Consider the following 41,849-nt stretch of genomic DNA (forward strand, 5'->3'; position numbering starts at 1 on the left):
GTGGTTAAACCCTGCCACTTTCAAGTAAGTTTTTGGTGGATTATCCACCAAAAATTGCAGGGGCTAGGCTGCTTTTGCGATCCCAAAAGATGAATTTATCAAATAGCTGGGGTTGTTCGCACCTTCCCTAACAAAAATGACTCTCGATAAAAAGCCCGCTCAACACGGGCTTTTTTTAATAGATCACCCCTAAAATAAAACCGATCCCAAACACCATAAAAAAACGACCTGTCAGTGGCGGCAAGCGGACCATCTGATGATCTCCTGCGCTATGCCAGAGCAGGCTCAGGGGTTGCCAGACAAATGCCAGTGAAATCAACAGATAGAGAAGATTATTGACATACCCCAGCCAGTACAAATAAAAACTGATGGGAAAAACCATCAGCATGATCAGCCCATAGAGAAACTTACCCTTCTCAAGGCCAATACGTACCGTTAATGTCCGAATATTATGATTAAGGTCATCCAGGAAATCCCGAACTTCATTAGCAAGCAGCAAAGCAGAAGCCAACATACTGACCGGGATAGAAATCCACACTACCTTATTACACCAGACACCTGATACCGCATAGTAAGAGCCGCTTACCATCAAGACGCCCGTAAACAGGAAAACGGCTGCCACGCCCCAGCCTCTCTGCTTGTAATTAACGGGCTCTCCGGTATAGAAATAACCGCCAATGACGCCGAAAACGCCTAGCAAAAGCAGGGGCCAGCCAACCTCAATCACCAGCCAGATGCCCATCAGGCAGGCAATCAGGGCACAAAAGCCCCCCAGCTTGAAATTAGACTGAATCTGCTGGATAACCTGCCTGGATAACTCACAAGGTTGCTTTCGCCAAAGCTCAACATCTGCATGATCATTGGCAAGGTTACAGGCCCCCTGGAGCAGAACGCCGGCAAGAATGACCAGTAAAGACCTCAGCCAGTCCCCCTGCCCCTGGTGATAGGCCAGGGCAACCCCCAACCCACAGGTAATCAGTGCCACAGAGTATGAAAAGGGCCTCAGAGCCTTCACCAACCGGTATTTTTCAGGATTCAAATGTGAGGTATCCACCAGCGGACTCCCTGAGTCGGACATCTATTTCAAAATCAAGCAAAGCCGCAAATCCTATTTTAAAGCCCGTCGATGATGCTATAGCGGTAAACCGATACAGGATAAAAACGAAACACCCCCAGTACAGTAAAACCATACCAGGGGTGAAAGAGTGTTAAAATGCTGGTGTTACCAGCCAGTGGCTTCCTTCAAGGCTTCTCCGATGTCCGCAAGGCTGCGAACAGTTTTCACACCCGCCGCCTCCAGGGCTGCAAACTTTTCATCAGCCGTGCCTTTTCCACCCGCAATGATTGCCCCTGCATGCCCCATCCTCTTTCCAGGAGGTGCGGTCACGCCAGCAATGTAGGAAACAACAGGCTTCGTAACATGGTCCTTGATATAGGCAGCCGCTTCCTCTTCCGCAGATCCGCCAATTTCACCGATCATTACGATGGCTTCTGTCTTGTCATCCTTCTGGAACAGTTCAAGGATATCGATAAAGCTGGATCCCGGTATCGGATCACCACCAATGCCTACACAGGTGGACTGACCAAAGCCATAATCGGTGGTTTGTTTCACGGCTTCATAGGTCAAAGTCCCTGAACGAGACACAATCCCCACCTTTCCAGGCAGATGAATATGCCCAGGCATGATGCCGATTTTACACTCACCCGGTGTAATCACTCCCGGACAGTTGGGGCCTATCAGACGAACACCCAACTCATCACACTTGACCTTGCACTCAAGCATATCCAGGGTGGGAATACCTTCCGTAATGCAGACAATCAACTGGATCCCGGCATGGGCAGCTTCCAGAATAGAGTCCTTGCAGAAAGGCGCAGGCACATAGATCACGGAAGCCTCAGCACCCGTTGCCTGAACCGCTTCAGAAACCGTATTGAAAACCGGTAGGCCCAGATGAGTCTGACCACCCTTTCCTGGTGTCACTCCTCCTACCATCCGGGTACCATAGGCAATGGCCTGCTCCGAATGAAAAGTCCCCTGAGCTCCGGTAAATCCCTGACAGATGACTTTGGTCTCTTTATTGATCAGTACGCTCATGAGTGGCTCTCCGCTGCTTTAACAACCTGCTGGGCAGCCTCGGTCAGGCTGCTGGCGGCAATAATATCCAGGCCACTGTTGGCCAGAGTCTGCGCGCCCAGCTCAGCATTGTTTCCTTCCAGTCGAACCACCACAGGTACTTCAACCCCCACCTCTTTCACGGCGCCAATAATCCCCTCTGCAATCAAATCACAGCGCACAATGCCACCAAAGATATTGACCAGAACAGCCTTAACGTTGTCGTCTGACAGAATAATCTTGAACGCTTCCGTCACCCGCTCTTTGGTTGCCCCTCCCCCAACATCAAGGAAGTTGGCAGGAGCACCGCCATGGAGCTTGACAATATCCATGGTACCCATGGCCAGGCCGGCACCATTGACCATACAGCCAATATTGCCATCCAGCGCCACGTAATTCAGTTCCCATTGTGCAGCATGAGCTTCACGGGCATCTTCCTGGGACGGATCATGCATCGCTTTCAGTTTTGGCTGGCGATAAAGCGCATTACTGTCAATATTGATTTTCGCGTCGAGACAATGAAGATCCCCTTCTTTGGTGATGACAAGAGGATTAATTTCCAACAGGGCAAGATCACACTCCTGGAACAACTTCGCCAGCCCGAGGAAAATCTGGGTAAACTGTTTGACCTGCTTGTCTTTCAAACCCAATTGAAAGGCCAAGTCCCGCCCTTGATAAGGTTGAGCCCCCGTTAATGGGTCAATGGTCGCCTTCAGTATTTTTTCGGGAGTCTCTTCCGCGACCTTTTCAATCTCCACGCCCCCTTCAGTAGAGGCCATAAAAACAATTTTTCGGGATGAACGATCCACCACCGCACCAAGATACAGCTCTTGATCAATATCCGTGCAGCTTTCCACAAGAATTTTACTGACCGGCTGACCGTTTTCGTCAGTCTGATAAGTGACCAGGTTTTTACCCAGCCATTGCCTGGCAAATGCTTTAATTTCGTCCTTGCTGGTCACCAGCTTGACTCCGCCGGCTTTCCCACGCCCACCAGCATGAACCTGGGCTTTAACCACCCAGCGATCACCACCAATTTCATCAGCAGCCGCTGCTGCCTGTTCTGGAGTATCTGCTGCCACACCTGTAGAAACGGGCAGACCATACTCAGCAAACAGTTGTTTACCCTGGTACTCGTGAAGATTCATTCTGACGCGGCCCTCTATTTTTATTGAGCGTTGTTTTTAAGATTGTCGTCAATCCACATCCATGGAAGCGGTCATTAAAAGGAGCTGGCCAGCCTTGGCCCGCTCCTTATATTTCATTAATCAGCGACGCTTTCGATTGGCAATGTGAATCGCATGTCCATCAACAGCAAGCACGGCTTCATGCAGTGCTTCACTTAAGGTCGGGTGAGAGAAAATGGTAAGCGCCAGGTCCTCACTGCTGGCCGCAAACTCCATGGCAATCACACCCTGTTGAACCAGTTCCGCAGCACTTGGTCCCACCACGTGAACACCCAGAATACGGTCTGTGGCTTTGTCGGCAATGACCTTGACCATGCCGTGGTTTTCATTGGCGGCAAGGGCTCGTCCACTGGCCGCAAAGGGGAAAGTGCCCACTTTGTACTCTTCACCTCCCGCCTTGACCTCTTCCTCGGTTTTACCGACCCAGGCCACTTCCGGGTGAGTGTAAATAACCGAAGGAATCAAGTCATAGTTCATCTGGGCTTTCTGTCCGGCAATGATCTCGGCAACCATAATGCCCTCTTCGCTGCCCTTATGCGCCAGCATCGGGCCACGAACCACATCACCGATGGCATAAACACCTGGAACATCGGTATTACAGTAGTCATCGACAAAGATAAAACCGCGCTCATCCAGATTAACGCCACAGTCAGTGGCCAGCAGGCTTTCCGTGTAGGGACGGCGGCCCACTGCAACAATCAGCTTGTCAAAGGTCAGCTTTTGCTCAGCGCCACTGGCATCCTGATAGGTGACTTCGACTTCTTTGCCTTTCACCTCGGAGCCTGTAACACGGGCACCCAGGCGAATATCCAGCCCCTGTTTTTTGAAGATTTTCTGGGACTCTTTGGCAATCTGCTGATCCGCCAGAGCCAGGAAGCTGTCCTGGGCTTCCAGAACCACTACCTCAGAGCCAAGGCGCCCCCAGACACTTCCCAGTTCAAGACCAATAACACCCGCACCAATAACACCAAGGCGTTTCGGAACTTCCTGGAACTCCAGGGCACCAGTGGAGTCAACAATCAAGCCATCAGTAAGGGGAGTGGGAGGAATTTCCACAGGGCGTGAGCCAGTGGCAATAACCACATTTTCACACTGAACCACTTCAACCGAACCATCCGCTTTCGTCAGCTCAACCTGCTTGCCCGCCAGCAGTTTTCCAGTACCTTCCAGCAGAGTAACGCCATTGGCCTTAAACAGCCCGGTCACACCGGTGGTCAGCTGGTTAACGATTTTGTCCTTGCGCGCAATCATCGCCGGCACATCCATCTCAACACCGCTGTGCTTGATGCCATGCTTGGCAAAGTCTTCCTGCGCTTCAATGTATTTATGGGAACTGTCCAGCAGAGCCTTGGAAGGAATACAACCTACATTCAGGCAAGTACCGCCCAGTTTGGCTTTGCCCTTATCATCGGACCATTTCTCGATACAGGCAGTTTTCAGGCCCAGCTGGGCTGCGCGAATTGCGCAGACATAGCCCGCAGGACCCGCACCGATCACTACCACGTCGAACTGATTTGCCATAAGTTCTCTTCCAAAACAAACAATAATGGGCAGCTCAATGGCTGCCTCTCACGGAACAGGGGTTACACTTCCAGGAGAATTCTGGCCGGATCTTCCAGAAGCTCCTTGATGGTCACCAGGAAGGTAACCGCTTCTTTACCATCCAGCAGGCGGTGATCATAAGAGAGTGCCAGATACATCATGGGCAGAATTTCAACCTTGCCATTGACTGCCATTGGCCTTTCCTGAATCTTGTGCATCCCCAGTATGGCTGACTGGGGCGGATTCAGAATCGGGGTAGACAGCAATGAACCGAAAACACCACCATTAGACAGGGTAAAGGTCCCCCCCGTCATCTCATCGATGCCGAGCTTACCATCCATTGCTTTTTTTCCAAACTCGCGAATGCGGGCTTCAATATCAGCAAGGCTCATATGCTCAGCATTACGAAGCACCGGAACCACCAGGCCCCGGTCGCTGGACACCGCCACCCCCACATCCTGATAGCCGTGATAAACAATATCATTACCATCTATGGACGCATTCACCACCGGGTGACGACGCAAAGCCTCAATACAAGCTTTCACAAAGAATGACATAAAGCCAAGCCGGACACCATGACGCTTTTCGAAATCGTCCTTGTATCGGGCACGCAGATCCATCACCGGCTTCATGTTGATTTCATTGAACGTGGTCAGCATCGCGGCTGACTGCTGGGCTTCCACCAGCCTCTCGGCAACCCTGGCCCTGAGGCGGGTCATGGGAACCCTCTTCTCCACACGATCCCCATCAAAGACCGGCGCTGTTACCTCAACCTGAGGAGCAGGGGAAGACGGAGCAGCAGGCGCCGCTGAAGGAGCAGGTGCCGTTTCCACATGCCGCACTACATCTTCCTTAGTAACCCTTCCCCCTTTACCGGTTCCGGCAATGGCCGCCGGGTCAATGCCTTTCTCATCCGCCATGCGTCGTGCGGCAGGGCTCAGGATGGGTTCCTGAGTCGGAGTTGCCACTGCCTCTTCCTGGGGGGCCGACTCAGCGGCCGCCGGGGCTGTGGCTACCGCGCCCGCTTCAAACAGGGCGATGGCCTCATTACTGAGAACAACATCCCCTTCCCCCTTGATCACTTCTTTAAGAACACCATCTGCAGGAGCAACTACCTCAAGGACAACCTTGTCGGTCTCAATATCCACCAGCAATTCATCCCGGTGACAGCTGTCGCCGGGTTGTTTGTGCCAGGTGGCAACCGTGCCATCTGCTACGGACTCAGGAAATGTGGGTGCTTTAATTTCAGTGGCCATTATGGATCCTTTGCGTCTTCGCCCCTGTGAGCGTGTCCCGCTCTGGATGAACGCCTGTACAGACAGTTCGTTCAACCGATATGGGTTGCGGCTCCGCTTTCATCCTTATGTTGCCATGAAAGCAGGGCCAATTTACTTGCTAGATGCTGAATGCATCATTAACCAGCGCCTGCTGTTCCTGGGCATGGGTCGACATATAACCACACGCTGGTGCAGCCGAGGCTTCCCGTCCCGCATAATTCAGGCTTAAGGCCTTGTTCGGGTGCCCTCCAACAGACCGCCTCATATGATGCTGACTGCAGTACCAGGCACCCTGGTTCATTGGTTCTTCCTGACACCAGACCACCGTTTCCAGGTTGGGATACTGGGCAATCAGCTCATCAAGGTCTTCCTGAGGGAAGGGATACAGTTGCTCAATACGAACAACAATGCTGTCCTTGATCTCTTCTGAGCATTTCTTGTCCAGAAGGTCATAATAGACCTTACCGGAACACATGATCATACGGGTGATCGCCGCGGGATCATGCTCGTCCACATCCGGGATAATGGTCTGGAAGCTCCCCTCTGCCAACTCCTCAAGAGAGGAGGTCGCCAGTTTATGACGCAACAGGCTTTTTGGTGTGAAAGCCACCAGTGGTTTCCTCAGAGGACGAAGCACCTGACGCCTCAGCATATGAAAGACCTGGGCCGGGGTCGTTGGTACACACACCTGGATATTGTGTTCCGCACATAATTGCAGGAAACGTTCCAGGCGTGCCGAAGAGTGTTCAGGACCCTGGCCTTCATAACCGTGGGGCAGCAACATGGTCAAGCCACACAGCCTCCCCCATTTGTGCTCGCCACTGGTGATAAACTGGTCAATCACTACCTGGGCACCATTGGCGAAGTCACCAAACTGGGCTTCCCAGATCACCAGCGCATTGGGCGTGGTTGCCGAATACCCGTATTCGAAGGCCAGAACCGCTTCTTCAGACAGCAGGGAATCCCAGATCTGAAAACGCGGCTGGTCTTCTGAAAGACGCGCCAGGGGCACCAGGGCTGACCCGTCTTTCTGGTTATGAAACACCGCGTGACGGTGAGAAAAGGTACCGCGCCCCACGTCCTGCCCCGTGATTCGCACCTCACTGCCTTCCATCAGCAGCGTGGCATAGGCCAGCAGCTCTGCACAGCCCCAGTTGATGGGCAGGGCACCGGCCGCCATTTTACGACGGTCCTCAACTATCTTGCTGACCTGGCGCTGAAGGACAAAGCCCTCAGGCACTTCACACAGCTTCTGCCCAAGTGCCTGCAACGTTGCTGTCGCCACACGGGTATCGTGCCTGGCGGTCCATTCGTGTCCAAGATAGGGTGACCAGTCTACAAACAACTGGGTGTTCGGCTCCTTGACCAGGGCCTTGACCACATGCTCCCCGTTATCCAGGGCCGACCGGTAACTCTCTACCAGTTGTTTGTCCTCTTCATTGCTGAGAACGGACTCCTTCAGCAGTGCTTGAGCATAAAGATCCCGCGTGGTTGTGTGGCTCTTTATTTTGCTGTACATCATCGGCTGGGTGCCGGAGGGTTCATCCGCTTCATTGTGGCCACGGCGACGGTAACAGACCATATCGACAACAACGTCCTTCCGGAACTCCATGCGATAATCCAGGGCCAGTTTGGTGGCAAACTGAACGGCTTCAGGATCATCTCCATTGACATGAAGAATGGGGGCCCCCACCATTTTGGCAACATCGGTACAGTATTCTGTAGAACGGGCATCCTCACGGAAACTGGTGGTAAACCCAACCTGGTTGTTGACGATGATGTGGATGGTTCCGCCGGTTTTATAAGCCCGGGTCTGGGACATCTGCAGGGTTTCCATGACGACGCCCTGCCCGGCAAAAGCCGCATCCCCATGAATGGCGATTGGCACAACCTGCCCACCTACGGGGTCCAGTCGCCGATCCTGTCGAGCCCTCACAGAGCCTTCCACCACCGGCGAGACAATCTCAAGGTGTGAAGGGTTGAACATGAGGGCCAGATGAACCTCTCCTCCCGGGGTCATGACATTGGAAGAGAAGCCCTGATGGTATTTCACATCACCGGATCCACGCTCAACCAGCTTCTTTCCTTCAAACTCATCAAACAGGTCGCCGGGATTTTTACCAAGAATATTGACCAGAACGTTCAAACGCCCCCGGTGAGCCATGCCGATCACCAGTTCCTTGGTGCCATAGGATCCGGAGCGCTGAATGATCTCATCCAGCATGGGTATCAGAGACTCACCGCCTTCAAGGCCGAAACGCTTGGTTCCCGGATATTTGGTTCCCAGGTATTTTTCCAGCCCTTCGGCAGCGGTCAAACGCTCCAGAAGATGCAACCGGGCTTCCACACCCACCTCAGGGCGACCACGAACACTTTCCATCCTGCTCTGGAACCAGCGTCGCTCCTCCGTGTTGACAATGTGCATGTATTCAACACCGATAGCGCCACAGTATGTGGCTCTCAGGGCATCATAAATCTCTTTCAGGGTGGCGTGTTCTTTACCAATAAATAAGGTTGAGGTTTGAAACTCCGTATCCAGATCCGCTTCACTCAACCCATGGTATTCAAGGGAAAGGTCCGGAAACTCCTCCCGCTTCATAACCCCCAGTGGGTCAATCACCGCACTCTGGTGTCCCCGGATACGGAATGCACTGATCAGGCGGAGCACCTGAACCTGCTTTCGCTCATGATCGGAAGAAACGGTGGAGGCCTGGATGGGGCGGGTAGTCTGGCGCTGGCGCGCCATCAGAATAAAGTTTTCCTGGATGGTGGAATGGGGAACATCAACACCGCCACCATTGACCGGGGGAAGCTTTTCAAAATAATCACGCCATTGCGTCTCTACGCTGTTTGGGTCGCGTAGATAGCGCTCATAAAGTTCTTCGACGTATGCAGCATTTCCCCCTGCTATGTGGGATGAACTCCACATCCGCTGCATGACACCTTCTTGCATGGTTGATACCCCGTGTGTCTGGGGCTCTATCCCGGGAAACCTGTCAAACCCACCAGTCTGGCCAGACGTCAACCGTCATTGGCACTCTCAGACTGCCAGTGAACAAGCCCCCGCAGATAAGATCGGATGTTTTCCGACCGCCCCTGCTGGTTCAAGCTCTGGCGCCCCCAACGTTCCTGCTGGCAGCAGCACAACTGTGTGTTCAGCAGGCTGGTTATCCACCAGGAACCGCCTGCCAGAATTCCTGATCCACATGAACGAATGGCTTACTTTCCCTTTAACCGGGCTGGTCAAGCCCACAGAAAATCATTCACCCCTGCTCAAGTCGCACTTTTAAACAACATCTGCCTGATATGACCGATGGCCCGGGTTGGGTTCAACCCCTTGGGGCACACATTGACACAATTCATGATGCCCCTGCAACGGAAAACACTGAAAGGATCATCCAGATCCGCCAACCGCTCCTGGGTCGCCGTATCACGGCTGTCTGCCAGAAAGCGGTAAGCCTGCAGCAAACCCGAAGGACCCACAAATTTGTCCGGATTCCACCAGAAGGAAGGACAGGCGGTAGAGCAGCAGGCACAAAGAATGCACTCATAAAGCCCATCCAGCTTTTCACGGTCCTCCGGAGACTGCAGCCTTTCAATAGCAGGGGCGGGTTCATCATTAATCAGATAAGGCTTGATCTTTTCATACTGTTTGTAGAAAAGGCTCATATCCACCACCAGATCCCGGATCACCGGAAGACCCGGCAGTGGCCTGAGCACCAGCTTATTTCCTTTGACGACCTCGGACAGGGGCGTGATGCACGCCAGACCATTGGTTCCTCCGATGCTCAAACCATCGGAGCCGCAGACCCCTTCCCGGCAGGAACGACGATAAGCCAGCGAGGGATCCTGCTCCTTGATCAGGTTCAGGACATCCAGCACCATCAGGTCCCGGCCCTCAGGGATGTCCACCTCAAAGTCCTTCATATAGGGCTTTTTGTCGGTTTCCGGATTGTAACGATAGACGCTAACCTTCATTATCCTGCCCCTCAGTAAGTCCTTGCCTTGGGAGGGAATGCCTCCATGGTTGCCGGTGAGAAATTCACCGCACGCTTGCTCACTGATTGATCAATAGGAGAGTAAAGAGAATGAGCGAGCCAGTTCTCATCATCCCTTTCCTGGAAATCATTACGGGCATGGGCACCACGGGACTCCTTGCGCACCTCCGCAGAAACCGCCGTGGCATAGGCCACTTCGTAAAGATTTTCCAGCTCAAGCGCTTCAACCCGGGCGGTGTTAAAGGCCTTGCTCTTGTCTTCCAGATGCAGGTTTGCCAGCCTCTCGCCCAGCTCATCCAGCAGTTTCAGGCCTTTCTGCATGCTTTCCCCTTCACGGAAAACACCAAAGTACAGTTGCATGGTGTTTTGCAGATCGGCACGTACTTTGGCCACACTTTCACCGGATGTTGAATGGTTCAGGCGATCAAGCCTGGACAGGGCAGCCTCCACATCACTGTCAGAGGCATCCACCGAATCAAACCCTTCTTTCAGGTTCTTTTCAATCTGAAGGCCCGCAGCCCGACCAAACACCACCAGATCCAACAACGAGTTACCCCCAAGGCGGTTCGCCCCGTGAACGGAGACACAGGCAGCCTCACCACAGGCGTAGAGCCCTTCAATAACCTCATCGTCACCACTGGCGTCCTGACGCAACGCCTGGCCGCCAACATTGGTGGGAATCCCGCCCATCATATAGTGGCAGGTGGGCACCACCGGAACAGGTACCTTGACTGGATCCGCGTGGGCAAATGTTTTCGACAGCTCACAGATACCGGGCAGACGGAGATTCAGCGTCTCCTCACCCAGGTGATCCAGCTTCAGCAACACATGATCCTTATTGGGACCACAGCCACGTCCTTCAAGAATTTCAATAACCATGGAACGAGCCACCACGTCCCGACCAGCCAGGTCCTTGGCGTTAGGAGCGTAACGCTCCATAAAACGTTCGCCCTCACTGTTGATCAGGTAGCCCCCTTCACCGCGACAACCTTCCGTCACCAGTACACCAGCCCCGTGAATACCGGTTGGGTGGAACTGCCACATTTCCATGTCCTGCATGGGGTAGCCTGCCCTCAGGGCCATACCGATACCATCCCCGGTATTGATCAGAGCATTGGTGGTGGAAGCATAAATCCTTCCGGAGCCTCCGGTTGCCATGACCGTGGCCTTGGCTTTTATATAAACGGTTTCGCCACTTTCTATATCAATGGCAATAACACCGGCGACCTGACCTTTCTGATTTTTCACCAAGTCAACCGCATACCACTCATTTAAAAAGGTGGTTCCGCCTTTCAGGTTTGCCTGGTAAAGCGTATGCAGCAAAGCATGACCGGTGCGGTCAGCGGCTGCACAGGTACGGGCCGCCTGACCGCCTTTGCCAAAGTCCTTGGACTGGCCACCAAAAGGACGCTGGTAAATACGCCCTTCTTCGGTCCGGGAAAAAGGCAGTCCCATATGTTCAAGTTCAAAAACCGCCTGAGGGCCAACGGAGCACATGTATTCGATGGCATCCTGGTCACCGATGTAGTCAGAGCCCTTCACCGTATCAAACATGTGCCAGCGCCAGTCATCCTTGGGATCTGCACTGGCTATGGCACAGGTTATCCCACCCTGGGCAGAAACCGTATGAGAGCGGGTGGGAAACACTTTAGTGACACAGGCCGTTTTGATGCCCGACTGGGTTAACTGCAGGGCTGCCCGCATACCGGCACCGCCGCCGCCAATCACAATCGCATCATAAGTCAGGGTACGAAGTGCTGACATCTATCAAAGCCCCCAGAGAATTTGTACGCCCCAGATCACATAGCTGAACAGGGCTATAAAACAGACCAGCTGTACCGGAAACCGAATCAGTACGGACTTACCACCAAACGCACGGTCATTAAAATAATCAGTGGTAATCGTCCACATGCCGACCCAGGCATGGGCAAGAACAGAGATCAGGGTAAGCAGGCTGAAGATCCGCACCCAGGTCTGGTCAAACAAGGTTGCCCACTGCTCATACTCCAGACCCGGACTGGTCACAATATATCCCAGAAGAAAAACCGTATAGGCCCCCAGAATAATCGCCGTCAGCCGCTGCAGCATCCAGTCATACAGCCCGCTGCGGGACAAATTGGTGATATTGGTTACCATACCCAGACCCCCGCCAGAATAATCAGTACCCCTGAAAGCACAAGCGTCAACACAGCCCCCAGCCGACCAGACTCCTTGCCATCACCAATATCCACATCCATCAGCAGATGCTTGACACCTGCAACAAAGTGATAAATAAGGGCAGACAGCATCCCCCAGACAATGAACTTTGCCAGAGGAGAGACCAGCAGCTCCCTGAGCGCTTCAAAAGACTCTTCAGAAGCCAGCGACAGATCCAGTCCGTATAAAAGAAACCCCAGGCCTACAAACAGAACAACACCGGAGATTCGATGCAGTATGGATGTGTAGGCAGGCAAGGGTAATTTGATTGTTGTAATATCGAGATTGACAGGTCTTTTGCTATTCACTCTTTTGCCCCAACGTGCGACCACGTACACAGCAGAATCAGCAAGAACATCCAGGTTCTCTGGACCCCATGACAAGCAGGCCGGAACCGTCAGAACCAACCCGTGACAGCTCCCCCGTTAAAAGCCGTCAACACCTGAAAAACAAGGCTCTGGCGGCTTCGGGATCGGAGTATATACACTCTAACATCTAATTACAATTGCTCACGTTATTAAGCACTTACCCTTAACCCATACTGACACACAACGCATCCTGCTTTCGGCTTATGTAACAAATCAGCGCGTTTGACAAAAAGATATATCGCTCTATAGTGGTCGAACCGTAAAAAGGGGCCAATAACACCAATAGCCTATTTTTCAATCAGGCCCGGCTTAGTAAAAAAGTAACTATAACGAGATCAAACGGCGTGACAGGAGGCCATAAATGGCTGACAAGAAAGCTCAACTCTCCATTGACACGGACCAGGCACTGGAGCTACCCATTTACTCGGGGACCCTGGGTCCGGATGTCATTGATGTTCGAGCCCTGACTTCAAAGGGTTTGTTTACATACGACCCCGGGTTTGTATCTACGGCATCCTGTGAATCCAAAATCACTTTTATTGACGGGGACAAGGGGATTCTTCTGCACCGGGGATACCCCATCGAACAGCTGGCGGAGCAGTCCGACTACCTGGAAACCTGCTATTTGCTGCTTTACGGAGATCTGCCCTCCAAGCAGGAAAAAGAGAAGTTCGAAAACACCATCATGGGCCACACCATGATCCATGAACAGATGAGCGACCTGTTCTCTGGCTTTCGCCGTGATGCCCACCCCATGGCCATTATGTGCGGTGTAGTAGGCGCCCTCTCTGCGTTCTACCATGACTCTCTGGACATCACTAATGAGACACATCGGGAAATCTGCGCCTACCGCCTGATTTCCAAAATGCCCACACTGGCAGCCATGGCTTACAAATACTCCATCGGCCAGCCCTTCATGTACCCTCGCAATGACCTCAGCTACGGCGGCAATTTCCTGCACATGATGTTTGCCACCCCCTGCGAGGATTATGAGGTCAAGCCGGTTCTGGCGAAGGCCATGGACCGAGTCTTCCTGCTCCATGCCGACCATGAACAGAATGCTTCCACCTCTACGGTTCGTCTTGCTGGCTCCTCCGGAGCCAACCCGTTTGCGTGTATAGCTGCGGGCATTGCCGCACTGTGGGGACCCGCTCACGGTGGTGCCAATGAAGCCGTTCTCAACATGCTCAATGAAATTGGTGATGAGCAGCACATTGAAGAGTTCATTGCCAGAGCAAAAGACAAGAACGACCCCTTCCGCCTGATGGGCTTTGGTCACCGGGTGTACAAGAACTTTGACCCCCGCGCCAAGGTCATGAAGCAGAGCTGTGATGAAGTCCTCAGAGAGCTTGGCCTGGAAGATGACCCACTGTTCAAGATTGCCAAGCGCCTCGAAAAAATCGCCCTGGAAGATGAGTACTTCATTGAGAAGAAGCTCTACCCGAATGTGGATTTCTACTCCGGAATCATCCTCAAGGCCCTGGGCATTCCCACCGAGATGTTCACCGTGATATTTGCCACAGGCCGGACTCCAGGCTGGATTGCCCACTGGCACGAAATGATCAGTGGTGAATACAGAATTGGCCGACCACGCCAGCTCTATACCGGTGAAGCTCAGAGAGACTACATTCCTGTTTCAGAACGAAGCTGAGCAGCATTAACCCTTTAGCATTAGAAACGGCCTCTCCCACACCGGGCTAAAAGCCCAGTGTGGGGGTTCCTTCTCCCCCCCTTCCTGAACAGCCCTCCACCCTCCAAACCACATACTCCAATGCTTTCACTCCAGTGTTGGCTATGCTTGCCCTATAAACACCTGAACGCCAAACGCCTGAAAAGAGACTGCAATGGAACCGCTATTCACCCCTGAGGCCATCATCGCCCTGCTGACCCTGACCTCACTGGAAATCGTCCTTGGCATTGATAACATCATTTTCCTGAGCATTCTGGTTGATCGTTTACCCGCACATCAGCGTCCCAGAGCACGAACCCTGGGACTCACCCTGGCCATGGTGACCCGAATAGGGCTCTTGTTGTCCCTGACCTGGGTAATGGGACTGACAGCCCCTCTCTTTACCCTGGTTGGAGAAACCCTGTCAGGGCGGGATCTTATTTTGCTGGGTGGCGGTCTTTTTCTGATTGCCAAATCCACCCATGAGATTCATCAGGCCCTGGATATCACCCATCCTGCCGACGAAACCACCACCCACCAAAAGCCAGTAGTCACCCACGCCTTTCTTTTTGTCTTGGTTCAAATCGCCCTGATTGATATTGTTTTTTCCCTGGACAGTGTGATCACCGCGGTGGGTATGGTTGACCAGGTCTGGGTGATGATCTGTGCAATAGTGCTTGCGGTACTGGTCATGATGGTGGCCGCCCGGCCGATTGGAGAGTTCGTCAGCCAGCACCCCACCCTGAAAGTGCTGGCCCTGAGCTTTCTGATTCTGATTGGTGTCTCCCTGATTGCAGAGAGCCTGGACTTTCATATCCCCAAAGGGTACATCTATTTTGCCATGGCGTTTTCCCTGATGGTGGAAATGCTGAATACCCGCCTGAGGAAAAGAGTGAAATGACCGGTGTCGTTCTGATTTTTGATATGGATGGCGTCATTGCCGATTCCTGGGACTCGTTCTATCCCTTTTGCTGCGGATTCCTCAAGGATATCCATCAGCCCCAGCTCTGTAACCCGACCCGTATTCTCAAACTGTTTGAAGGCAACTTCATGGCCTCCCTTCATAAGGCCATTTCCCCATCCACTCTGGATTCCGGACAGCTGCAACAGCTTGCCATTGGCCTGAGCCGCCTGATGAGTGAGGCACCCTGCTTTCCTGAAGCCATTAAAACCCTGAAAGCACTGGATGAAACCCATCCACTGTACCTGGTCACGTCCAACTTCACCAAAGCCGCCCAACTCTTTCTGGACAAACATCAACTGCACTGTTTCCGCAGTATCTACGGCGTTGACCACAATCCCAGCAAGGTTCAGAAAATCCAGGCCATTGCCTCGAAACACCCAGATCAAACCCTTTTTTACATCGGTGACACCCTGGGCGATCTCCTTGAAGCAAAACAGGCTGGAGTGAAAGCGATTGCTGCCGGCTGGGGCTGGCACAATGCCTCCACACTTGCCCGTGGTCAACCCGATCACTATCTGGAACACCCGGAAGACCTGTTATCTGTGATAAGGGCTGTCATGCAGACAGAGTCCGGGTAAACCCGTTTCACTAAAAAGCCTATCCAGGTCGATAACTCTGTCTATGATCAAACCCTGAAGACTCTTCATAACACAATCTCTACGACATAAAGGAGTTACAATAAATGACCAACCGCATCTCCAGCAGCCTGGTACCCGTTACAGAAGAGGCATTCAATGTCAGCCTTTCACTGGCCTATGCCACCGAAGACAACTTTACCGGACACCCTCTCTATGCCTCACCGGCCTGCTATCTTCATGAAACAGCCGCTGAAGGCTTGCATCGTGCGGTTGAACTGCTCGCCCCCCTCCATCTAAAACTGAAAATCTGGGATGGATTTCGCCCTCTTTCCATACAACAGGCGCTTTACAACCACCTGCCGGACCCCAACTATGTATCCCCTCCAGATTCAGGTGTATGCCCCCACTGCCGGGGGATTGCTCTCGACCTGACCATTATTGACCGATTTGGCCATGAACTGGACATGGGTACCGGCTTTGATGATTTCCGCCCTCTGGCTCATCACGGAAATGACCAGGTGTCAGAAGAAGCTCAACGGAACCGGCTACTGCTGGCAGGTGTAATGAGTGTTGCCGGATTCGAGCCCTTAGATACGGAATGGTGGCATTATCAGTTACCTGAAGCGACAAACTATCCAATAATTCAATCCGGCGATATTCCCAGAGGTTTGACAGAGCCATGAACAGAAATCCATGAAAAAGATAAAAACAAAGCCTTTATAAACGGTCACCGTAGTGGTTGTAATGTTAATAAGGTCGCTAAAATCTTATTTTTACCCGAAAGCACTCTGTTCATTTTGGCGGAAACGTCAGGGTTCTGACGCATCAGGTATAACTTTTAGCCAGTAACACTTCACCACCTATACTTCGAATATCAAAAGCATTGGCCTCATCAGGGAGTGATGAATGGGCGCAGAATTTCATCAGGTTTACTTGCCTTTGGAGCATTTCAAAGAATTGCACCCTGTTGCTGCCAGGGAATATGAAGAAAACCATAAAAAACTGCGCCATGCAGACCAGCCGCCAGGACGGAAAAACAACCGGAAAGTCGAAGCTGCACCTCAGAAATCTCCAAAAGCCCAAAAGCGGGTTGATTCCGAAACTTACTGCATTTTACCGGAAGCCAAAGCAATCAAGGGCCGGCAGATAAAAAAAGAAGGGGAAGCAGCAATAAAACCTGCCCGAAACTTTATTCAGGAAAATATAAAGGCAGTTAAAGCCCCCCGCAGAGCCAGAAAGCGCCCTCACAATTACGTAGAACGCCCACCGGCTAAACCCATTACCCCACCTCCAGAAGCAAAACAACGAAAGCTATTCAACGTTGACTTACAAGAACTGCCCAAAATGGGCAGAAGCAGGCTGGAGAAAATCAAGGTTCTTGGACAAGGCGCTTTTGGCAAAGTCTGGGTCGTAACGGATGTTCACACTCAACAACAATATGCAATGAAGGTCATAGGCTCTGACAAAGACTTAAGGCATGAATGCGCCGTTATGCTACGTTTGGCCCGGGTTATTGGCCCACACAAAAACCTGATCAATATAAAAGCCATGACGCCAGGGCGCAGTGAGGGAAAATATATGATCATGGAGCTGGGTAAAGGCAGCCTCAGCCGCTTGCTTAAACGGGACAACATCCGGGGCGACCAGCTTCGTGATGACATCCATGAAATCATCAATGGAGCTGCTGCCATTGAACAGGCCGGACTGCAACATCACGACCTCAAGCCAGACAACATCCTTTTGGGAAAGGATGGCCATCTGAAAATATGCGATTTTGGTATCGCTGATCGAAAAGACAAGATGGTTTATGCTGGCACTCCCTATTACTTACCCCCTGAAAAACTGGGCACAATATCCAGCACCACCCCTGATAAAGCGGACAGCTGGGCCCTTGGATTAATTTTGGCTGAAATGAGGCTGGGTCGGGCCGTGATGGAAACCGTTTTAAAACCTTCTCGCAATGACAGAGGGTTCTCAACACCAAGCCGCCGGGAACTTGAGCGTGCCCTTGACCGAGCCCACCGGGATCTAAAAGCAAAAGAAGGCGATGAGGCTGCAGACCTGTTTTTACAGCTAACCGCAATAAACCCTGATCACCGAATCAGCCCCAGCGAGGCACTGCACCACCCCTATTTTCAGGACTGAAAATCGGTGACCCCCACTTCTTTGTAGTAGTACAGGGTAGAATCAAACCCTCCCTCTGAGTTACGGGCAAACCCTGGTACCTCACCGGCCAGCTGATAGCCCTCAGATTCATAGAGCCTTGAGGCCAAATCGCCCTTACGGGTATCAAGAACCAGTAGCGTTCGGTTTAAAGCAACCGCCTTATTCTCAAGCTCATTCATGAGTACCCTGCCAATGCCCTTACCTCTTGAGCAGGGGTGCACCATCAGTTTTTCAACTTCGGCTCGATGCAATCCATCTCAAGAGGTCACAGTATCCTCCAGGCTAAGGGCAATGAGTTTCCTGATCTCCGGCACACAGGACCCGCAGTTGGTGCCTGCCTTCAGATGAAGGCCTACCTCAGCTGCATCCGTATAACCCTGATCCGCCACCGCCCGGCAGATGGTTTTCTCCCCCACACCGAAACAGGCACACACCTGCCTTCCTGAATCTTCTCCCTGGGGAGGCATGCCCGCCAGAACCCGCCAGCGGTCCGTCAATGCTATTTCTTCCCGAAACAGCCCCTGAAGCCAGAGCCGGTCACTGCTTGAGAAAAGCCCCCCTGATATCCATAAGGCTTTTATATGGGGACCTTGAAACCAGGCGATCCGCTTTTCTCCCGAAGCCGAATCCTGATACTCAACCCGTTCAATAGGGGGATGATCCATTTCTACCAGGGCTCCCACAGAGGCATCATCCAGTTTACGGCTTGCCAGCTCATACCGAAAACAGCCCTGCCCCCTGACCTCTGTCCCATAATCAAAGGTGGAAAAATCAATCCGCTGGCCACAGAGCAGCACCCCATAATGGCCCGGTTGAAACGCTTCCACTCTCACAGGCGTAAACTTCAGATCAGGCTGTTTGGAAACCGGATCCAGCACTGGATTAACCAGTGTTCCCGAAAAACCGGAACGGCTGTTTTGCCGCGTCCAGTGCATGGGCATAAACACCTGCCCCCGGTTAATGATTCGGGACACCTTGGCCCTGACAACCACCTCACCAAACTCAGACTCAACACGACACAATGAAGCATCGGTTATGGACAGCCCCTGGGCATCGTCCGGGTGAATTTCAAGAAACGGCTCATCCACATGCTGATTCAGACGGGCTGATAACCCGGAGCGGGTCATAGTGTGCCAGTGATCTCGAACCCGGCCGGTATTAAGCAACAACGGATACTTTTCTCCCACGGTATTTGGCTGGACTGAGACAGCGGTTGCCACAAACCTTGCCTTGCGGTCCGGGGTATAAAAGCCTCCTTTACCAAATAACCTTTTCAGTGAAAAACATTTTGCTTCCTTGCTTTTCAGGTCTGAGGCTATCGCAAAATCTTTTTCTGTCGCTATGGGCATCAGCTGTCCAGACAGCTGACGCCAGTCAGCGCCTTGATGCTCAGAAGGTTCATCCGTCACCAGAGGCCATTGAAAAGGTTCCATCCGGTCATATTGTTCATGGGTCAAGCGGCTGAGTGGTCCAATATTAAAATCCCTGATCTTTCCCCCTGGCGAGTTCTCAAATCCGGACAGAGCCGCATGTTCTTTGAAAATATCGCCACTGCAGCCATAATCAAATGCCTCAGAAAACCCCAGCTTCCCCGCCACCTGGCTGAGAATCCACCAGTCCGGACGGGCTTCACCGGATAATGGAAACAGCGCTCGCTGCCTGGAAACCCTTCGCTCGGAATTGGTCACCGTGCCGTCTTTCTCACTCCAGGGTGCTGCCGGCAGGAGAATATCTGCCAGGTCTGCGGTATCCGTGTGCTCAATGCAGTCAGAAACAACCACGGTCGGACACTTTTCCAGGGCCTTAATCACCCGGTGGCTGTCGGGCAGGCTGACCACCGGATTCGTTCCCATTATCCAGACAAAGCGGATTTCCCCCCGGTCCATGGCCCGGAACAGATCCACCGCTGTTTTTCCCGGAGCCCTGGCCATATTGGGCGCATTCCAGAATCGCTGAACCCGGTCAATATCCTCCGGCGTAAAGTCCATATGGGCTGCCAGCTGGTTAGCCAGCCCACCCACTTCCCGCCCTCCCATGGCATTGGGCTGGCCTGTTAACGACAGCGGACCTCTACCTGGCTGACCAATACGACCGGTGGCCAGATGACAATTAATAATGGCATTGACTTTGTCCGTCCCCGACAGGGACTGATTCACTCCCTGTGACCAGGCTGTTACCGTTTTCGGTGTACGGAGAAACCAGTGATAAAACCGCAGGATTTTTTCAATGTCCTCCCCACAGCGCTCTGCCAGGTCAGTCAGGCTGTCAAAACTGTTTTCAGCGGTCCCCAGAGCCTCATCAAAACCGGAACACCACTGCTCAATGAAAGACTGATCCAGTGCATCATGATCCGCAAGGTACGACAGCAGTCCATTAAACAGCAGCACATCGCTGCCCGGCTGGATCGCCAGATGCAGATCGGCAATATCGCAGGTATCGGTTCGCCTGGGATCAATGACCACCACCTTCATTTCCGGGCGCTGTTCTTTGATGGCCCGGATTCTCTGGAACAATACCGGATGGCACCAGGCGGTATTGGATCCGGAAAGGATCAGCAGATCCGCCAGCTCCAGATCCTGGTAATTATTAGGCACAGTATCAGAGCCAAACGCCCTTTTCTGGCCCGCCACCGTCGAAGCCATACAGAGTCGGGAATTGGTGTCCATATTGGCACTGCCAATAAACCCCTTCATCAGTTTATTGGCAACGTAATAATCTTCCGTCAATAACTGACCTGAGCCATACAGAGCAATGGACTCAGGGCCATAACGCTTCAAGGTATCCGTTAGTCGCGAAGCCAACTCATCAAGGGCCTTTGACCAGACAACGGCTTTCCCCCCGATTTTCGGGCTCAGCAACCGCCCCTCCAGAGAAACCGTCTCTCCCAGGGCACTGCCCTTGGAGCAGAGCCTGCCGTAGTTGGCGGGATGATCCTCCCGGCCACTGATTTCCACCAGGTGCAGATCCGGATCGGTCACCGTTGCCGTGATGCCGCAGCCCACTCCACAATAAGCACATGTCGTCTGTATAACGGTTTTATCCAAACTTCCTACACCATGAGATACCCCGGAAACGGACATGATGACTTCCCTTTTCAAGCATTGATTAGATCTAGTTGTTATACCGCTGTGATCAGCCGGCCGTGAGATAGCGCTGGCCAAAAATCAATTGCTGACCCATGGCTGAAATATCCTGACCGTCTTCCATGAGCGCCTGATACCAGAGCCCATCAGTCACATCACCGTAAAGCAGGACTCCTTTTATTCGGTCATCCCGCAGCACCAGCTTGCGATAGACTCCCGAATCCGGTGCATGGATTTGCTGCACTTCGTCGCCTTCGTTCGGGTTAAAGTCCCCACTGGAAAACAGGTCGATGCCGTCCACCTTGAGACTGGTTGGAGTGGGGGCTGGCACAAACCCTGGGGAAGGGTTCCCCAGCAATGTATTGGCGGCAATTTCAGCATGCTGATAAACCGGAGCCACCAGCCCGAAAAAAAGAGACTCGCCCTCCAGCTGCATCTGAACACATTCACCAATGGCCAGAATACTGGGGTCCGATGTCTCCAGCCGGTTGTTCACCAGAATGCCCCGGTCACACTTGAGCCCGTTTTTTTGCAACAGCTCAATGTTCGGTCTGACGCCAGCGGTCACCACCACCAGGGACGTGGGCAAAAACTCCCCTTCAAGCTGAACGCCGGTGACCCGCCCCTCTTTTCCTGAATACGACTGCAGGCTGGCACTGGAGCGAAAGGCAATCCCCCTACTCTCCAGCTCGCTGCGCAACATATTGCCAGCACAGTGATCCAGCTGCCGCGCCATGGGAATGGGCATGTTATCGACAATGGTCACGGACAGTCCTCGCTTTGCCAGGCCACTGCCACACTCCAGCCCCAGCAAACCACCCCCAATCACTACCGCCTCTTTTTGGCCGACTTCCAGCATCTGGTGAACATCATCAAGGGTTCGAAAAGCCAGAACGCCCTCGAGGTCAGCCCCTGGCACCGGAATCTGGTTGGGAAGTGATCCCGTGGCCAGAACCAGACGATCATAGTCCAGTGTTTTGCCATCCACCGTGGTCACCTGTTTCAGGGTACGGTCAATATCAACCACCCGGTTACCGGCCCCCATCAGCAGAGTAATCCCCCGCTCCTGATACCAGGACTCACTCTGCAAGTGAATACCTTCAATATCAATGCTGCCAGCGAGCAGCCTGGACAATTGAATCCGGTTGTAGCCCGGACTGCTCTCTTCTGAAAGGACAGTCACCTGAAAAGGACAATTCTTCCCATCAGCCTCCCCATCAGAAGAGACGGCAAACAGCTGCTCAAGAAAGCGAACCGATCCCATTCCATTACCGATCACCAGCAGCCTGGGTTTATCACTCATCATCAGGCCACCTGCCGGGCAAAAGGGCTTGCCATCACCTGGATGCAGCCCTCACTTTCCCTGACGGGATAGACGTTGAGACAAACATCACTGTCTTCCAGACACTGTCCGGTCTCCAGGTCAAAATGCTGCTTATAAACCGGAGAGGCGACCACCCTCCGCCCCCGAAGATCCCCGACAATGCCCCTGGCGATCACATTGGCCTTGCTGAAAGGGTCAAAATTATCCAGGGCAAAATAGTTCTGGTCCACCCGAAACACCGCCACCTGCTGGCCATCAATCAGCGCACAGACCCCAAGGTTTGAGGCCAGTTCTTCAACGGTGCAGATGCTCGTCCACTGTTCCATGATAAATCTCCTTTCCGGGATCAAGACTGTTTTTAACGTTCAAGACTGTTTTATTTACCGTTCAAGACTGTCTTAACTCAATTTTCTCGAGCTCTGTCGCGGGCCTTTTCTGGCTGCGCTCACCCACAAACACGACATTGCTGTCCAACTGGTCACTGTTAACAAAGTGACTGAACCGCTTCAGTTTCTCCGGGCTTTCCAGCGTCGTTTTCCACTCACACTGATAGGTGCCCACCAGGTGCGTCATTTCATCTTCCAGCTCCCGGTTAATCCCCAGACTGTCTTCAATAATGACTGCCTTCAGATAATCCAGCCCCCCTTCCAGGTTATCCAGCCAGACGGAGGTTCTTTGCAGGCGGTCTGCGGTTCGTATATAGAACATCAGGAAACGATCAATGTATTTCACCAGGGTTTCGTCATCGAGGCCGGTGGCAAACAGGTCGGCATGACGGGGTTTCATACCACCATTGCCACCTACATAAAGATTCCAGCCCGTTTCCGTGGCAATCACACCCACATCTTTACTCTGGGCCTCGGCGCACTCACGGGTACAACCGGATACCGCCATTTTGATCTTGTGAGGAGAACGGACGCCCCGATAGCGGTTTTCGATGGCGATGGCCATACTGGTACTGTCCAGGACGCCATAGCGGCACCAGGTACTGCCCACACAGGATTTCACGGTCCGAAGTGATTTCCCATAGGCATGGCCCGTTTCAAAACCGGCATCCACCAGGCGCTTCCAGATTCCGGGTAGTTCATTGACCTGGGCACCAAACAGGTCAATCCTCTGGCCACCGGTGATTTTGGTATAAAGGTTAAATTCTTTCGCCACTTCACCAATAACAATGAGTTTATCTGGCGTGATTTCGCCCCCCGGCACCCTGGGCACAATTGAGTAAGTGCCGTCTTTTTGCAGATTGCCAAGGAAGTAGTCGTTGGTATCCTGCAAGGGGGCGTGTTCTGACTTGAGGATGTAATCATTCCAGCAGGACGCCAGAATCGAGCCAATGGTGGGTTTACAGATATCACACCCCATGCCCCGACCGTGCTTCTCCACCACCTCATCAAAAGAGCGCAACTTCCCAACCCGAACCAGGTGATAGAGTTCCTGACGGGAGTGTGGGAAGTGTTCACAGATGTCTTTTTTGACTTCCACCCCCAACTGGGTGAGCTCATGATCGAGCACTTGCTTCACCAGCTGGGCACACCCCCCGCAGCCTGTTCCGGCACTGGTTTCAGCCTTCAGTGAGGCAATGTCCTGGCACCCACCGGCCACAGCCCCCACCAGGTCGCCTTTGCTGACATTAAAACAGGAACAGATCTGTGCAGTGTCCGGCAGCGCCGCCACCCCTAGCCCTGAAGAGGATGAGCCTTCGGTTAAAGGCAAAATCAATTCAGAGGGGTTGTCTGGCGGAGCGATGCCATTGAGCATCATCTGCAGCAGTGTGCCATAGTCTTCTGCCTCCCCTACCAGGACTGCACCCAACACCTTCTTTTTGGTTTTGGACACCACCAGTTTTTTATACACCTGATGCTCTTCATCGATAAACTGATAGCTGAGTGATCCCCCGGTATGACCATGGGCATCCCCGATGCTCGCCACATCGACTCCCATCAGTTTCAGCTTGGTACTCATATCCGCGCCGGTAAACTCAGTGTCAACGACACCGGTTAAATGGTCCACAGCCACCTGAGCCATTTGATAACCCGGAGCCACCAGGCCAAATATCCGGTTTTGCCACAAAGCACACTCTCCAATGGCATAAATAGCGGCATCCGACGTCTGGCAATAATTGTTGATCTCTATGCCGCCACGCTCCCCAACCGACAGTCCGGATTGTCTGGCCAGTTCATCTCTGGGTCGGATACCGGCGGAAAACAGAATAATATCGGTATTGAGCACCTCACCGTCAGCAAACTGCATCTGATGAACCGCTTCTTCGCCATCGGTAATTAACCGGGTATTTTTCCCGGTATGAATCTGCACGCCCAGGGCTTCTATTTTTTTCCGGAGCATGGCCCCACCGCCATCATCCACCTGAACGGCCATCAGCCGGGGGGCGAATTCAACCACATGGGTTTCAAGCCCCAGATCTTTTAATGCCTTGGCAGCTTCCAGACCGAGCAGACCTCCACCGACAACGGCCCCTGCTTTACTGTTTTGGGCCGCAGCGGTAATCGCCTCCAGGTCTTCAATGGTGCGATAGACAAAACAATTCTCTCTTTCATGTCCCGGAACGGGTGGCACAAAAGGATAGGAGCCCGTGGCCAGCACCAGTCGCTGATAATCAACCGTTCTTTTTTTATCCGTGGTTAATTGCTGATTTTCCCGGTCAATGGCCACGACCTTCTCATTGAGAATCAGGTCAATTCCCTGCTGCTGATAAAAGCCGTCGGGTACCATGGAAAGCTCATCCGCCGTACGGCCACTGAAATACTCGGAAAGATGAACCCGGTCATAAGCAGGCCGGCACTCCTCACCAAAAACAACCACCTGGTATTGCTCCAGTCCACCTGCAGCCACCAGCTTCTCCATAAAGCTGTGGCCTACCATACCGTTACCGACGACTACCAGGGTTGGTTTCCTGCTCATTCCGGCCCATCCTTCTTTCTGGAAGATCAATGCATTAAGTTGAGTACCCACTCTTATGCCGTACTCTTGGCAGGTGTTGTTAGCAGGTGTTATGCCAACCCAATACGTATAACCGTTAAAGGTAAAAAGGATGAATAAGGCCGTTAATTGACAGATGCCAGCCCGAAGAGCGCACCAAAAAAAGACAGTCGCATTTTAGCCCGTGTTATTTTGGTGCAATTTATTTTCTTTTAAACGGCAACGCTACCGTTTTCCACCTGGCCTGATCTTTGCTATCCCTCTTTTGAAAAGCGCTTAAACTCTCGTTCACTAATAAAAAGCGACTCATAGGCCGTTATGAATAACCCCGACCGTTTCAACCTGCTCTCATTTAATGGGAAAACCAAAATTCTGCACCTTTCCTGGATTGCGTTTTTTATCAGCTTTGTGGTCTGGTTCAACCATGCCCCACTGGCTCTGGCTATTGCCGACTCCCTGGGGCTGACCCGGGAGCAATTAAAGACATTGCTGATTCTGAATGTGGCGTTAACCATTCCTGCCCGGGTATTGATTGGCATGCTCACAGACCGGTTTGGCCCCCGCAGAACCTACTCAGCCCTTCTGGCCCTCTGCAGCATTCCCTGCTTTATGTATGCCCTGGCCGATAACTTCACCCAGGCGGCCATCGCCCGTTTTCTGCTGGGAACCATTGGTGCCGGTTTTGTGATCGGCATCCGCATGGTGTCCGAGTGGTTCCCCGCCCGCCAGCTGGGAACCGCTGAAGGCATCTACGGTGGCTGGGGCAACTTCGGTTCTGCCGCCGCGGCCATGAGCCTGCCCGGTCTGGCGCTGCTCTTTGGCGGAGAAGATGGCTGGCGCTACGCCGTAGGCGTAACAGGCCTTCTTTCACTGGGTTATAGCGTTATCTACTTCTTCAATGTCACCGACACCCCTAAAGGCTCTACTTACTTCCGCCCAAAAAATATCGGAGCCATGGAAGTCACGTCAAAAAACGACTTCTTTCTGTTATTGCTGATGAAAATTCCCATGTATGCGGCCCTGGCCCTGCTGGCCTGGAAGCTGTCCCCCAATGGCGTCAGCATGTTGTCTGGCGGTGTCGTCAACGCAATCTACTTGAGCCTGGTATTACTGTATGCCTTTGACTGCTGGAAAGTGTGGCAGGTCAACAAAGAAATCTTCTCAACCCCGGTTCCGGCGATTCATCAGTATAAGTTCAAACAGGTTGCGGTTTTGAATGTGCTGTACTTTGCCACTTTTGGCTCAGAGCTCGCCGTGGTGTCCATGCTGCCCCTCTTTTTTGCCGACACCTTCCAACTGGATCCGGTGATGGCGGGCCTGGTGGCCTCTGCCTATGCCTTTATGAACCTGATGTCCCGCCCCGGTGGCGGCCTGATCAGTGACCGCTTTGGCCGAAAATCCACCTTATTGATCATGACCGCAGGGTTGGCCGTGGGTTACCTGGTGATGAGCGTTATCGATTCCAGCTGGCCCCTGGTGATGGCTGTTATTGCCGCCATGACCTGTTCCTTCTTTGTTCAGGCTGGCGAAGGAGCCGTATTTGCAGTGGTCCCCCTGATCAAGCGAAGGCTGACCGGACAGATTGCCGGTATGACCGGAGCCTATGGTAATGTGGGGGCTGTCTTCTATCTCACGGTGCTTTCCCTGGTGGATTACCAGACCTTTTTCATGGTCATCGCCGCCACTGCCGCACTGGGTTTTCTGGCCCTGCTGTTAATGGAAGAGCCCAAAGGCCAGATGGCTGAAGTGATGCCCGATGGCAGTGTCACCATGATTGATGTAGCCTGAGGATCTGATCTGACCAGGTAATATCTACAATGTGCCTGGTCTTACCCATAGATGGAAGCTTAGCTGTGCTAGTATGGGGAACATTTGAATTCAGTTTTATCCTGGTAGTATGATTGCACCGCTCGTTATTCCATTTCTTGGGTTGTGCATGGTTGGGATCTCTTTTTCTGCCATGGCTGGAGTGGATCATCAGAAACACCATGATCACTCGATAACCTCTTTAAAGTCGGACAATCCAGAGCTCTGGCAGGCTTTGGGACTTGACGCTCTGGGGGCAGGAACAATGAGTTTAACCCCCATCCCGGAGGCACAATTTTCCAGCTTTTTAGTCATGACTGCACAGGATAGTCAACGACCAACCTTCATTCAGAGCAAAGTAGCTAAAACGACTAACTGCCTCTCCTTAAGCAAAATAGGAGATGAGCTTAATAGAGCGCACCAGCCCTCCCCCACCACTTGGTCATTATGGGAATGGATTGGAAGAACGATAAAAGAGGTTATTGCTCCCATTGAATCCATGCTGGTTGTCCACTTTCCCAGCTTATTATACAACCCCTTATCGTATCTGGGCATGGCTCACTCATTTCACCCCTCGGAAATCCCGGTTCGGTGGCTTCAGTACCAGGAAATACGTACCCATCTCAGACAATCGTGGATTTTCTTTGAAACCCCCTGCTTCATGGCTCAGCTCCAACACTTTGAACATATCAGATTTCCCGATATCCTTTGCTGGCAAAGGCAAACTCCATCAAAGCTCTCTTTTAAAGGCTCACTATTAAGGTTCCATGACTTCACTTCTTGTCAACTGTCCGGGCTATGCGTGAAAGGAGCGACTCTCTATCAATGTAAATTCGCCCAATCCCAAATCAAAGCTATGGATTACGATTCAGACACATGCATTGCTTCCTCCTTATTAGAGGGAGATGAGCAAAGCCTTGGTGCCCTGCACAAGAACATTCAATCCATCGTAGCTCAGGCCACAGACAACCAGGATATTCCTCATATTGAGCAGCTTCTTTTCTGCGCTTCTGAAGCAACACAGTCCCAGTCATCCTCCGGCTTACCAGAGGTATCAATGGAACTTTTGAGTTTATTTCCAGGCAATTTCAACTGGATGCTGACAGGAAAGCAGAAAGAGTTTCTAAGCTTGATTATCCAGTCATTGTATATCAAGATTTTAAACCGACATGAGCCCGATAACAGGGGTGATTTTTCCGCTATCGAAAGCAACATAAGAAACATGGTCGTATTGTTCGCCCCTGAACAACTATCAGCCCTGGAAAGCAACAACAGGGCCCTTAGCCCATCTCCTGCCACTCAACTCCCCCCTGAACAATTACAATATCTACAGCAACTCATTGAGTACATGTCAACTCACAGGTATCAGGCTCAAGCAATACCAAAAGATAATAGCTGCTTGTATCATTGCTTTGCAGAAGGAGTCATCAACAAAGAGCCAGAACTGAACAGTATAAAAAATAAAGGAGACTGGATGCGACAGGTTATCGCCAGCTTTCTGATTCTCTATTTTAACCATAACGAAGCACTGCTGAACAACGATATAGAGTTACAATCAAAAGTCCATGCCTTCAACAACAACCTGGGAGGAACCATCACAGCTGAAGTGATTCTAGATACGCTACATGATGCAGTAGCTCCTGACGTTTTTGGTGCCCAGCAAGCGATCCCTGTTATCGCAGCAATTCTTGCCACGCCGGTATTACTGGTTCACCCTAACACGGATACTGGAAACCTGAACGCAGGTATTGTACAAGCAAACGGTATAGCTCTAGACCACGCCTCTCCCTCCTGGGAGGAAACCCATCAGACAGCCATTCCAGTTATCCATGATGGAGTCAATCACTGGTTCACACTGGTGCCCTTAATGTTGACGATTTCTTGCGAACAGGCTGCAACACACAATAACCAGCAATAACAAAAACTTAACTTACAATGCAGACTCTTAAGCTAGACACCCTTTCACTCTCAAAAGCCGGTAAAAAGCATGAGAACCAGGATGCCCTGATTGCCCATATACCGGATAATGCCTCGCAGCTACGGTACAAAGGCGCCCTGCTGGCCATTGCCGACGGGGTCAGTGCCTGCAGTGAGGCCCGAAAGGCAAGCCATACCGCCATCGCCAGCTTTACTTCCGACTATTACAGCACCCCGGACTCATGGTCAGTCAGGAGTTCCGCGGCCAAAGTTCTGAATGCCCTGAATCGATGGCTCTATCAGCAGGGACATCAGGACCACCGGGAAACGGGCAGCTGGTGCACCACATTTACCGCCATCATTATCCGCTCCAATACCGTCCATATCATTCATACCGGCGACTCCAGGGCATGGCGCCTCAGAGAGGGGCAGCTGGATTGCCTGACCCGGGATCATACAGCCAGCATGGGAGGGCGACAGTTTCTTGGGCGGGCCCTGGGCATGAGCCCGGATATCGAAATTGACTACCGGATGGAGCCAGTTGAGCAGGGAGACCTTCTGCTGCTGACCACAGACGGTATTCACGACTTCCTGTCAGAGCAGGAAATCGTCACCCTTGTAAAAGACAGCCACAGCCTTGTATCAACCAGTGAAACCCTGGTGGATAAAGCGTTAGATGCGGGCAGCACCGACAATGTCAGCTGCATACTCTGCCATATAGACCAGCTGCCCGGTGCAGAGCAGGAGGAACATCTCCACCAGCTGGCTCAACTGAACCTGCCCCCGGACCTGTATCCTGGCCAGACCCTTGATGGCTACCGTATTCTCGAAAGCCTGCACGCCAGTAAACGAAGCCAGCTTTACCTGGCTGAGCACCCTGACGACGGAAAAATGGTGGTGCTGAAAACCCCTTCTGTGAATTACGAGGACGACCCGGAGTACCTGGAAGGTTTTATCCGTGAGGAATGGATCGGCCGCCGGATAACACACCCCTCCATCATGAACATTCTTCCCCCCCGGCCCGGGCGCCGGTTTTTGTACCATGCCTGTGAATACATAGAAGGGCAGACATTAAGGGAGTGGATGCTGGATCATCCGGCACCCGAGCTGGCCGATGTCCGACACCTGGTTCGACAAATCATCAGTGCCGTCAGGGGGCTTCACCGGCAGCAGATACTCCACCAGGACCTGAAACCGGAAAACCTGATGATGGATAGCAACGGGCGCATCCGGTTGATCGATTTCGGTTCTGCCCATATAGCGGGAGAGCCACGGGAACCGATAGCCCACAGTACCAGCGGACTGCCAGGCACAAAAAACTACATGGCTCCGGAGTATTTTCTGGATGGCACCATTGGTGAACATTCTGACCAGTTTTCCATTGGCGTCATCACCTATGAGTTGCTGACCGGCGCGCTGCCTTACCCTGAGCATCCCGGCGACAGTGTGCGTATAAGGCATTATCAACATTTGCGGTATCGGCGGGCAGAACACCTTCCAGACTGGATTAACGGGACTCTGGCACGGGCAACCTCCCCCAACCCGGCAAAACGGTACAACGCCTTATCTGAGTTCCTCCATGACCTGAGCCAGCCCAACCCTGAGTTCTCACAAAAGAAACCCCGCCCTTTCATGGAACGAAATCCGGTGTTGACCTGGCAGATCATCAGCCTTGGACTATTACTGTTGAACCTGTGGCAGATTTTCGGCTGAATTACCTATTGGCAAAGCGCTTCTGATCCCTACAATAACCGACCCATTCATCTCAGGGTTTTACCAGGTATTTATGGATTTTCTTTTCCAACGCAACCTTGCCGGTCATCCAGAGGCCCAGCTGACCATGGATCATGAAGCCATGGCAGTCTGGCTGAATGAGGAACTGGGTGATAACCGTCGGCAACTGGAGCACCTTTTACAGGTGGTGGATACCCTGGTCAGCGGCCAGCGTTGGGAGTATTTCGATGATGGCGCTGATTACTGCCTCCACCTGACACGGGATCAGGCAGAGGTCCGGGCAGCCCTTACGGAAACCCCTATGGAATCTGACGAAATGGAAGATATGGATTATTATGACAGCGAATCCATCAGCCACTGTGGCCTGGATGACTTTAAAACCCTGCTGTTGGCCTGGCAGCAGTTTTTGAATGAGTAACTCCCCCTCATGAAAAGACAGCCCGGTTATTTACGACTATGAACGCCATATCAGCTAGAACAGTCTCTCTTTTTTCATGGCTTCTTCCCTTACTCTGGCTGTTGGCCGGAGCCCCCAATGCAGCGGCAAAACCGTTGCAATTTGAGGCAACAGCAAAATGCCCCCTGCTTCAGTCCAGAAAAAAGCAGACCAACCCGGGAAATCATCACACCGAACCCGGACAGGTCTATCGAGTGATTGGGCTCCTGGGTCCGGCAGAAGCCCCAACCTGGGTCAGGTTACACACAACCCTCTCCCCCTCACCGGAACGCTGGGTTAAGGGAAACTGTGGCAAAATTGCTGATGCCCCGCCAGAAGCAAACCTGACAACGGTCGGCGCCACCCCAAAAGGCTGCACCAACCCTGGTCAATACGACAGTCACATCCTGGCACTCAGCCTGCAAAATGCTTTTTGCGAGCTGGGCAACCGAACAAAAAAGGAGTGCATTGCCATCACCGGAGATGGGAACCATCCGGCCCACCGGCAGTTCAGCCTTCACGGGCTATGGCCCAACAAACAGGAATGTGGCAGAGAGTACGGTTACTGTGGCTCTGTCAGTGGATCGTCCGGGGATTTCTGTAATTATCCGGCCTTAAACCTGGTTCCTGCCACCCAGAAGCTGCTCCATCCCATTATGCCCAGCGCCCAGTTTGGTTCCTGCCTGGAGCGCCATGAATACTGGAAACACGGTACCTGCCTCCACGACAACCCCAACGCTTATTTTCAAACATCGGTGAAACTGGCGACAGAAATTAACCAGTCCACCTTTGTAACGAATTTCATCAAACCCAATATTGGCAAAATGGTTCGCCAGGCTGATTTTCGGCAGGCTTTTGAGAACAGCTTCGGGCCTGGAGCAACCGGCATGCTGGACTTGAAGTGTCGCAGGAATCTTCTGGTGGAAATACAGATCAAACTGCCTGCCAATCTTGATGGCTCACTGCCTCAACTGTTGAGAAAGGCCGACAAAACTCAAAAAAGCAACTGCCCGGATAATTTTCGTCTGGATGAACGGGGATATGAGAAGTAATCTCACATCCCCTGGGCCCGCCGGACTTCTTCAAGCCCTTCCAGAGCGACTTTTCGACCCGGCTGAAACTTCAGGGCCATTTCATAGAAGTATTCCGCCTCCCTGTACCTTTCTTTTCCCTGCACCTTTAAAAACTCGGCATACATCTCCATGGCCGGTTTGACCACCAGGGGAATACCATGCTCATGAACCATTTCCAGCTCCATGATCCGGGCTTTCGAGAAGTGGTCATCAGCGGCCAGAAAATCACCGTCCTGAACCAGCCTGCCCAAACCCAGCGTCAGCTGATGCATAATCTTCACGGCATCCCGGTCCGGCGGTCCCAGGCCATCCACCCCTTTGGACATGGCTTCCTGGTACTGATTCACCGCCCCCATCACCCGCTTCCGGTCTCCTGACTGCCAGGCATCATAGGCCGTGGCATAAATACTGGCAGCCATCGCTGCAGTCAGCGCTCCCTCAAAAGAAAGCCTGGCTTCGCGGACCCGTCGACGCTCCCTGCTGTCGGACGGACTGTCTACCAGAAAACCGGCCCGGGCAAACAGCAGGTATTTCAGTTTAGTGCTACTTGGGCTTTTTTCATAAAGCTGATAGAGATCCTTCAGTGCCTGATAGGCCTCCCGGTGTCGCCCCTGCTGCAATAGCCCATAAATCACCCAGCCATAGCCATGGTACTCCAGAGTGTCTTCACTCAACTTGAGCTCCCGGGCTCTCTCCCAGGACCCCTCCCAGGCCTTCATATTAATATCCACCACTTTCTGCCAGTCCCCCAGGGTAAAGTAGTGATGAGATGGCATATGCAGGGCATGGATAGAAGCAGAGGCAATGTCCGCCATGGTTTCAGCAGACTGGCGACCCAGGTAGGATTGAACCGGATTTTCCGTGGCATGGAGCAGATAATGGAGAGCTCCCGGATGCTTCGGGTGGTTTTGAAGCACTTCCAGAAACAGCGCCGCTGCCTTGCGGTTGGTTTTAAAATCCCTCACGCCTCGCCGGGTGCCCAGCACAGAGTAACCATATAAAACCTTCACATCCGGGTCACCGGGAAAGCGTCGCATCAGCTCCGCCATGTTCTTGCGAAACCCCCAGACGGAAGAGTTTCGATCATAAGGCGGTAAACCTCTGGAATCCTGGAACAGCACCCGGGTAGCCTCAATCAATCCTTTTTCCAAAACGGTCAGGTTTTCAAGATCAGCATGGCGCTCCATCCTCTCATAGGCCCGTAGCGCCTGCTCCGGCATTTTGGCGTACCAGACCAGCATCTGGCTGGCAATCATTTCGCCCCAGTAGGCCATGGCAAAGGTTGGGTCCAGCTCCTGGGCTTTTTTGAAGCTCCACATGGCCTCCGGAAATTCATACAGATGAACCAGCTTGACCCCGGTCTGGAAATGAAGCCTGGCCTGCTCATTGTCTGATGACACGGGCATATTCAACTCACCCAGCTCCCTGCCCTCTTTCCAGGGAGGAAAGGCTTCAACATCATCATGATAATGAGCGCTGTATCCTGGCCGGCTTATACTGGCCAGTACCAGCAACAGGGCCAGTAAAGCCGCTCTGTACAGGGGAGAAGTGAAAAAGAAGGAGAGTGAATACAGCCTTTCCTGAGGAGAAATGCAAGGTCGCTTATTCATCACCAAGTCCTTTTGGTAACGGTGGTTAATGGATCCGCTTTACCCTATACAATTACCACAGTTTACAGGGAGATTCCTAATCTCTCCCTGATAACACTCTGTGCAGAAACGTTGTTCTCAGGACAACTTGAAATTCATTACATCAAGGGCATGGATGATGGACTCCGAGCAGTCCCTGGCCGACACTTTCAGCGTATTAAACTCCCTGCGATCGGGGTATTGCTTTCTGAGCCGATCAAAAGCCTGCATTCGACCCGACTGCTCCAGCCCCAGCAGCGCTTTTCTCATGCAACTGTCGTCTCTGCGAAGATCATAAACCGCACGGATAGCCCGGGAACAGGTTTCGCTGACCTCCACTGAATCAAAAAAGCTCATCTGCTTTAACACCGGCAGAGGGGTAACAGCGGCCATCCTCACCCGGGCTGGCAAGCCAAAACAGTGGCACAATGCCTTGTAGATCATCCCGGTTCCCCGGATTTTTCCATCCAGGCTGTAACCGGCAATATGGGGAGTGGCAATCGCCACCCGATTCATCAGTTCCGGGTCGGCATCGGGCTCAAACTCCCATACATCCAACACCACAGTGATGTCCTGTCGCTTACCAAGGGTTTCCTTCAACGCTTCATTGTTGACCACTGCCCCCCGGCCCGCATTGATCAAAATCGTACCCGGCTCCATGCTTGCCAGTTGCGGTGTATCGATCAGGTGGTAGCTGGGATAGGGGCCATCCGTAGTCAAGGGTGTGTGCAGGCAAATCACATCTGATGTTTCGATCAGCTTATCCAGGCTGACAAAATGAACGTCGTCGTCTTGCTCCTCTTTCTGCTCAAGAAAAGGGTCACAGGCACAAACCGTCACTCCCAGACGCTTCATCATCTGATAAAGACGGCCACCCACCTGACCTTTGCCTACAATACCGACCCGACGGTCCTGAAGGGAAAAGCCATCCCTTTCCGACAGCACATCCAGTGCCGCCAGCACATACTCAACGACAGCCGTTGCATTACAGCCCGGGGCATGACTGAAGGCCACATGACGGGATTGAAGATACTCCCGGTCAATATGGTCAAAACCCGCGGTGGCCGTTCCAACAAACTTGACAGAACTCCCCTCAAGCAAGGCAGCATCCACCCGGGTGACAGACCGCACCAGCAGGGCATCTGCTTCTTTTACATCTTCGGCAGAAATCTTCCGTCCCGGCAGGGCCACCACCTCGCCCATGGCCCCAAAGCACTCCATCAGTAAAGGAATGTTCTCGTCAGCAACAATTTTCATAGATTCCTATGGGAGTTCGATCGCAAAACGCCATGTTATTATTCCAACAGAGCATGATCAATGGTCTCCCTCCTGGACCGCCTTCAGTGGCTCCCCTGTGCCTGGCAATGCCTTTTCCACACATGGAGGAGGTGATGATCTGTTTATGCGTTTTTCAACTGCTGCCAGGCGGCCAAAGCCCGTTCCCGGGATCGCTTTAAATCCACTACCGGTTTGGGGTAGTCCTTCCCTAACACGACACCGGACTCCTTGAGCAATGCTTCAGGCGCCTCCCAGGGAGCAAACAGGTGGGGCAGCGGCACATTCGTCAGTTCCGGAACATACTGGCGAATGTAATCTCCCTGAGGATCAAACTTCTTCGCCTGGGTCACCGGATTGAAAATCCTGAAATACGGTGCCGCATCAGCGCCTGACCCCGCCACCCACTGCCAGCTGGCGGCATTACTGGCCAGGTCCGCATCCACCAGGCAATCCCAGAACCACTGCTCCCCCTGGCGCCAGTCCTGCAAAAGATTCTTGATCAGAAAAGACCCCACAATCATGCGAACCCGGTTATGCATAAAACCGGTCTGCCATAACTCACGCATACCGGCATCGACAATGGGGTAACCGGTCTGCCCTCTTTGCCAGGTCTTAAGCCTCTTCTGGTTATTCTGCCAGGGGAACCCGTCAAACTTCTTCTGGAAATTATCCAAAGGCAATGTGGGAAAGTGGAGCAAAAGATAATAAGAGAACTCTCTCCAGCCCAGTTCTGAGTGAAAATGGTCAAGATCTGACTCAACCTTCTCACTGGCCGCCGCTGCAGCGGTTTCATACCAGACCTGGTTAGGGGACAGCTCACCGAAATGCAGGTGGGGCGAAAGCCTGGAAACGCACTGTCGAGCGGGATAATCCCGCCCTTCTTTGTAACTGGCCAGGCCCGTCTGAATAAAGGCCTGTAAACGAAGATGAGCCGCTTCTTCACCGATACCTTCACCGACTTCATCTCTTTGCCAATAAGAGGTCAGCTGCTCAGTCCAGTCAACCCTCTGCAGGCTGCGGCTTCCCCCTGGAAACACCGGTACGGTTTCATTACCCTCTTCTGGCAATAAATTCAGCGCTTCAAGCGACACTGCCTGTGTTTTGCCCATAGAGCAGGAGGCCCACTGAACCTTTTTCGGTCGGGGAAGAGGCTCTCGTGGAGGCACCGATTTCAAACAGCCTTTTCGATAAAAAGGTGTAAAGACTTTATAGGGGGTGCCGTCAGCCTTCAAAACCGTCCAGGGCTCCCACAGCAGAGAGCCATTGAAACTGTTGACCTCAACCCCTTGGGATCTCAACGTTTCCTTGATACGGCGGTCTCTCTGAATGCGCCAGGGCTCATAACACCGGTTCCAATAAACCGCCTCTGCCTGACAATCCCTGACCAGGGCCGGTAATAGATGATCCGCCCGCCCTTTGAGAATAACCAGCTTTCCTCCTATGGAATCGTTCAACTGATGAAGCGAGCGATGCAACCACCAGCGGCTGGCAGCACCGGCCGCCCATTCCCCGGGGGATTCATTATCGAGAATATAAACAGGCAGGACCTCCCCCTTTCGGGCAGCCTCAATCAGGGCCGGATTATCCCCCAGCCTCAGATCCTGACGAAACCAGTGAATAACCCGCATACTTATCCCCCTCTTTGATACCTGAAGGTATTGTTGAAATCAGAATTCAATACGCTCTCCATCCCAGGCATAAAAACCACCACTGTCTTTTGAGGTCAGCCCGTTGAGCACACTCAACAATTGCCCGGCGGCATATTCCGGTGAAAACAGCTGACCGGAGGGAACCCTGGACTGAAAGGGCTCCGAAAGCCCACTGTCCACCGTGCCCGGGTGGAGCGCTACTACCGCAGCCTGGCGTTGCTTTCGCGCGGTTTCTATAGCCAGATTTTTGACAATCATATTCAGTGCCGCCTTGGAAGCCCGGTAGGCATACCAGCCGCCAAGCCGGTTGTCTGAGATACTGCCCACCCGGGCGGACAGCACCGCAAAAACACTTTTTCGATCCTTCACCAGCTTTGGCAGAAAATAACGGGCGATCATGGCCGGTCCAACGGTGTTCACTGCAAACACTCTGGCAAACTGATCGGCTCGAAAATCCCGGATAGACTTTTCCGGCTGTACACCAGGCCCATGGTTCCCTTCAGTATGCAGAATTCCGGTGGTCACCAGAACCATATCCAGGGGAACCGGAACCCTGTCCGCGGCATTGTCGATGGATGCCTCGTCCAGAAGATCAATGGCCAGATGGGTTACCCCCTCCCTTGAGGATACCCTTCCGCTTCTGGAAAAGGCATAGACCGCTGAGACTCCGGGAGCGCTGGCCAACAAGTCAACCATGGCGCTGCCAATGGCACCGGATGCGCCAATCACCGCCACCTTCAGTTCATCTCCGAAAGAGTCGAGGGACAGAGCCATGACGCATCCTCCTGTTTAAAGGGTTCATTCACAATGCCATGCCCTGGGACAAGAATATACCCGTCGCCTTTCAAGTTGCTACTTTGTTGGCTGCTATCACTCTCCCCAGTCACTTAGTTGATCTAAGCTCCTGGGGTTTCGCTCTTTTGCCGCCGCGTAGCAACCTGAAACCCTTTGGGTATAAACAGAACGGTCTCTTAGACACAGTAAACCCTTATTTCACCCAGGCTTCTGTGACGATAGGATGTTTTTTCCCCAGAGCCAGTCCTGTGACCGTTATGCCCGTCTTTCTTACGGCGTCCGTTGCCCAGCAGATCGTTCAACGAGCCATGACCATTATTGATCATAATGTCAATGTGATGGATCGCACCGGTATTATTATCGGTACCGGCACACCAGAGCGAATGCACCAGGTGCACGAAGGAGCCCTGAAAGTCCTTGATAGCGGCCAGGCGTACGATATTCAACCGCACCAGGCTACCCGGCTGAAAGGTGTGCAACCGGGCATCAACCGCCCGGTGCGCTTTCGGAGAGAAATTGTCGGTGTTGTCGGCGTTACAGGCCAGCCAGAAGCCGTTTCGCACTACGCAGACCTGGTAGTCATGACCGCAGAGTTGATGATTGAAAACGCTTCGGTTCTGGCAGAAATTCACTGGAACCAGCGCCAGCGGGACAATATTGTTTCCGAAATGATCCATAGCGAAGCAGAGGTTGATGAGCTGTTTGCTGTCCGGACACGCAAGCTGGGCATCAACCCACACCTGCCACGGGTAGCCATGGTCGTCAGTTTCAAAACCCGTAAAGGCAAGGACCTGAACGTCGATGAGGTAGAAGCTGTCCAGCAGTGCCTGCGCCAGAACGGTTCTGAAGATCTGGTAGCACTGGTTTGCCCGACCCAGGCTGTGGTACTTCATAAAATAGACAATACCCAACCATGGCATCCAGACCAGGTATCCAATTATCTGAACCGGTTGATACTGGCCCTTGAAGGTTTTGATGACCTGGACTTCCGGATTGCCCTGGGACGTTATGTTGAAGGGCTCAGGGGCATCCCCATCTCTTACCAGAGCGCCCAGGAAGCCTTGCAGCTGGGCAATGAACTGAACCCCGGAGAAATCCTGTACCGGTACTTTGATTATCAACTGGACAGCCTGCTGCTGGACCTGGCCGGAGGATGGAAAGGCCGGGACCTGCAACACATGATCCAGCCCCTGGTCCAGGCCGATTCCAGGGGCACACTGCGCAAAACACTGAGAGGGTTTATTGATCAACATGGAGATTCCGGCGCAACCGCCCGCAAACTGTACATTCACCGTAATACCCTCAGCTACCGGCTCGACCGCATCCACCAGCTGACCGGCCGCAACCCAAGGCATTTCAGTGATCTGCTGTTTCTGCACTTTTCCCTGAGACTGCATGAATTGCAAAATTGTGCACCTGCACAAAATCCTATGGGCATTTACTGAATAATTCAGTCAATGCCACAATAACTCCTCCAGGGGTTATCCCGATAATAACCAGCACTGAACAATTTTTATGCTGGTTCTTTCAATGATACAAATTACAACCCTTGGAGCCCTCAGCGGACTCACTATTTCCATTGGCCTGATTTTACGACGGGTACCACCTGCCTATGGCATGATGATTGGAGCCCTGCTGGGAGCCCTGATTGGCCTTGCCAGCCTGGGCGACAGTGTTATTCTGATGATCAGCGGCGTGAAAGGCATCACCCCATCGATTCTGCGCATTCTCGCTGCCGGCGTCCTGGCGGGTGTGCTGATTGAATCCGGCGGTGCCGGTGTGATCGCAGAAAAAATCGTCGATGCCGTGGGAGAAGCCCATGCGGTCATCGCCCTGATTCTGGCCACCATGCTGCTCACCGCCGCAGGCGTTTTTGTGGATGTGGCCGTCATCACCGTAGCCCCTATCGCCCTGGCCATTGCCAAAAGGGCCAATATATCCATCCTGGCTTCCCTGGTGGCCATGGTCGGGGGAGGCAAAGCGGGTAATATTATCTCCCCCAATCCCAACACCATAGCTGCCGCGGACGCCTTTAACCTGCCCCTGACCGATGTCATGATGGCCAACATCATTCCTGCCCTGGTTGGCATCATCGTTACCTACTTTGTGGCAAAGTCTCTGGTCAATAAAGGTGCACGCATTACTGCTGATGCCACCGAAGAAGCCCATCACGACAGCCATCGTCCATCCCTCCTGGCTTCCCTGACCGCCCCCGTGGTAGCCATTGCCTTGCTGGCTCTGCGCCCTATTGCCGGTATTGCCATTGACCCCATGATCGCCCTGCCCCTGGGCGGTGTTGCCGGAGCCCTGGCCATGGGTCGAATCCGGGACATTAACCGTTTTGCGGTGGGTGGCCTGCAACGCATGAGCGGTGTTGCGATCATGCTGATCGGTACCGGAACCCTGGCAGGCATTATCGCCAACTCCGGGCTCAGTGACTCTCTGGTGGAACTGTTGAAAGCCTCTGGCCTGCCTGCATACCTCCTGGCCCCATTCAGCGGCATGATGATGTCTGCGGCCACCGCCTCCACCACCGCTGGCACAGCAGTTGCGTCCAATGTCTTCGGACCCATTATCATTGCCCTGGGTATCCCTTCCCTGGGGGCTGCGGCAATGATGCATGCCGGAGCAACCGTGCTGGACCATATGCCCCACGGCAGTTTTTTCCATTCCACGGGCGGCAGCGTGGGCATGACCATCCGGGAGAGGCTTCAGGCCCTGCCCTGGGAAACCCTGATTGGTTTCAGTATGGCTATGACATCCACCATTATTTACGGCATTTTCCAGTTGGCCTGAGGGATCAGACATTGAACAATTCAACCATGAAAATCGTCATCGCCCCGGACTCTTTCAAAGAGTGCCTGAGCGCCGCACAAGTGGCCTGCGCCATTGAAGCCGGGGTCAAGCAGATTCTTCCGGAAGCACAATGCATCAAGGTTCCCGTCGCCGATGGCGGTGAGGGCACTTTGCAGTCCATGGTGGATGCCACCGGGGGCCAAATCATTGAAGTGCCGGTGACTGGCCCGCTGGGTGGACAAATCAATGCCAGCTTCGGGCTGCTGGGTGATGGCAAAACAGCGATCATAGAAATGGCCAGAGCTTCCGGGCTTGAGCTGGTGCCAGCAGAGTCACGAAACCCAATGGTTAGTACCACCTTTGGCACCGGAGAGCTGATTTTGAGTGCCCTGGATCACGGGGTCAGCCGAATCATTGTTGGCATTGGCGGCAGCGCTACCAATGATGGTGGTGCCGGTATGATGCAGGCACTGGGTGCCCGCCTGCTGGATAACAGTAATAGAGAACTGCCTTACGGCGGTGCTGCTCTCGCCCGCCTGGCCAAAGTGGACACCCGCCCACTGGATAAACGACTGGGAGCTGTTGAGTTTATTGCTGCCTGCGATGTGGATAATCCGCTGACCGGCCCCAATGGCGCCTCTGCCATTTTCGGCCCCCAAAAAGGGGCCACGCCTGAAATGGTCCAGCAACTGGATCTTGCTCTTGAGCAATACGCCAGGATTCTCAAAAAAGATCTGGGTATCTGCGTCAGAGAACAACCTGGGGCAGGCGCTGCCGGAGGAATGGGCGCGGCCCTGCTGGGCTTTCTGAATGCCAGCCTGAGACCGGGAATTGATATTGTCATGGAGAGTGTGGGCCTGGCAGAAAAAATGTCCGGTGCCGATCTGGTCATCACCGGAGAGGGCCGCATTGATGGGCAAACCGCTCAGGGAAAAACACCGGTGGGAGTCGCCCGCATTGCCAGAGCGGCCAATATTCCGGTGGTTGCCCTGGCCGGTTCCGTTGGGGCGGGTGTGGAAGCAGTGTACCCTCATATTGACGCCCTTTTTCCCATTGTCCATGGGCCGGTGGAACTGAAGGAAGCCCTGGGTAAAGGAGAGGAAAACCTGATACGGGCCGCCCGGAATCTGACCCGGACATTGCAGCTTCTGGCCAACCGATAACACATAACCTTTATCGCCAGCGGGTCAGGAACTTGTCTCGCTGGCGCTGTTCAAATTAAGTGTTGCTCTACCCAATGTATAGAAACTTGATCTAAAAAAGCCTCCTCTGAGAAGAGTTGAGTTTTAAGAAACCTTTTCCACCCGAGGTAACGAGACAGGTATTTTGTTG

32 protein-coding genes are annotated in these 41,849 nt (G+C 52.9%); 13 read left to right on the forward strand and 19 right to left on the reverse strand.

What is annotated here, in order from left to right:
• Positions 1-175: 175 nt before the first annotated feature.
• The 10 genes from ACNRUY_RS13785 to sdhC all read right to left on the reverse strand — a co-directional run bounded on the left by ACNRUY_RS13785 (position 176) and on the right by sdhC (position 12,621).
• Positions 176-1,054 carry a UbiA family prenyltransferase gene (locus ACNRUY_RS13785; protein WP_488112221.1) on the reverse strand — a complete coding sequence of 293 codons (879 nt, stop codon included), beginning with the start codon at positions 1,052-1,054 and terminating at the stop codon, positions 176-178.
• A gap of 168 nt (positions 1,055-1,222) precedes the next feature.
• Complete coding sequence (gene sucD / locus ACNRUY_RS13790) at positions 1,223-2,095, reverse strand: succinate--CoA ligase subunit alpha (protein ID WP_488112222.1); 873 nt, start codon at positions 2,093-2,095, stop codon at positions 1,223-1,225.
• Positions 2,092-3,261: an ADP-forming succinate--CoA ligase subunit beta gene (sucC, locus tag ACNRUY_RS13795; RefSeq protein ID WP_488112223.1), complete on the reverse strand. Its 1,170-nt coding sequence runs from the start codon at positions 3,259-3,261 to the stop codon at positions 2,092-2,094. The genes sucD and sucC overlap by 4 nt, the downstream gene beginning before the upstream one ends.
• Before the next feature lie 120 nt (positions 3,262-3,381).
• Complete coding sequence (lpdA, locus tag ACNRUY_RS13800; protein ID WP_488112224.1) at positions 3,382-4,821, reverse strand: dihydrolipoyl dehydrogenase; 1,440 nt, start codon at positions 4,819-4,821, stop codon at positions 3,382-3,384.
• A 62-nt stretch (positions 4,822-4,883) separates the two neighbouring features.
• Positions 4,884-6,098, reverse strand: a complete 1,215-nt coding sequence (gene odhB, locus ACNRUY_RS13805; protein ID WP_488112225.1) for a 2-oxoglutarate dehydrogenase complex dihydrolipoyllysine-residue succinyltransferase — start codon at positions 6,096-6,098, stop codon at positions 4,884-4,886.
• Positions 6,099-6,237: 139 nt separating this feature from the next.
• The gene (locus tag ACNRUY_RS13810; RefSeq protein ID WP_488112226.1) at positions 6,238-9,072 is read right to left on the reverse strand and encodes a 2-oxoglutarate dehydrogenase E1 component; all 2,835 of its coding nucleotides are present in this window, start codon (positions 9,070-9,072) and stop codon (positions 6,238-6,240) included.
• A 320-nt stretch (positions 9,073-9,392) separates the two neighbouring features.
• Entirely contained in the window at positions 9,393-10,097 is a 705-nt protein-coding gene (locus ACNRUY_RS13815) for a succinate dehydrogenase iron-sulfur subunit (RefSeq protein WP_488112227.1), read from the reverse strand.
• Between the two features lie 11 nt (positions 10,098-10,108).
• On the reverse strand, positions 10,109-11,881 hold the full coding sequence (gene sdhA / locus ACNRUY_RS13820) for a succinate dehydrogenase flavoprotein subunit (RefSeq protein WP_488112228.1): 1,773 nt from the start codon (positions 11,879-11,881) through the stop codon (positions 10,109-10,111).
• Between the two features lie 3 nt (positions 11,882-11,884).
• Entirely contained in the window at positions 11,885-12,253 is a 369-nt protein-coding gene (sdhD, locus tag ACNRUY_RS13825) for a succinate dehydrogenase, hydrophobic membrane anchor protein (protein WP_488112229.1), read from the reverse strand.
• Complete coding sequence (gene sdhC, locus ACNRUY_RS13830) at positions 12,247-12,621, reverse strand: succinate dehydrogenase, cytochrome b556 subunit (RefSeq protein WP_488112230.1); 375 nt, start codon at positions 12,619-12,621, stop codon at positions 12,247-12,249. Before sdhC ends, sdhD begins: the two co-directional genes overlap by 7 nt.
• Before the next feature lie 421 nt (positions 12,622-13,042).
• Between sdhC and gltA the strand changes: the two genes are divergently transcribed.
• The 5 genes from gltA to ACNRUY_RS13855 all read left to right on the forward strand — a co-directional run bounded on the left by gltA (position 13,043) and on the right by ACNRUY_RS13855 (position 18,037).
• Positions 13,043-14,332, forward strand: coding sequence for a citrate synthase (gene gltA / locus ACNRUY_RS13835; RefSeq protein WP_488112231.1), 1,290 nt, complete (start codon positions 13,043-13,045; stop codon positions 14,330-14,332).
• Positions 14,333-14,525: 193 nt separating this feature from the next.
• Complete coding sequence (locus ACNRUY_RS13840; protein WP_488112232.1) at positions 14,526-15,251, forward strand: TerC family protein; 726 nt, start codon at positions 14,526-14,528, stop codon at positions 15,249-15,251.
• Positions 15,248-15,892: an HAD family hydrolase gene (locus tag ACNRUY_RS13845; protein ID WP_488112233.1), complete on the forward strand. Its 645-nt coding sequence runs from the start codon at positions 15,248-15,250 to the stop codon at positions 15,890-15,892. The genes ACNRUY_RS13840 and ACNRUY_RS13845 overlap by 4 nt, the downstream gene beginning before the upstream one ends.
• 104 nt (positions 15,893-15,996) lie before the next feature.
• Entirely contained in the window at positions 15,997-16,575 is a 579-nt protein-coding gene (ddpX, locus tag ACNRUY_RS13850; protein ID WP_488112234.1) for a D-alanyl-D-alanine dipeptidase, read from the forward strand.
• 223 nt (positions 16,576-16,798) lie between these two features.
• Positions 16,799-18,037 carry a serine/threonine-protein kinase gene (locus ACNRUY_RS13855; RefSeq protein WP_488112235.1) on the forward strand — a complete coding sequence of 413 codons (1,239 nt, stop codon included), beginning with the start codon at positions 16,799-16,801 and terminating at the stop codon, positions 18,035-18,037.
• Here the strand turns inward: ACNRUY_RS13855 and ACNRUY_RS13860 are convergent.
• From ACNRUY_RS13860 to nirB, 5 genes are all read right to left on the reverse strand, one after another.
• Positions 18,028-18,309, reverse strand: coding sequence for a GNAT family N-acetyltransferase (locus ACNRUY_RS13860; protein WP_488112236.1), 282 nt, complete (start codon positions 18,307-18,309; stop codon positions 18,028-18,030). The two genes, ACNRUY_RS13855 and ACNRUY_RS13860, sit on opposite strands and share 10 nt — an antisense overlap.
• Before the next feature lie 6 nt (positions 18,310-18,315).
• Entirely contained in the window at positions 18,316-21,102 is a 2,787-nt protein-coding gene (locus ACNRUY_RS13865) for a molybdopterin-dependent oxidoreductase (RefSeq protein ID WP_488112237.1), read from the reverse strand.
• 88 nt (positions 21,103-21,190) lie between these two features.
• Entirely contained in the window at positions 21,191-22,447 is a 1,257-nt protein-coding gene (locus tag ACNRUY_RS13870) for an NAD(P)/FAD-dependent oxidoreductase (RefSeq protein WP_488112238.1), read from the reverse strand.
• Positions 22,447-22,791 carry a nitrite reductase small subunit NirD gene (gene nirD / locus ACNRUY_RS13875; protein ID WP_488112239.1) on the reverse strand — a complete coding sequence of 115 codons (345 nt, stop codon included), beginning with the start codon at positions 22,789-22,791 and terminating at the stop codon, positions 22,447-22,449. Before nirD ends, ACNRUY_RS13870 begins: the two co-directional genes overlap by 1 nt.
• A gap of 61 nt (positions 22,792-22,852) precedes the next feature.
• Positions 22,853-25,387: a nitrite reductase large subunit NirB gene (gene nirB / locus ACNRUY_RS13880; RefSeq protein WP_488112240.1), complete on the reverse strand. Its 2,535-nt coding sequence runs from the start codon at positions 25,385-25,387 to the stop codon at positions 22,853-22,855.
• A 336-nt stretch (positions 25,388-25,723) separates the two neighbouring features.
• On the opposite strand from nirB, the gene ACNRUY_RS13885 reads away from it, so the two are divergent.
• The 5 genes from ACNRUY_RS13885 (at position 25,724) to ACNRUY_RS13905 (ending at position 32,350) form a co-directional block, all read left to right on the forward strand.
• A complete protein-coding gene (locus ACNRUY_RS13885; protein ID WP_488112241.1) occupies positions 25,724-27,193 on the forward strand; it encodes a NarK family nitrate/nitrite MFS transporter in 1,470 nt (489 codons plus the stop codon).
• A gap of 109 nt (positions 27,194-27,302) precedes the next feature.
• Positions 27,303-29,129 (forward strand): hypothetical protein, encoded by a 1,827-nt coding sequence (locus ACNRUY_RS13890; RefSeq protein WP_488112242.1) that lies wholly within the window; start codon positions 27,303-27,305, stop codon positions 29,127-29,129.
• Positions 29,130-29,146: 17 nt separating this feature from the next.
• Complete coding sequence (locus ACNRUY_RS13895) at positions 29,147-30,841, forward strand: bifunctional protein-serine/threonine kinase/phosphatase (protein WP_488112243.1); 1,695 nt, start codon at positions 29,147-29,149, stop codon at positions 30,839-30,841.
• 73 nt (positions 30,842-30,914) lie between these two features.
• Positions 30,915-31,280: a YacL family protein gene (locus ACNRUY_RS13900; RefSeq protein WP_488112244.1), complete on the forward strand. Its 366-nt coding sequence runs from the start codon at positions 30,915-30,917 to the stop codon at positions 31,278-31,280.
• A gap of 38 nt (positions 31,281-31,318) precedes the next feature.
• Positions 31,319-32,350 carry a ribonuclease T2 family protein gene (locus ACNRUY_RS13905; RefSeq protein WP_488112245.1) on the forward strand — a complete coding sequence of 344 codons (1,032 nt, stop codon included), beginning with the start codon at positions 31,319-31,321 and terminating at the stop codon, positions 32,348-32,350.
• Positions 32,351-32,352: 2 nt separating this feature from the next.
• On the opposite strand, the gene ACNRUY_RS13910 is transcribed toward ACNRUY_RS13905, so the two are convergent.
• From ACNRUY_RS13910 to ACNRUY_RS13925, 4 genes are all read right to left on the reverse strand, one after another.
• Complete coding sequence (locus tag ACNRUY_RS13910) at positions 32,353-33,981, reverse strand: hypothetical protein (RefSeq protein ID WP_488112246.1); 1,629 nt, start codon at positions 33,979-33,981, stop codon at positions 32,353-32,355.
• 117 nt (positions 33,982-34,098) lie between these two features.
• Complete coding sequence (gene pdxB / locus ACNRUY_RS13915) at positions 34,099-35,256, reverse strand: 4-phosphoerythronate dehydrogenase PdxB (RefSeq protein ID WP_488112247.1); 1,158 nt, start codon at positions 35,254-35,256, stop codon at positions 34,099-34,101.
• Between the two features lie 143 nt (positions 35,257-35,399).
• Complete coding sequence (locus ACNRUY_RS13920) at positions 35,400-36,905, reverse strand: cryptochrome/photolyase family protein (RefSeq protein WP_488112248.1); 1,506 nt, start codon at positions 36,903-36,905, stop codon at positions 35,400-35,402.
• A 39-nt stretch (positions 36,906-36,944) separates the two neighbouring features.
• Positions 36,945-37,700, reverse strand: a complete 756-nt coding sequence (locus tag ACNRUY_RS13925; protein WP_488112249.1) for an SDR family NAD(P)-dependent oxidoreductase — start codon at positions 37,698-37,700, stop codon at positions 36,945-36,947.
• Positions 37,701-37,978: 278 nt separating this feature from the next.
• Here ACNRUY_RS13925 and ACNRUY_RS13930 point away from each other — a divergent pair, with 278 nt between their 5' ends.
• From ACNRUY_RS13930 to ACNRUY_RS13940, 3 genes are all read left to right on the forward strand, one after another.
• Positions 37,979-39,166 carry a sugar diacid recognition domain-containing protein gene (locus tag ACNRUY_RS13930; protein WP_488112250.1) on the forward strand — a complete coding sequence of 396 codons (1,188 nt, stop codon included), beginning with the start codon at positions 37,979-37,981 and terminating at the stop codon, positions 39,164-39,166.
• 85 nt (positions 39,167-39,251) lie between these two features.
• Complete coding sequence (locus ACNRUY_RS13935; RefSeq protein ID WP_488112251.1) at positions 39,252-40,517, forward strand: GntP family permease; 1,266 nt, start codon at positions 39,252-39,254, stop codon at positions 40,515-40,517.
• An 11-nt stretch (positions 40,518-40,528) separates the two neighbouring features.
• Positions 40,529-41,680: a glycerate kinase gene (locus ACNRUY_RS13940; protein ID WP_488112252.1), complete on the forward strand. Its 1,152-nt coding sequence runs from the start codon at positions 40,529-40,531 to the stop codon at positions 41,678-41,680.
• Positions 41,681-41,849: the final 169 nt, after the last annotated feature.

It is taken from the genome of Endozoicomonas sp. Z74, from assembly GCF_057680865.1.

Excerpts from the sequence above, each read along its gene's own strand:
- gltA (WP_488112231.1), top strand. The coding sequence starts at position 13,043 with ATGGCTGACAAGAAAGCTCAACTCTCCATTGACACGGACCAGGCACTG.
- ACNRUY_RS13815 (WP_488112227.1), bottom strand. The coding sequence starts at position 10,097 with ATGAAGGTTAGCGTCTATCGTTACAATCCGGAAACCGACAAAAAGCCC.
- pdxB (WP_488112247.1), bottom strand. The coding sequence starts at position 35,256 with ATGAAAATTGTTGCTGACGAGAACATTCCTTTACTGATGGAGTGCTTT.
- sdhA (WP_488112228.1), bottom strand. The coding sequence starts at position 11,881 with ATGTCAGCACTTCGTACCCTGACTTATGATGCGATTGTGATTGGCGGC.
- ACNRUY_RS13900 (WP_488112244.1), top strand. The coding sequence starts at position 30,915 with ATGGATTTTCTTTTCCAACGCAACCTTGCCGGTCATCCAGAGGCCCAG.
- ACNRUY_RS13905 (WP_488112245.1), top strand. The coding sequence starts at position 31,319 with ATGAACGCCATATCAGCTAGAACAGTCTCTCTTTTTTCATGGCTTCTT.
- ACNRUY_RS13845 (WP_488112233.1), top strand. The coding sequence starts at position 15,248 with ATGACCGGTGTCGTTCTGATTTTTGATATGGATGGCGTCATTGCCGAT.
- ACNRUY_RS13910 (WP_488112246.1), bottom strand. The coding sequence starts at position 33,981 with ATGAATAAGCGACCTTGCATTTCTCCTCAGGAAAGGCTGTATTCACTC.
- lpdA (WP_488112224.1), bottom strand. The coding sequence starts at position 4,821 with ATGGCAAATCAGTTCGACGTGGTAGTGATCGGTGCGGGTCCTGCGGGC.
- ACNRUY_RS13855 (WP_488112235.1), top strand. The coding sequence starts at position 16,799 with ATGGGCGCAGAATTTCATCAGGTTTACTTGCCTTTGGAGCATTTCAAA.
- odhB (WP_488112225.1), bottom strand. The coding sequence starts at position 6,098 with ATGGCCACTGAAATTAAAGCACCCACATTTCCTGAGTCCGTAGCAGAT.
- sucD (WP_488112222.1), bottom strand. The coding sequence starts at position 2,095 with ATGAGCGTACTGATCAATAAAGAGACCAAAGTCATCTGTCAGGGATTT.
- ACNRUY_RS13870 (WP_488112238.1), bottom strand. The coding sequence starts at position 22,447 with ATGATGAGTGATAAACCCAGGCTGCTGGTGATCGGTAATGGAATGGGA.
- nirD (WP_488112239.1), bottom strand. The coding sequence starts at position 22,791 with ATGGAACAGTGGACGAGCATCTGCACCGTTGAAGAACTGGCCTCAAAC.
- ACNRUY_RS13895 (WP_488112243.1), top strand. The coding sequence starts at position 29,147 with ATGCAGACTCTTAAGCTAGACACCCTTTCACTCTCAAAAGCCGGTAAA.
- ddpX (WP_488112234.1), top strand. The coding sequence starts at position 15,997 with ATGACCAACCGCATCTCCAGCAGCCTGGTACCCGTTACAGAAGAGGCA.
- ACNRUY_RS13885 (WP_488112241.1), top strand. The coding sequence starts at position 25,724 with ATGAATAACCCCGACCGTTTCAACCTGCTCTCATTTAATGGGAAAACC.
- ACNRUY_RS13840 (WP_488112232.1), top strand. The coding sequence starts at position 14,526 with ATGGAACCGCTATTCACCCCTGAGGCCATCATCGCCCTGCTGACCCTG.
- ACNRUY_RS13925 (WP_488112249.1), bottom strand. The coding sequence starts at position 37,700 with ATGGCTCTGTCCCTCGACTCTTTCGGAGATGAACTGAAGGTGGCGGTG.
- ACNRUY_RS13890 (WP_488112242.1), top strand. The coding sequence starts at position 27,303 with ATGATTGCACCGCTCGTTATTCCATTTCTTGGGTTGTGCATGGTTGGG.
- ACNRUY_RS13810 (WP_488112226.1), bottom strand. The coding sequence starts at position 9,072 with ATGCAAGAAGGTGTCATGCAGCGGATGTGGAGTTCATCCCACATAGCA.
- nirB (WP_488112240.1), bottom strand. The coding sequence starts at position 25,387 with ATGAGCAGGAAACCAACCCTGGTAGTCGTCGGTAACGGTATGGTAGGC.
- sdhD (WP_488112229.1), bottom strand. The coding sequence starts at position 12,253 with ATGGTAACCAATATCACCAATTTGTCCCGCAGCGGGCTGTATGACTGG.
- ACNRUY_RS13920 (WP_488112248.1), bottom strand. The coding sequence starts at position 36,905 with ATGCGGGTTATTCACTGGTTTCGTCAGGATCTGAGGCTGGGGGATAAT.
- ACNRUY_RS13935 (WP_488112251.1), top strand. The coding sequence starts at position 39,252 with ATGATACAAATTACAACCCTTGGAGCCCTCAGCGGACTCACTATTTCC.
- ACNRUY_RS13930 (WP_488112250.1), top strand. The coding sequence starts at position 37,979 with ATGCCCGTCTTTCTTACGGCGTCCGTTGCCCAGCAGATCGTTCAACGA.
- sucC (WP_488112223.1), bottom strand. The coding sequence starts at position 3,261 with ATGAATCTTCACGAGTACCAGGGTAAACAACTGTTTGCTGAGTATGGT.